The 57,671-nt window shown below is 70.0% G+C and carries 26 protein-coding genes and 1 pseudogene (2 of these 27 running past the window's edge); 15 read left to right on the plus strand and 12 right to left on the minus strand.

Features of this window, described 5'->3' with window-relative positions:
* The 3 genes from WME83_RS41585 to WME83_RS41595 form a co-directional block, all read right to left on the minus strand.
* Positions 1 to 382, minus strand: partial view of a GDSL-type esterase/lipase family protein gene (locus WME83_RS41585; RefSeq protein WP_437315253.1) — the 5' portion only. It extends 941 nt beyond the left edge of the window; 382 of the gene's 1,323 nt are visible here — the first part of the coding sequence; its start codon is at positions 380 to 382; its stop codon lies beyond the left edge, outside the window.
* 339 nt (positions 383 to 721) lie between these two features.
* The gene (locus WME83_RS41590) at positions 722 to 1,525 is read right to left on the minus strand and encodes a hypothetical protein (protein ID WP_437315254.1); all 804 of its coding nucleotides are present in this window, start codon (positions 1,523 to 1,525) and stop codon (positions 722 to 724) included.
* A 419-nt stretch (positions 1,526 to 1,944) separates the two neighbouring features.
* Positions 1,945 to 3,012: a ChaN family lipoprotein gene (locus tag WME83_RS41595; protein WP_437315255.1), complete on the minus strand. Its 1,068-nt coding sequence runs from the start codon at positions 3,010 to 3,012 to the stop codon at positions 1,945 to 1,947.
* Positions 3,013 to 3,584: 572 nt separating this feature from the next.
* Here WME83_RS41595 and WME83_RS41600 point away from each other — a divergent pair.
* The 3 genes from WME83_RS41600 to WME83_RS41610 are packed head-to-tail and all read left to right on the plus strand — an operon-like array spanning position 3,585 to position 7,923.
* Positions 3,585 to 5,258, plus strand: a complete 1,674-nt coding sequence (locus WME83_RS41600) for a tetratricopeptide repeat protein (protein WP_437315256.1) — start codon at positions 3,585 to 3,587, stop codon at positions 5,256 to 5,258.
* 2 nt (positions 5,259 to 5,260) lie between these two features.
* Positions 5,261 to 6,745, plus strand: coding sequence for a hypothetical protein (locus WME83_RS41605; RefSeq protein WP_437315257.1), 1,485 nt, complete (start codon positions 5,261 to 5,263; stop codon positions 6,743 to 6,745).
* Positions 6,742 to 7,923: a TIR domain-containing protein gene (locus WME83_RS41610; protein WP_437315258.1), complete on the plus strand. Its 1,182-nt coding sequence runs from the start codon at positions 6,742 to 6,744 to the stop codon at positions 7,921 to 7,923. Before WME83_RS41605 ends, WME83_RS41610 begins: the two co-directional genes overlap by 4 nt.
* 217 nt (positions 7,924 to 8,140) lie before the next feature.
* On the opposite strand, the gene rtcR is transcribed toward WME83_RS41610, so the two are convergent.
* The gene (rtcR, locus tag WME83_RS41615) at positions 8,141 to 9,769 is read right to left on the minus strand and encodes an RNA repair transcriptional activator RtcR (protein WP_437315259.1); all 1,629 of its coding nucleotides are present in this window, start codon (positions 9,767 to 9,769) and stop codon (positions 8,141 to 8,143) included.
* A gap of 205 nt (positions 9,770 to 9,974) precedes the next feature.
* Between rtcR and WME83_RS41620 the strand changes: the two genes are divergently transcribed.
* From WME83_RS41620 to WME83_RS41635, 4 genes are all read left to right on the plus strand, one after another.
* Positions 9,975 to 11,201: an RtcB family protein gene (locus WME83_RS41620; RefSeq protein ID WP_437315260.1), complete on the plus strand. Its 1,227-nt coding sequence runs from the start codon at positions 9,975 to 9,977 to the stop codon at positions 11,199 to 11,201.
* 49 nt (positions 11,202 to 11,250) lie between these two features.
* Positions 11,251 to 12,270, plus strand: a complete 1,020-nt coding sequence (rtcA, locus tag WME83_RS41625; protein WP_437315261.1) for an RNA 3'-terminal phosphate cyclase — start codon at positions 11,251 to 11,253, stop codon at positions 12,268 to 12,270.
* A 234-nt stretch (positions 12,271 to 12,504) separates the two neighbouring features.
* Positions 12,505 to 13,440 carry an ornithine carbamoyltransferase gene (gene argF / locus WME83_RS41630; protein ID WP_437315262.1) on the plus strand — a complete coding sequence of 312 codons (936 nt, stop codon included), beginning with the start codon at positions 12,505 to 12,507 and terminating at the stop codon, positions 13,438 to 13,440.
* A 574-nt stretch (positions 13,441 to 14,014) separates the two neighbouring features.
* Positions 14,015 to 15,202 carry a BON domain-containing protein gene (locus WME83_RS41635; protein WP_437315263.1) on the plus strand — a complete coding sequence of 396 codons (1,188 nt, stop codon included), beginning with the start codon at positions 14,015 to 14,017 and terminating at the stop codon, positions 15,200 to 15,202.
* Positions 15,203 to 15,253: 51 nt separating this feature from the next.
* Here WME83_RS41635 and WME83_RS41640 read toward each other — a convergent pair whose 3' ends face one another.
* Complete coding sequence (locus tag WME83_RS41640; protein ID WP_437315264.1) at positions 15,254 to 17,716, minus strand: PAS domain-containing protein; 2,463 nt, start codon at positions 17,714 to 17,716, stop codon at positions 15,254 to 15,256.
* 272 nt (positions 17,717 to 17,988) lie between these two features.
* Between WME83_RS41640 and WME83_RS41645 the strand changes: the two genes are divergently transcribed.
* Positions 17,989 to 18,549: a hypothetical protein gene (locus tag WME83_RS41645; RefSeq protein ID WP_437315265.1), complete on the plus strand. Its 561-nt coding sequence runs from the start codon at positions 17,989 to 17,991 to the stop codon at positions 18,547 to 18,549.
* 169 nt (positions 18,550 to 18,718) lie between these two features.
* Here WME83_RS41645 and WME83_RS41650 read toward each other — a convergent pair.
* Together WME83_RS41650 and WME83_RS41655 are read right to left on the minus strand one after the other, a co-directional pair.
* Positions 18,719 to 18,847: pseudogene (locus WME83_RS41650) on the minus strand (hypothetical protein); the annotation flags it as partial.
* Positions 18,848 to 18,873: 26 nt separating this feature from the next.
* On the minus strand, positions 18,874 to 20,568 hold the full coding sequence (locus WME83_RS41655; RefSeq protein WP_437315266.1) for an MYXO-CTERM sorting domain-containing protein: 1,695 nt from the start codon (positions 20,566 to 20,568) through the stop codon (positions 18,874 to 18,876).
* Positions 20,569 to 20,960: 392 nt separating this feature from the next.
* On the opposite strand from WME83_RS41655, the gene WME83_RS41660 reads away from it, so the two are divergent.
* Positions 20,961 to 23,288, plus strand: a complete 2,328-nt coding sequence (locus tag WME83_RS41660) for an AAA family ATPase (RefSeq protein WP_437315267.1) — start codon at positions 20,961 to 20,963, stop codon at positions 23,286 to 23,288.
* 66 nt (positions 23,289 to 23,354) lie between these two features.
* Here WME83_RS41660 and WME83_RS41665 read toward each other — a convergent pair whose 3' ends face one another.
* Positions 23,355 to 24,506, minus strand: a complete 1,152-nt coding sequence (locus WME83_RS41665; RefSeq protein ID WP_437315268.1) for a DUF4419 domain-containing protein — start codon at positions 24,504 to 24,506, stop codon at positions 23,355 to 23,357.
* Between the two features lie 538 nt (positions 24,507 to 25,044).
* The gene (locus tag WME83_RS41670; protein WP_437315269.1) at positions 25,045 to 25,341 is read right to left on the minus strand and encodes a hypothetical protein; all 297 of its coding nucleotides are present in this window, start codon (positions 25,339 to 25,341) and stop codon (positions 25,045 to 25,047) included.
* A gap of 142 nt (positions 25,342 to 25,483) precedes the next feature.
* Between WME83_RS41670 and WME83_RS41675 the strand changes: the two genes are divergently transcribed.
* On the plus strand, positions 25,484 to 49,336 hold the full coding sequence (locus WME83_RS41675) for a hypothetical protein (protein ID WP_437315270.1): 23,853 nt from the start codon (positions 25,484 to 25,486) through the stop codon (positions 49,334 to 49,336).
* On the opposite strand, the gene WME83_RS41680 is transcribed toward WME83_RS41675, so the two are convergent.
* Complete coding sequence (locus WME83_RS41680; protein ID WP_437315271.1) at positions 49,333 to 50,136, minus strand: helix-turn-helix transcriptional regulator; 804 nt, start codon at positions 50,134 to 50,136, stop codon at positions 49,333 to 49,335. The two genes, WME83_RS41675 and WME83_RS41680, sit on opposite strands and share 4 nt — an antisense overlap.
* Positions 50,137 to 50,208: 72 nt before the next feature.
* Between WME83_RS41680 and WME83_RS41685 the strand changes: the two genes are divergently transcribed.
* Both WME83_RS41685 and WME83_RS41690 read left to right on the plus strand, forming a co-directional pair.
* Positions 50,209 to 51,093, plus strand: coding sequence for an SDR family oxidoreductase (locus WME83_RS41685; protein ID WP_437315272.1), 885 nt, complete (start codon positions 50,209 to 50,211; stop codon positions 51,091 to 51,093).
* A gap of 74 nt (positions 51,094 to 51,167) precedes the next feature.
* Positions 51,168 to 51,767, plus strand: coding sequence for a hypothetical protein (locus WME83_RS41690; RefSeq protein WP_437315273.1), 600 nt, complete (start codon positions 51,168 to 51,170; stop codon positions 51,765 to 51,767).
* Between the two features lie 121 nt (positions 51,768 to 51,888).
* Here WME83_RS41690 and WME83_RS41695 read toward each other — a convergent pair whose 3' ends face one another.
* Complete coding sequence (locus WME83_RS41695) at positions 51,889 to 52,335, minus strand: DUF2147 domain-containing protein (protein ID WP_061626430.1); 447 nt, start codon at positions 52,333 to 52,335, stop codon at positions 51,889 to 51,891.
* A gap of 347 nt (positions 52,336 to 52,682) precedes the next feature.
* Between WME83_RS41695 and WME83_RS41700 the strand changes: the two genes are divergently transcribed.
* Positions 52,683 to 52,832, plus strand: coding sequence for a hypothetical protein (locus WME83_RS41700; RefSeq protein ID WP_437315274.1), 150 nt, complete (start codon positions 52,683 to 52,685; stop codon positions 52,830 to 52,832).
* A gap of 987 nt (positions 52,833 to 53,819) precedes the next feature.
* Entirely contained in the window at positions 53,820 to 55,058 is a 1,239-nt protein-coding gene (locus WME83_RS41705) for a hypothetical protein (RefSeq protein ID WP_437315275.1), read from the plus strand.
* Between the two features lie 104 nt (positions 55,059 to 55,162).
* Here the strand turns inward: WME83_RS41705 and WME83_RS41710 are convergent, their stop codons facing one another.
* Positions 55,163 to 56,452 (minus strand): NTP/NDP exchange transporter, encoded by a 1,290-nt coding sequence (locus WME83_RS41710; protein WP_437315276.1) that lies wholly within the window; start codon positions 56,450 to 56,452, stop codon positions 55,163 to 55,165.
* A 273-nt stretch (positions 56,453 to 56,725) separates the two neighbouring features.
* On the opposite strand from WME83_RS41710, the gene WME83_RS41715 reads away from it, so the two are divergent.
* Positions 56,726 to 57,671: the 5' portion of a metallophosphoesterase family protein gene (locus tag WME83_RS41715; protein ID WP_437315277.1), read on the plus strand. 314 nt of this gene lie beyond the right edge of the window; the window shows 946 of its 1,260 coding nt (coding positions 1-946); the start codon lies at positions 56,726 to 56,728; the stop codon falls past the right edge of the window.

Raw genomic sequence — 57,671 nt, forward strand, 5'->3', positions numbered from 1 at the left:
TCCCCGCCGACCTGTACTTGCCGTCGTTGATGACCGACGCCGTCCCCCTCGAGGCGAAGGCGGGCTTGCCGCGCGAGATGATGGGGTTGGGCGTGATCCCCGACGCGGCGGGACCGTCGCCGCCGCTGCCGCCGTCGCCGCCGCTGCCGCCGTCGCCGCTGCCGCCGCCGCCGGTGCTCCCGGAGCCGCCGGTGCCGCCTCCAGCGCCGCCGCTTCCCTGGGCGGAGGAGCTCCCCGAGCTGCCGGAGCTCGCGGACGCGCCCCCCGTCCCCCCGGAGCTCGCGGACGCGCCGCCGTCATCGTCCGAGCAGGCCGGCAGGAGCGCGGCCGTCCCAAGCGCAAGAACCAGGAAGGCTGACCGTTGGAATGAACGTAAAGCCATCGAAGCTGACCTCCAGGGCCGGGCACTCTGGGGCATCGTGGCGCGACGATCAACAGCGGAGTCGACCTCTCGCATCACAAAGATGAACCGGTAAAGCATCGCCGGTTGTGAGACAGTGGCCGGCGACCTTGATCGGCGCCTGCGGGGGCGCGGTTGTCTACTGTAGCGGTAAACCTACAAAAACAACGATCGTCGCGAGGTTGACGCGGGTGGCGCGGCGGCGATGTGCGCGAAGTGGCGGGAGAACCGTGGAGCGGGCGGTAAGCGAGCTTGCAGCGCAATCCCCTCGGGCGCCGGAGCCGAACGACCCGGCAGCTGGCGGAGGCCTGCGGCGCGCGCTCAGGCGCCGGTCGTGACGAGTAGCTCCCTGGCGTCACCGACGACCGCGGCCCGGCGGATCCACCGGTCCAGCTCGGTCAGATCGGTGCTCGCGAGCACGCGCTCTCGCACCTCCGCGGGGACATCGACGCCGCGGGACTCCAACACGGCGAGCACGGCCTGCGCCTTGGCCTCGATCTTTCCCTTCGCCACGTAGCTGCGCGCGAATTCACTCTGGAACACGTATCCGCTCTTCATCATCGCCTCCAACGTCCGCCTCGCCGCCTCGTTCATCGAGGATAGCACCAGATCTCCGTAGACAGCGCGGCGCTCCTCGTCGAGCCCGGCAGCCGCCGCCAGGAACGCCACGCCGATCGCCTCCCCCGCCCCGCTCTGCCCGTGCGCCATCGCCGAGAGCACGACCACCTCGGGCGCGGCCTTGGCCTGCTCGGCGTCGGTGACGACCGGGACGCCCTCAGGCCCGAGCACGAGCGGCCTCAGCGTCCAGCCAGGATGGCCCGTGTGGATGGGCCGCGAGCACCACCTCACCATCGCAGGATCGGTCGTCACGACCAGCAGCCGGGTCGGGCAGCGATGCTGGGCTCGTGTCTGCGTCATGTACACCGGCCACACGTAGGGCTTGTTCGGATCCACGCCGAGCTGGACCTCGACGACGATCCCCAGCGCGGGCCGCTGCTGCGCCCCCACGAGCACGACGACGAGATCTGCACGGCGGTCCGAGGGAACGATCTCGGTCAGATCCGAGGACTCGACGCGCGCTTCCTGGAAGGTGGGGATCCGCTGGCCGAGCGCGCTTTGCAGCATCTCGGCAGCGAGCGTCGGCCGGTTTTTGAACAGCTCTATCAGAGCTTCGTGGGCAATCGAGGGCATCGGTAGACTCTCGGGCAGTTGGGATCATGGTGGTTGTTCAAGCGACGTGCCTGGCTCATGCAATGGCTCCCGCACGGGCCGAGCAGCCGCGTCCCACCCAGTCAATTCCGGGCACCCTCGTGGATCGGTCACGCCGTGAGCCTTCCGGTGCGCTGCGGCGCACGGCCCTGGGCTTGCAGCCACACCTCGATGCCGCGCGGGGACACGCGCCGCGTGCCCGGCGGGCCGGGGCGTGGGATGGGCGGGCGGGCCGTCGCCAGCCGGAGGCTGCACGGATCTACGGCTGCCGGCGCGCAGCCCTCCTGGGGCGAGGTTCGGTCGCGGCCAGAGGCGCCGTCAGCCCGCCCGCGCCCTCAGCGCGCCCGGAAGGCGGCGCACGGGTCCCCGTCCGACACGCGCGGCGTGAACCACACGAAATCGAACGGCAGCGTCGCCGTCGAGAACTGCGCGGCGTATCGGGCCGGCTCCTGCACGCCGCGCTGCACCTGCAGGAACGCCAGGCTCAGCACCTCCGCTCCGGGCGCCTCGCGCGATAGCCAGTACGGCACGCCGCGGTCGCGCCGCGCGTGCCCCGCGCCGGCGATCAGCACGGCGCCGCCGGCCTCCGCGCGGGTCATGGCCTGCGCCAGCTGCGCGTCGCGCGCGCGTTGCGCGAGCGCCATCGTCGGGATCAGCCGCTCGGGCAGGTGCCCGCAGTGCGAGTCGCGGAGCTCCTGCTCCAGCGACGCCTGCTCGGCGGCCGGGAGCGGCTGCTCGAGCCGCAGCTCCGTCGCCCGCTCGGGCGAGATGCCCTGAAGGCCTTGCCGCGCGAGCGCGCGCGCCTCGTCCTGCGCCACGTTGCCGCCCACGATCGGCAACCCGAAGCGAAAGGCGACGTCGAAGATCGGCAGGTACTCCGAATACGGCGGCCAGCTCGTCCTCTCCCAGCCGATCCACGCGCCGAAGCCGGCGGGGTCTCGCCGCGTCGACGTGTAGCCCGCGATCGCCGGCTGCTGCTGCGACTCCAGCATCTCGAACACCACCCGCGGGCGCCGCCCTCCTGCCGCCACCTGCTCCAGCACGCGCGCCTGGAGCCGGTGGTGGTCCGGGTTGTCGTGCCGCTCGCCGAGCAGCACGAACCGCACGGCGGCGAGCCGCGGCGAGAGCGCCGCGACATCGACGAACGCGCCCGCCTTCACGTCCCACAGCTTGCCGACGAGCGCGTGCTCGCGATCGAGCGCCGACCGCCACGGCTCCGCGCCGCCCGGCGGCGCCTTCGCGGGCGCAGCGCCGCCGCTCGGCGCGGCCGGAGCGCGCGCGGGCGGCGAGGGCGAACAGGCGAGCAGCATCGCCGCGCAAGCGACGCCGGCGAGACGGCGCGCGCGCGGCAGCGGAAAGCGTGGGGCGGCGTCGAGCGAGCACATCGGCTTCGTTGTCGGCATGGTCGTTCCGGTGGCCGCGCAGCGTAGCAGCTCGATCGCGCGCTTCCCCTACCCGCCCTCCGCCACCACCTCGCTCCAGTCGATCTCGAACCGCGCCAGGCCGCAGATCTCCTGCTTCTCGATCGGCAGCCCGGCGGGTCCCCGCTCGCGAACGTCGCCATCGGCGTCACGGCCGCGTCGACGTCGCGGAAGTCAGCCGCCCGGCGCTCCTCGAGGGGGGCGCTCGCGCACGTCCCGGACATCCGCGGCGCGGGGACGGGTTCAGCGAAATGGCTTCCTGGTCGCCGCGATGCGCCTCGGCCACGAGCGCATCGAGGTCGGTGGCGAGCGGCTAGCAATCACGTATCCGCCCATCGAGGACGCCGCCTTCGCCGCAGACCGCGCGGCCCCCCGGAGGGAGCAGTCGCCGAAGAGCCTCTCGGCGCCTCGCGGGCTCGCTCGGACGAAGCGCTTGACGGCTCTGGCCTTGCGATCGAAGATCGTCAGCTCTCACGACGATCAGCGCGGAGCGGATTGGCGTGCGAGGCGCTGAAGAACCCGAGACCTGCTTGGGGATCGGAGGGCGACGCAGCATGACGCATGTGACCAGGAAACTCCTGTCAGCCGCGGCGCTGGCAGCGGCCCTCGTGCACTCCGCCGCGTGCGTGTCCACGTCAGCGCCGACCGCCGCTCGGCCGAAATGCGCCGGGTCGAAGCTCCGCGTCGCGCCGTTCACCCGGCTCGACGCGACCCGCGTGCTCGTCGCCGATCTCAGCGTGCTGAAGGTCGACGACGCGCCGATCGCCGCGGAGGCGAGTCAACAGCTGGCGCTGCAGCTGAGTCGATTTGCTGCTGACCCCAGGCCGAACCGAACGCGATACCAAGCGGTCTCGCCCAAGCCGGGGATCGAGGTGCGGCAGCTACCGTGCGTGATAGCTGACGCGAGGGCCGCGATCAACGCGGCAGCGGACACGGGCGCGCACGTGGTGCTCTGGGGGCGCCTCATCAGAGACATCCCGGTGCCGGTCACCATCAACAGCGATGTACGAACCGGGACCATCCAGGTCGGCGCCAACAGCACCGTCCGGGTCGGGAACATCGACGCGAACGCCGCGAAGACGCTCCACCTGCTCATCACGGCGACCCTTCGTCGCTCCGAGCTGGACTTCGGCAGCGCGGACGAGCGAATCGATCTCGCGAGCCTCGCCGATCTCAATCTACTGACTACGCAGGACGGCGGCCTGCGCGGGGTGGTCGAGTTCGCCGCCGGTCTCCACCACTATGCGCGCAAGGAATACTGGCTCGCAGCTCGACACTTCGAGCGATCCGCGGAGCGGATATTGCCCGACATATACCCAGAGACGATAGATCTCGCCATCGGGAGCGCCTATCTGCACCTGGCGATGTATCAACGATCGATGAAGTTCTTCGATCGCGCCCTGTCCAACACACCCGACGCAGACAAGGCTCTGCGTGCCGCGCTGCTCAACGCCAGGGGCTACGCGCGCACTTCCGTCGGCCAGCACGAACGCGCGCTCTCTGACTTGAGCAAAGCACTCGAGATAACAGAGGAGCTCGTCGGGAGAAGCGATCCGCTCTATGCGCTCCGGCTGAACAACAGAGCGTTCACGCTGGGCGTCATGGGAAGATCGCGAGACGCAGAAATCATGTTCAACGAGGCGCTTGCGACCCTCGTCGCAGCCCACGGCCGGCAACACCCCCGGGTCGCGGTCGTGCTCAACAACATGGGCGTCCTCGACCTGACCAGCGCACGGTACGACGACGCGGCGTCGAAGCTCAACGAAGCACTGAACATCGACAGGGAAATGCTCGGGCAAGATCATCCGAACGTGGCCATCAGGCTCTACAACCTCGGTTCGCTCGCGCTAGCCCGCGATGACAGCGCGACCGCGCGCCAGCTGCTCCTCGACGCCTACAAGATCGACAAGCGGGCGCTCGGAGAGCACCCGTTCGTGGCGCGGGACGCATCGCGCATCGCCGAGCTGCTCGCGCACGAGCACGAGCACGCTCAGGCGATTGAAAAGCTGCAAGAAGCGCGCCGAATCTATGAAGCGCTCCATGATCACGAGAGCATGGCACATGTCGACGAACGCATCGGCGCAGCCTGTTGTGACGCAGGCGACGCCGTCCTAGCCGAGAAGTGGTACCGGAGCGCCCGCAGCTACTGGGCATCACAGCTGTCCGATCTCGACATATTCAGACTCGACGAAATCCTCAAGTCATTGGATTGCAAGCAGACGGAGTGACAATGCTTCGGCGCATCGAACAAGAGCTGGCGAAGGTTTTTCGAGGCGACCCGTGGGGGATACGGCAGGCGGGTCCCCTGAAACCATCCTGGCGAGCGATCGTCGTCCTGGGCATGCTGTCATGGACGCTTGGATGTACAGCGAGCATCGTCCCGGGGCGCTCGCTCGGCTCCGGAGCGAGGAGCCTGGTGGAGGAAGCACCAGACGTCTATGCCCCTGAAGCAGCGCTGATGCAGGCGTTCGCGCCGGGCGATGACCTTCGGAGAACTCTCCTGGACGCGCTGCCGAAGGCGACGCGTGCCCTCGCCAAGGGGGATCCGGCGCTTGACTGTGTCGCCTCTGTCATCGCCGAGAACTATCCAGAAGATGAGACAGCGCCTTCAAAGCTATTACAACAATGGATAGCATGGCGCTGCGGCGCGATGTCGCCAGACTTCCACTTCAACATCCGCCCTTGCATAGGACGATGCACGAGCGTCCTCCTCGACTCTCTACTGCGGCGTCTTGCAGGCCCATTGACGCACTACGACCGACGATTCTCGTATGGTCTTTCGCGTCGCCGTCGAGGCCAGTGGCACGTTCAGGTGGTCGTATCCGATGAGCGGCTCGTCGAGAGCCAGGCACGCGTGAGGCGAAGTTATGCTCCTGGTGACACGTTGTCCCTGAAGCTGCGCCTGAACGAGCGACTCCGCTCTCCGATAGCGTACATCCAGGCAGATGGCGACCGGACCATCAAACGAGAGCTGAGCGAGAACCCCGACGGGGGTTGGGAGCTCGCGCACCGATTGCCAAGCACCTATGGCACCTACTTCGTCGAGCTTGTCGCCGATGTCGAGCACGGATCGGAGCGCGAAGGAATGCATTGGCAGCAGGGGATTTTGATGTTCCCGACTCATGTAGGATCCGCGAAGGCACCCGAGCCCGATGTGTTCATGCCCAAGGAGAGCGAACGTGTTCCAGATGGCGCTCCGCGGATCGAACAGTTGCTGGAGAGATACAACGCGCAGCGACGATTGCTGGGTCGTCCCGTGATCACGTGGGATGCCGAAATCGCAACACTGGCGGCGACACGCGCGGAGCTAGACGCTAACGCTGTTCAGCTGATTCCCCCTGACGCGGCGCTGGACCTGAAGCTGGACAAGATGGGCATTTCCCTGGGGCAGTTCTGGCAAACCCAGGCGCGCTTCGAGGTGCTGCACGACTATGTCCGGACGCAGCTGCTCCGGCCATCCGTGCGCGCAGAGCAGATCGATACGGGTGCAGTACGCGTCGGCATCGGCATCGCTCCGCGACCGGTAGAGGAAGGACGTCCGCGCAGCTACTCGATCGTCGAGTACTGGGTATTTCCTCGCGATGGTGCGTCGAGCGCGCCTGAGAGAGAATCCGTCGATGCCTCTCGCAGACCGATCGGCGGCGGATCCAGAGACGACGCGGTGCAACTTCGCGCGGCGGCGCCGGCGGATGACGCAACGACGCGAAATCGATGAACCGTGACGCTGATCACGCGATTGACGGAGCCTGCATGAACGATGGGGTACAGCGCAGACGAGACGAGCTCCCCCGAGTTGAGTCGGTGATTGTCTTCCTGTCGTGCGCGCGCGAAGACGAGGGAGTGCGAGAGCGTCTCGAAAGGCACCTCACCGCGCTCGAGCGCGACGGCAGGATTCGGCTGTTTCACGAAGGGCGGGTGGCGGGCGGAGCGAGCGTGCAGCCCGAAGTGAAGGAGAATCTTCGGTCGGCGCGGATCGTGCTGCTCCTGGTCAGCGCCGATTTCCTCCATGCAAAGTGCGCTGGTGGTGGCGAGGTCGAGATCTCCCTGGAGCGGCAGCGACGGGGCGAAGTTGAGGTGATTCCGGTGCTTGTGCGGCCCTGTGACCTGACGTCGTCGCCCTTCGGAGATATCAGGCTGCTCCCGAACGACGGTCGACCCGTCTCGCAGCACGAAGATCCCGAGGAGGCCATACGGGATGTAGCGATCGAGCTCCGCAAGGCGGTCGACAAGCTCACCGGAGCTGCCATGGATGACGTCGCGGGCAAGCGGGGCGACGCGCTCGCCGGATCGCGCGTGCCCGTGACACGAGCTCCGCGCGCGCGCATGCTCGTCGCGACGGGGCTCGTGGCGGCTGGCAGCGTTGCAGTGGTAATGATCGACGCACGGCACGCTCAACCTACGACGCTCATTCCGGCGACCAGCATGCCGGTGAAGCCAGCCGCGGGCTCTGTCGCCGACCTTGCCCCTCCTCGCTCGAGCGAGGGGCGCTCCGATCCGTCCTCTGTAGAGCTAGTGCCGCCGGCTCCTCGTCTCGTACCGCCGGCTCCTCGTGAGGCCAGGGGCGAGCATCTTTCGATGCCTTCGCGCCCCTCGCCCGCTCCGTCCGTGGCCGGGTCTCCGGCGTCGGCCGGCGCGTCCGCGCCGACGCCTGGAGTATCCATCGTCCAGACGGGAGATCTCGTCGTCGGCGATGGCGGCCGCGTCGCAGTTGGTAACCGCAAGGACGGGACGATCGATGTCGAGACCGGCGCTGTGACGTTGGGTGCTCATGCCGGCGCGCGCGTGGGCAACATCACCCAGGCTGAGATGCCAGCCACGAGCGGCGTGAGGGTAAGGACCGGCGATGTGAAGGCTGGCGATGGCGCCACCATCGACATCGGCAACGTCCACTGACGGTTGACGGCCGTCGCCACCTGCTCGCGAGCGGACCTGGAAACGAAAGAGCCACGGCGCGGCGTACAGAGGGGGCAACGGTTGAATTGCCTGCCGCCGCTCAACGTAGCGGTTCGACTTCGGGGACCGCGACCGCCATCGCTCGCGTGCGCGGAGCCCACCACCGCGCAACGGCCATCGCCAGCGCGAAGGCACCACCTTGTCGTCCTCTCCCGTCCTATCCTCCCCTGGCCACCTCGCTCCAGTCGATCTCGAACCGCGCCAGGTACTTCCGCAGTCGATCCGCGTCGTTGACGCTCTTCTTCTTCGCCCGCGACGCCGCGAACAGCACCCGCCCCGCCTCCGACAGCGACCGCGCGCTCTTCAATACCCGCAGCACCTCCGCGAGCTGCACCCGGTCGAACGGATCGAGCGCCGCCGCCCGCCGCGCGCCGAGCGCCGCGACCAAGAGGTCCTCCCCGCCCTCCCCCGCTCCCGCGCCCCCAGCCGCCGGCGCCCGCCGCCACGCCTCGGCCAGCCGCGCGATCTCCTCCTCCACGATCGGCAGCCCGATGCGCCCCCCGGGCGCGAGCGTCGACATCCGCGTCACGGCCGCGTTGAAGTCGCGGAAGTTGCCGGGCCACAGCGCCTCCCGCGACGTCGCGAACCGGAGGAACCGCTCGCGCGCGTCGCGGCTCATCGTGATCCGCACGCCGAGCAGCCGCGCCGACGCGTCGAGCTCGTAATCGAGGTTCGGCTCGATGTCCTCGACCCGCTCCCGGAGCCCCGGCAGCCGGAAGGTCCACAGGTTGATCCGCGCCAGGAGATCCTCCCGGAAGCGCCCCGCCGCGACCTCCAGCGACAGATCGCGGTTCGTGCCCGCCAGGAGCTGGAACTCGCTCCGCACCTCGCGGTCGGAGCCGACCGGCAAGAACGCCTTCTCCTCGATCGCGCGCAGCAGCATCGCCTGCTCGTCCGCGCCGAGCTCGCCGATCTCGTCGAGGAACAGCACCCCCTCGTGCGCCTTGCGGAGCAGGCCCGGGCGGTCCTTGAGCGCGCCCGTGAACGAGCCCTTCGTGTGCCCGAACAGCGCCGACATCGCCCCGTCGCCGCGGATCGTCGCGCAGTTCAGATCCACGAAGTCGCCGCTCACCTGCCGGCGGCCCCTCTTGAGATCGTAAATCTTCCGCGCGAGCTGCGATTTGCCCGCCCCCGTCGGGCCCATGAGCAAGATCGGCGCGCGCGACGCGATCGCCACGTGCTCGATCCGCTCGATCAGCCGGTTGTACCCCGCGTTGCGCGTCTCGATACCGCTCTTCAAGAACGACACCCCCTCGCGCTGCTCCTTCTGGAAGCGCGAGGCGATGCGGTCGTACTTCGAGAGGTCGAGATCGATGATCGTGAACGACCCGGCCGCGAGCTCCGCCCGGTCGCGCTTCGGCGGCGACGTCTGGATGAGCCGGCCGGGCAAATACCGCGACTCCGTGAGCAGAAACAGGCAGATCTGCGCGACGTGCGTGCCCGTCGTGATGTGGATGAGGTACTCCTCCCGGTCCGGCGCGAACGGGTACGCCCGCGCGAAGTCGTGCAGCGCGCCGTACACCGCCTCGAAGTCCCACGGGTCGTCCAGCTCGAGCACGTGACCGCGGATGTCCGTCTCCGGCGAGACGTGCCGCACATCGCCCATCACCGTCTCCGCCAGGCCGTCGAACCGGCGCTGGTACAAGAGCTCGAACCGGTCGACGATCAGGTCCTCGTGCTGGCAGAGCGCCACGCTCGGACGCCACCGCGACCAGCGCTCCGGCGTCTTGCCGGTGTCCAGCGTCGGGCCGAGCATGCCGAGGACCACCGTGGGTTTGCGCGTCATAGAAAGTTCTCTAGACGCTTTATACATCCAGATAAGCGCCGCGGCCAGCGCCCTGCGATCGCCGGGATTCCGGGTGGCACGCGCCGTGCGATACGCGGGGAGCGGAGAGCGGGAACGCCGGAACCGAACGACCCAGGCGTGACCCGAGCTCACCGAACCCCGGGGCGCGCGCCGGACGGCTCGCCCCCTTCGAGGAGATCCTGCCATGGAGCGAAGCTACAACGTCATCCCCACGGACTCGGGCGTGCCCATCAAGGCGTGGACCGTCGGCGTGCCGTTCGAGCCCGCCGCCGAGGCGCAGCTCAAGAACCTCGCCGCGCTGCCGTTCATCCACAAGTGGATCGCCGTGATGCCCGACGCCCACCAGGGCATCGGCGCGACGGTGGGGAGCGTCGTCGCGACGCACGGCGCGGTCATCCCGGCGGCCGTCGGCGTCGACATCGGCTGCGGGATGATGGCGGCGCGCACGAGCCTCCGCGCGTCGGACCTGCCGGACGCGCTGCGCGGGCTCCGGACCGCCATCGAGGAGGCGGTGCCGCACGGCCGCACCGACAACGGCGGGAAGAACGACCGCGGCGCGTGGCGCTCGCCCCCGCTCGCCCAGATCGAGGCGTGGGCCGCGCTCGAGCCGCGGTACCGGCAGATCGTCGAGAAGCACCCGCGCCTCGGGCGCGGCTCGGCCATCGAGCACCTCGGCACGCTCGGGACCGGCAACCACTTCATCGAGCTCTGCCTCGACGAGGACGACCGCGTCTGGGTGATGCTGCACAGCGGCTCGCGCGGGGTCGGCAACCGCGTCGGGAGCTACTTCATCGAGCTCGCCAAGCAGGAGATGAGGCGCTTCTTCGTGAACCTGCCCGACGCGAACCTCGCCTACCTGCCCGAGGGGACGAGGCACTACCACGACTACATGCAGGCGGTGTCGTGGGCGCAGGACTTCGCGGCCGTGAACCGGGAGCTGATGATGGCGCAGGTGGTGGGCGCGCTCCGCGCGTCGGGCGAGCTGCCGCCCTTCGACGCGGCCGTCGAGGCGGTGAACTGCCACCACAACTACGTGGCGCGAGAGCACCACTACGGGAAGGACGTCCTCGTGACGCGCAAGGGCGCCGTGCGCGCGCAAGCGGGCGATCTCGGGATCATCCCGGGCAGCATGGGCGCGCGCTCGTTCATCGTCCGCGGGCTCGGCAACCCGGAGAGCTTCTGCAGCTCGAGCCACGGCGCCGGCCGCGTCATGTCGCGGACCGAGGCGCGCCGCCGCGTCACCGTCGCCGAGCACGAGGCCGCGACCGCCGGCGTCGAGTGCCGCAAGGACGAGGCCGTGATCGACGAGACGCCGGCGGCGTACAAGCCGATCGACGACGTGATGCGGGCGCAGCGGGAGCTCGTCGAGATCGTGCACACGCTGCGGCAGGTCGTGTGCGTGAAGGGGTGAGCCGCGGCCCGGAGTCGTGGTATCGCTGGTCCAGGGAGAGTCGACTGCCATGCTGACCATCGATGGATCCGTCGGAGAGGGAGGGGGCCAGATCCTCCGCACGACGCTCTGCCTCTCGCTGATCACGCAGACGCCCGTCCGGATCACCTCGATCCGCAAGGGCCGCGCGCGCCCGGGGCTGATGCGGCAGCACCTCACCTCGGTCCAGGCCGCCGCCCAGGTCGGCCGCGCCGAGGTGTCGGGCGCCGCGCTCGGCTCGCAGGAGATCGTCTTCCGGCCGACGGCGATCGTGCCCGGCGAGCACACGTTCCGCGTGGGCAGCGCGGGGAGCACGACGCTCGTGCTGCAGACCGTCCTGCCGGCGCTGCTCCGCGCGCCCGCGCCGTCGACGCTCACGCTCGAGGGCGGCACGCACAACCCCATGGCGCCGCCGTTCGACTTCCTGGACCTCGCCTACCTGCCGCTCGTGCGGCGGATGGGGCCGGACGTCACCGCCACGCTGGTGACGCCCGGCTTCTATCCCGCGGGCGGCGGCCTCGCCCGCGTCTCGATCGCGCCCTCGCCCGCGCTCGCGCCGCTCGAGCTGCTCTCGCGCGGGGAGATCCGCGGCCGGAGGGCGGTGGCGACGGTGTCGAACCTCCCGAGCTCCGTCGCGATGCGCGAGCTCGACGCGGCGGCGGCGGTGCTCGGCTGGGAGCCGGCCTGCTTCAAGCCGAGCGTGCTGACGGGCGGCCACGGCCCGGGCAACGTGATCACGATCGCCGTCGAGAGCGAGCACGTGACCGAGGTCTTCACCGGGTTCGGCGAGAAGGGCGTTCGCGCGGAGTCGGTCGCCGCGAAGGCCGCCGAGGAGGCGCGCGATTACCTCGCGGCGGGCGTGCCGGTGGGCGAGCACCTGGCCGATCAGCTGCTCTTGCCCATCGCCCTCGCGGGGCGCGGCGCCTTCCGGACCGTCCGCCCGTCGTCGCACACGACGACCCACCTCGATCTGCTGCGAGATCTCCTCGGGATCCGCGCGTCGGTGGAGCAGCTCTCCGAGCATGCGTGGCAACTCGAGATCGGGCGTTGAGCGCCGGGCCGCTCGACAGACGACATCGGCCGCCGCAGCGAGGTACGCCGCATCGAGGCGCGTGCTCGGGACTCACCAGCAGACAGCCATAAAGCTGCTCGGCTCCTCCGGGCGCGATTGACGGCGGCGTCCCGGTCGTGCCACATCACGGCGGGCGTACGGCGCGCTCGTCGCGGGCTCCTCCGCGGCGGGAGGGCGCGCGCCCAGGGCGGCAGCGACGCGGAAGGCGAGACAATGGCGAAGCGCGACTACCTCAAGATCACGGACATGACCCTGGCCGAGGCGCACCGCGTGCTCAGGCTCGCCGCGCGCCTGAAGGAGGAGCCGAAGGGGCGGCGCGCGACGCTGCTCGCCGGCAGGTCGATCGCGGTCGTGCTGGAGAAGGCGAGCACGCGCACGCGCGTGTCGTTCGAGGTCGGGATCGCGCAGCTCGGCGCCCAGCCGGTCGTGCTGAGCACCCAGGGGAGCCAGCTCGCGCGCGGCGAGCCGATCCGCGACACGGCCCGCGTGCTCGCCCGGTACTGCGACGCGATCGCGTTCCGCACGTCGTCGACCGCGCGCCTGCTCGAGATGGCAGAGGCGAGCGTGCCGGTGATCAACGCGCTCTCGGACGACGGGCACCCGGTGCAGGTGCTCAGCGACATCTTCACGATCGAGGAGGCGCTCGCGGCGGGCGGGGACAGGACCGGCATCGCCGGCCGGCGCATCGCGTTCCTCGGCGACTGCTCGAGCAACATGGCGCGCTCGTGGCTCGAGGCGGCGCCGCTCTTCGACTTCCACCTCGTGCTCGCCGGGCCCGAGGGGTACATGCCGCCCGCGGACGAGGTCGCGCGGGCGCGGGCGACAGGCCACGTCACCCTCGTGAGCGACCCGCGCGAGGGCGCGGCGGGGGCGGACGTGGTGAACACCGACGTGTGGGCGAGCATGGGCCAGGAGGGCGAGGCGGAGCGGCGCCGCGCCGCGTTCGCCGGCTGGACGGTGGACGCCGGGGTGATGGGCAAGGCCGCGCAGCACGCGATCGTGCTCCACTGCCTGCCGGCGCACCGGGGCGAGGAGATCGACGACGAGACGCTGGAAGGGCCGCGCTCGCGCGTGTGGGACCAGGCCGAGAACCGGCTGCACGTGCAGAAGGCGCTGATGCTCTGGCTGCTCGGCGTCGAGCTGGCCTGAGGCGCGGACCAGGCGGGAATCAGACCGCCGTCATGCGGAGAGAGAGCTGGAGTCTCCTCCAGCCCTCTCCTCGCGGCCATGAGCGGGGCACCGGCGCACGAGGCAGTCGGGGACAGCCCTACCAGCGACGTACACCGACAGGCGAGCTCTTGCGCGGCCTCATCCGACGCGACGCTCCAACGCGCTGCTGCGATCGACGCGCCGCACCCAGCCGGGCAATGTGCGCGGAATGATCTGCTCGATCGATGGGTTCGATCGTGCACGCGGCGAGTTCGTTCGTGGTGAACACGCCGCCGGACTCTGGTGGGCAATCTCGCAGCGGCCATGTGGTCTCACCCGATACCGCGCGATGTAACCGCGATGGGCGATCTCATCTGTGCTTGAGACCACATCGCTCGTTTCGGGATCGCCCCGGGGAACAACGAAGGGTTCTCCCCGATTGCGACTCGGGCCGACGCGCTCCACGGTGGTGGTCCACGCGATGAGCTGTGCCAGGGTCGCTGTGAGCAGCGTCGCGACGCGTGGTCGAACGACATTGGACGTTGTTTCACAACGCAACGAAGGAGTTACCACCATGCGAAATCGATTTGACAGGGACATGGATGACGGTCGAGACGATCGCGGCTGGGACGAGCGCTACGGACAGGGCAGCGGGAGCTGGGACGAGCGCCAGGCACAAGGCAGCAGGTGGGACGAGCGCCAGGGACAGGGCGGCGGCTGGGACGAGCGCTACGGCCAGCCCCGGGGCAGCTTCCCGGAGCGCAGCTGGTCGCGTGACGAGCACCGCACCTCGGGCTACGACCAGGACCGCGACTACGGGCGCGCGATGCAGCGCGGCTACGGCGGCGAGCACACCTACGACCAGGGCCGCTTCTCCGGTCGCGACCGCGGCTTCGACCGCGACTACAACCGCAACTTCGGCGGCGGATACGGCCGCGACTACCGCGGCGAGCACGAGGGCACCTTCGGCGGCGGGTACGGCCGCGACCACCGCGGCGAGTACAACAGGAGCTTCGGCGGCGACTACAACAGGAGCTTCGGCGGCGGATACGGCCGCGACTACCGCGGCGAGCACGAGGGCACCTTCGGCGGGTACGGCCGCGACTACCGCGGCGACTACAACAGGAGCTTCGGCGGCGACTACAACAGGAGCTTCGGCGGCGGATACGGCCGCGACTACCGCGGCGAGCACGAGGGCACCTTCGGCGGGTACGGCCGCGATTACCGCGGCGACGAGAGCCGCAGCTTCGGCGGCGGATACGGCCGCGACGAGAACCGCGGCTGGGGCCGCGAGCAGGACCGCGAGTACGGCCAGGACTTCGTGCGCACGGTCCGCGACGCGGGCCGCTCCGCGATGCAGAACGTCAGCGGCGCGCTGAGCAACATCGGAGACCGCGTGCGCAGCGCGCTCGGCCGCGGGCCCAAGGGCTACAAGCGGTCCGACGAGCGCATCCGCGAGGACGTCTGCGAGCTGCTCTCGGATCGCGACGATATCGATGTCAGCGAGGTCACCGTCCGTGTGCAGAACAGCGAGGTCACGCTGGAGGGCACGGTGAGCGAGCGCCACCACAGGCGCCTCATCGAGCAGATCGCCGAGAACGTCCGCGGCGTGGAGGACGTGCACAACCAGATCCGCGTCAAGCGGGCCGCCGAGACGACGACCGCGACGACCGCGACGACCGGCATGACCGGCGCGACGGCGTCGACGGGCGCGCAGCAGAGCGCGTCTCGCCCCATGGCGAACGACGTCGCCCATCGCTGACCTCGCCCGGCAACCGCGACGGCAGGACCAGCGCCGCAGGGCCTCGCCGGCTCACGGCCGGCCGGCGAGCTCCGCGACCACCTTCACCAGGCCGGCGGGGTCGATCGGCTTCGCGACGTGCTTCTGGAAGCCGGCCGAGAGCGCCCGCCTCTGGTCCTCGATCCGCGCATAGGCGGTCAGGGCCACCGCGGGGATCCCCCGGATCTCCTCCCGGCCCGCCACGCGCACCTGCCGTATCAGCGTGTAGCCGCTCTCCCCCGGCATGCCGATGTCGCTCACCAGCACATCGGGCCTCAGCCGCTCGAGGACGCCCATGGCCTCGCCCATCGAGCCCGCGGTGGTGACCTGCGCGCCCGCCCCCTCCAGCAGGAACGCGATCATCTCGCGGGCGTCCGGCTCGTCGTCGACGAGGAGGACGTGGAGGCCGCCGAGCGGCGCCGGCTCCCCCTCGTCGAGCGCGACGCGCCACGGCGCGGGCGGCGGCTCGTCGCGCGCGATCGAGGGCGCCGCGTTCAGGGGGAGCGTCACCGTGAACGTGGCGCCGCGGCCCTCGCCCTGGCTCTCCGCGTCCACCGTGCCCCCGTGCAGCTCGACGAGGTGGCGGACGATGGCGAGCCCCAGGCCGAGGCCGCCGTGCGCCCTCGTCGGCGAGGAGTCGCCCTGGCGGAAGCGGTCGAAGACATACGGCAGGAACGACCTCGCGATGCCCTTGCCGTTGTCGGTGACCGCGATCACGACCTGCGCGTCGCTCCGGCCCACCCGGACCGTCACCCGACCTCGCTTCGGGGTGAACTTGACCGCGTTGGAGAGCAGATTCCACATGACCTGCTGGAGGCGGTCCGGGTCGCCGCTCATCTCGCCGGGCGCGTCGTCGAGCTCGACGCAGATCTCGATGTCCTTCGCCCTCGCCGTGGGCGTGAGGGTGTCCACGGCGGCCTCGACGACGGCCGCGAGGTCGACCGCGGCCGTGTTCAGCCGCAGCTTGCCGGTGATGATCCGCGAGACCGTGAGGATGTCGTCGACGATCTGCGCCTGCGCGTGGGCGTTCCGCTCGATCGCCGCCATCCCCTGCTTGACGCGGTCCGGGCCGAGCTCCCGCTCCTTGATCAGCCGCGCCCAGCCCAGGATCGCGGTGAGCGGCGTCCGCAGCTCGTGAGAGACCGTCGCGAGGAACTCGTCCTTCATGCGGTTCGCGTCCTCGGCCCGGAGGCGATCCTTCTCCGACTGGGCGAGCGCCTGCTGCTCGCGGCGGAGCAGGTCCGCGCGCTCTCGCTCGAGCTGCTTCAGCTCGGTGATGTCGACGACGGCGCCCGTCAAGAACAGCGGGGAGCCGCCCCGATCGAGGATGAGCCGCCCGCGGTCGTGGACCCACCGGATCGCCCCGTCGGGGCGGACGACGCGATGGATCGTGTCGTAGACGTGCTGTTCCCGGAGGGTCCGCTGGTGCGCCGCGACCACCGCGTCGCGGTCCTCCGGGTGCACGCGGCTCAGCCAGTCGTCCATCGCCTGCGTCGTCTCGCGCTCTTCCAGGCCGAGGATGCGGTTGAGGCTCGCGTCCCTCGTGTCGGAGAGGGTGGTGAGGTCGATCCTCCACGTGCCCACGTCCGCCGCCCACGTGGCGAGCCGGAGCCGTTCCTCTCGATCCTGGAGCGCGCTCTCGATCCGGAACCGCTCGCTCAGGTCGACCGTCAAGCCGACCATGCGGATCGCCTCGCCGCGCGCGTCGCGGAGCACGGACCCGCGATCGAACACGTGGGCGACGGAGCCGTCGCCGCGGTAGACGCGGTACTGGTCCGACCAGCTGTCGCCGCTGCCGCGGAGGAGCTCCTCGAAGCCGCGCGCCACGCGATCGCGATCGTCGGGCAGCACGCGGGTGAACCACCAGGCGCCCGTGGGCGCCGTCTGCTCGGGAGCGTAGCGGAAGACCTCATGAAACGTCTCGTTGCGCTCGACCCGGTCCGTCAGGATGTCCCAGTCCCAGATCGGGTCCTTGACCGCTCGCGCGAGGAGGCGATAGCGCTCGCGCTGCACGTCCACCTCCAGGCGCGCGTCGAGCTCGCCCGCGGCGGCCTCGCCAGCGCGCTCGCCAATGCCCTCGGGCACGGGAGGCGCATGCCCGTCCGCGCTGGCGAGCGCCACCGCGGCCTGATCCGCGAGCGCCGCGAGCAGCCAGACATCCTCGTCCGAGGCCTGGCGGAAGCGCTCGACCGCGAGCACGCCGGAGATGCGGTCGCGGAGGATCAAGGGGACGGCGACGACATGGGCCGATCCGTGCAGCGCGCGCGCGACCCCCTCGTCGAAGCTCGGCAGCGGGCGGCCGCGGAGCTCGGAGACCAGCGCCGGGTCGAGCCCCAGCGAGGACCGGACGACCGGCCGCCCCTCGTCGTCGTTCAGGATCAAGACGGCCCTACCGGCGCCGCTCAGCTGCCGCGCCGCCGAGAGGACGGTCTCCTGGATCTCGCGCGCGGAGCGCGCCGCCGCGAGCGCGCGGCCGACCTCCGTCAGCACACGCACCTGCGACCGAGATCTGCTCTCGAGATCAACCACGGAGGAACGGGCCTCGGCCGGAGAATACGGGAACTCTCGCCAATGGTGGATGTGCATCCCTGACCGGACCAGCCGAGCAGGCTCGGCGCACGGCGCAGCCACGCCAGAGCGCGAGCAGGCGGTATACCTCGAGTGAAACTGTAATAGGAGCGTGCGGACATGCGCGCCAGCCGGGCCGAGGACAACCGTGCACACAAAACTTGGCCCGGGATCCGGATTCCTGCGCAAACGCGCGCTGCGTGGAATTCCGCGACATTCCGCCGGAGCTCCTCCTGGCCGTGGCCGGCGCGGCGCTCTTCTTCGGGCTGGTCCAGACGCTCCGGCTCGCGTGGCGGAGCGCCCGGCAGCGGCGCCGGATCGAGCGCTGCCGGGAGCAGGGCGCCGCGGGGGAGGCGCGCGCCGAGGCGCTCCTCCGCGAGCTCGGGTACACGATCGTTGGCCGGCAGGTCGCGGTCTCCTATGGAGTCCAGATCGACGGCGAGCCGATCACCGTCGGGCTCCGCGCCGACTACCTCGTGGCGTACGGCCGCAGGCGGTATGTCGCCGAGGTGAAGACGGGCCGGCTCGCGCCGCGCATCGATACGCCCGCCACGCGGCGGCAGCTGCTCGAGTACCGGCTCGCGTTCGACGTCGACGGCGTGCTCCTGGTCGACGCGGAGTCCCGGCGGGTGCGGTCGGTGGTGTTCCCGCTGCCCGCCGGCGCCGCGGGGCGCGAGCCCCCCGGCGCGCGCCTCGCGTGGTTCCTGGCTGCGGTCGTGGCGGGCCTCGTGGCCGCGATGGCGGCGCGCGCCGCCTGGTGACGCGCGGCCTCCGTCTCCCGTCTCCCGTCCACGTCCCCCGTCTCCCGTCTCCCGTCTCCCGTCCCCCGTCTGCGTCTCCCGTCCCCCGTCTGCGTCTGGCCTCCGCGTGCGCGTGCGCGCTAATTCCGGGGAATCGCGCACGCGCACGCGCACGCGCACGAAGGACGCGCACGGAAGACGGAAGACGGAAGACGGAAGACGGAAGACGGAAGACGGAAGACGGAAGACGGAAGACGGAAGACGGAAGACGGAAGACGGAAGACGGAAGACGGAAGACGGAAGACGGAAGACGGAAGACCGTGTCAGTGCCGGCTGAGGACCGCTCTAGCGCGCGGCGCGGGGGCGGCGCCGGCGGCCGGCGAGGAGCAGGAGACCCAGGCCGAGCAGGCCGAGGCGGGCCGGCGAGCCCTCGGACGTCGCGCCCGCGCGGCAGGCGCAGGACGAGTCGGGCTTGGGGACGAAGCCGCTGTCCCCGCCGCCCGCGCCCGCGCCCGCGCCAGCGCTCGCGGTGAGATCCGGCGGCTCGTCCAGGAACAACCCGCCTCCGTCCTGGCCCCCGCTCGAGGCCGTGACGCCGCCGTTGACCGGCGGATCGCCGCAGAACCCACGGACGCACGGCGCGTTGCCGGGGCAGACGACGCCCGCGCACGCGTCGGTGCAGCTCCCGCCGATGCAGAGCTGCCCTTCAGCGCAGGTCACGCCCTCGCAGCCGGCGTCGACGCAGCGGCCGTCCGCCGCGCACGTCTTGCCGGCGGGGCAGGTGCGGCAGCCGCAGTTCGACTGGCAGATGCCGCGCTCGCAGACCGCGCCGTCCTCGCACTCGATCTGCGCGCAGAGATCCACGCATCGCCCGAGCTGGCACTCCTGGTTCGCCGGGCAGATGACGCCGTCGCACCCGCCCACGCAGGTGCCGCCGACACAGACCTGGCCGCCCTCGCACGCCACGCCCACGCACGCCTGCTCCACGCAGAGGCCCTCCTCGCAGACGAAGCCCTGGTCGCAGACCACCTCGCCGCGGCCGCAGTACGGCACGCACGACCCGCGGTTGCACACGAGGCCCTCCGCGCAGAGCCCCTCGCCGTTGTCGACCTCGCCGTCGCAGTCGTTGTCGATGTTGTCGCAGCGCTCGCTCTGCTCGCCGGGCTCGAGGACCCTCAGGCACTCGGTCTCGCCCTCGGTCGCACACCCCGTCCTCCCCACGGCGCACGCGCCCTGCAGCCCCGTGTCGCAGACCTGGCCGCCGCCCTGGCAGGTCACTCCCGTGATGTAATAGACGAAGTCGTTGAAGTCGCCGTCGTTCTCGTACCCGCCCTGGCTCCCCTTCCAGCTCGTCGGGGTCACGGGCAGGTCCTCGAAGGCGACATAGAACGCGTCGGGCGTGGCCGTCGACGTGTAGATCAGCGTCGTCACCCACGGCTCGTTCGGCGTGCAGCTCGTGCAGACCGTGTTCAGCTCGCGTTGGGAGAACTTCGTCTGCGTGCAGTAGGTGCCCGCCTTGCCGATCAGCGCGAAGCCGACCAGGCCGCCGTCGTACCGCGGGTCGCTGCGGATGTCGGCCGCCGAGAACTGGGTCGGCGTCCAGTCGTGCTGCCCCGCCTGGGTCGTCATCATCGTGGCCAGCGGGCAGAAGTCGTTGTCCTCGCACCGGAACGCCACCGACGTGTCCGCGGGGATCAGCTCGTAGATCTCGTTGTCCGGCGGGCGCATGCCGCTCGCCGTCGCGTTGTACCAGCCGAACGCGACCTTGCACCCGCCCCCGCGCAGCACCAGCTCTCCCGTGAACCCGCAGAGCGGCGAGAAGACGCCTGGCTCCGTGCTCGCGTCCGCCACGGGATCGATGTCCTCCCCCCGGTACATGAAGAGCCCATCGAGCGTGACGGCGTTCTCCGGGAACCCGCGGCCCCGCACGAGGCCGAGCTCGGCCTCTCTGACCGGCGTGGGCAGCCTCGTGCCGTCCAGCTGCTCCACCGCGGCGCTCGCGGGTACAGCCCCCGCGAGCGGCGCGAGCAAGAGGGACAAAGAGAGCGCGGCTCGAACCGCGCGTCGGCGAGAACCCATGAAGTAAGGCGTTTGCGGCATGTGCGCCACTGTACACCTCCTCGTGCGCGCTGGGAGCAGATGATTCCACAGCTCCGCACCATCAAAATGTTGCAGCCCAGTTGTTCCTGCGCCGCGATGCGCGCCTGTTTTGACGCACGCTGTCACCGCGGCGCACGGGGTCATGCTGGCTGTCAGGGGCGTTTTCTGCTGCCGCTCCGGGCTGGGAGGCAACAGCCTACTTGACGCTCTCCCGCTGCGCTGCGGGGGGAGTTGCGGCGGAGCGCGAAGCGCGTCGTCTCGGCGCTTCGCCGGCGCCGGGGCGCGGTGTGGTAGGCTGGCGAGCTCCGGCTGCGCCTGATCGCTGCCGCCGTATGACCAAGAAATCGCTCCGCGTCTATCTCATCGCCCACCACGACGGCCGCTTCACCGGCATCCTCCTGCGCACGTGGGCATTCGTCTTCGACCGGCCGGCGCCGTCCGCTTATGGCGCCTCCGAGGAGGACGTGCTGCGCAAGCTCGAGGTGGAGCTCCACGCGCGGGTGGCGACGGGCGAGGACGATCTCGATCGCTATCTGTGGGACGAGCCGTTCGAGGTGCGCACGCTCGGCGTCGACGTCCACCCGCAGACCACCGTCAAGCGCGCGGCCGTCGTCGGCCGGCGCCGCATCCCGCTGCGGCTCACCTACCTCGCGAGCAAGCTCGCCGAGGGCGGATATCGGGTGATGCTCCCGCGCTTCGGCTGGTCCGTGGTCGTGGAGGATCTCTCGATTGCGCCCGACGTGCTCCGCCAGCTCGTCACGAGCGCGCTGCTCGGCGAGTCGCCGCGGTCGCTCTTCGACTTCCGCCGCGAGGGAGACGAGACCGTGCGCCCCTGGTCGCCGCCCCTCCCGTCGCGCGCCGAGGGCTCCGCCCGGCGCGCGGCGGACGAGCGCCCCACGCTGCGCGAGGTCGCCGAGGATCTGGTCGAGAAGGCCGCGCGCCAGCGGCTCCCGCTCGCCGTGGGCGACGCGGAGGAGCTGGAGCAGGCGCTCCCGGGGCTCGACGCCGCGAAGGGCGCGCCGGTGCCGTCGATCCTGCTGGTGGGCGGCCCGGGGGTCGGCAAGACGACCTGGGTTTACCGGCTGGCGCGGCGGTTCGCGGCGTGGCGCAGGGACAAGGCGCGCGCGCGGTCGCCGGGCCTGTTCAGCACCTCGGCCGACCGGCTGCTCGCCGGGATGACGTATCTCGGCATGTGGCAGGCGCGGTGTCTGAAGCTCGTGGACGAGCTGTCGCACGAGGGGGATCTCCTGCACGTCGGCGCGCTCTTGCCGCTGCTCCGCCCGCAGCCGGACGGCGCGTCGATCGGCGACGTGCTCCTGCCGGCGCTCCGGAGCGGCGAGGTGAGCCTCATCGCGGAGTGCACCGAGCCGGAGCTCGAGGCGTGCCAGCGCCGCGCGGCCTCGCTCGTCTCGTGCTTCCAGGTCGTCCGGCTGCGCGAGCCCGATCCGGCCGCGGTGCCGGCGCTGCTCGCGGAGTACGAGGCGCGGAAGGACGCGCGCGTCCGGCTGCACCCGGCGGCCAAGAAGCGGCTGGTCCAGCACCTCGCGATGTTCCGGCGCGACGTGCTCTTCCCTGGTAAGGCGTTCCGCTTCTTCGACTGGCTCGCGCAGGAGGCCGGGGGCCGGGCGGGCGCGGAGGCGCGGGCGGGCGCGGACGCGGGCCGCGTGCTCTACCCGCGCGACGTGTCCGAGGCCTACGCGCGCCACTCGGGGCTGCCGATCGAGCTCATCGCCGACGAGATCCCCGCGAGCGCCGAGGCCATCGCGCGCGGGCTGAAGCGGCGCGTGATCGGGCAGGACGAGGCGTGCGACACCGCGGCGCGGGTGCTCGCGCGCTTCAAGGCGGGCATGAACGACCCGGAGCGCCCGTGCGGCACGCTGCTCTTCGTCGGCCCGACGGGCGTGGGCAAGACGGAGCTCGCGAAGGAGCTCACGCGGTCGATGTTCGGCGACGAGGGGCGGATGATCCGGCTCGACATGAGCGAGTACCGGCTCCCGGGCTCGTCGGCGCGGCTGCTCGAGGCGGGGCCGGGCGCGACGACGCTCGCGCAGCGCGTGCGGCAGGAGCCGCTGTCGCTCGTGCTCCTCGACGAGATCGAGAAGGCCCACCGCGAGGTGTTCGACCTCTTGCTCGGGATCCTGGGCGAGGGCCGGCTGACGGACGAGGACGGGCGCCACGTCGATTTCCGGATGGCGCTCATCGTGATGACCTCGAACCTGGGCGTCGCCGATCGGCCGCCGGTCGGCTTCGGCGGCGACGACGAGCGCGGCGCGCCGGCGGCGGGCCCGCGGCGCGCGGCGCCGGCGAGCGTGCGCGAGCATTTCCGGCCCGAGCTCGTGAACCGCATCGACCACGTGGTGCAGTTCCGGAGCCTCGGGCGGGACAGCGTGCTCAGGATCGTGGATCTCGAGCTGGCCAAGGCCGAGGCGCGCACCGGGCTCGTGCGGCGCAACCTGAGGCTCCGCGTCCTGCCCGAGGCGCGGGCCTGGCTGGCCGACGCGGGGTTCGATCCGAGGCGCGGGGCGCGGCCGCTCAAGCGGGTGATCGAGGAGCGGGTGATCACGCCGATCGCGGCGCGCATGGCGGAGGATCCGTCGTGCAGGGACCGGGAGATCGTGGTCGAGGGCGGGGCGGCCGGGCTCGCGCTGCGGTTCGCGTAGCGCGGAGGTCCGGGGCGCGGCTGCGGCGGGGCCGGCGCGGCCCTCGCCGAGCGGCCGCCGCCGCGCTCAGCGCGCTTCGGCGGGCGGATCGACCGCGGGCCCGGGCTCGCCGTGCCCGGCCTCGCCGTGCCCGGCCTCGCTGTGGACGACGGCCCACACGAACTCCGGGATGAGCGCGAGCGAGTGCTGGTCCTGCGTGACGCCGATGAGACCGCTGATGAACTCCAGGGCGTGCTCCTGGCGCTGCCCGTCGATGAACCGCAGAGGCGCGCTGGTCAGCCCGGGCGGGAGCCGAGCGAACCCGGGCCCCTCCGGCTTCGCCAGCGCGGCGAGCGGGTTGCGCCGGGCCTCCGCGGCCCGCCACCGGTCGAGCCAGCCGTCGAGGGCCGTGTTCGGAACGAAGTGGTCGGCGGGCCAGGCGCGCAGGTAGGGGAAGAGCACGTGGATCCACCCGGTGAGCTCGTCCGCGGCGTTCTCGTAGCGGAAGAAGGCGCGCCAGAACGCCGGATCCTGACGGCCCTCCGCGGCGGCGACGATCTGGTCGAGCACCGGCAGGAGGGCGTGAGTCCAGCGCTCCGCGCCGAACGGGGCGAACGCCGCCGCGCGGTGGCGCACCCAGCGCCAGTCGTCCGCCGTGCCGAGCAGGTAGATGCGCGGGATTCCGGCGTTCGGAAAGCTCATGTCCGCGGGGAAGGGCGGCTGCCACTCGAAGTGCGGCGCGAACGGCGTCATGATCGTGAGCTCCGACGCCACGCGCTCCACCGGCCCCGTGGTCGAGAAGCTGCCTGTCACGAGCTCTCGCAGCGTGCCGACCCGCGCGGCGATCTGGCCGGAGAAATCCGAGAACGCGACGGGCCACGGGTTCACCTGACCGAGCGTGAAATCCGGCCGGTCGATCCTCAGCTCGAAGTCGCCGTCCTCGAGGAGGACCTGGCGCCGCTGCTCCTCGTTCGCGGCGACGTGGAGCGTGAACCCCCGGGCCAGGCAGAACCAGATCACGTCGGGCGAGAGCACGAGGGGGTAGCGCTGGGTGAAGGCCATGTAGGCCGCCTGCACGAGCGGGTGCACGTCCGTGCGTCCGACGATGGGCAGGCGATGGCGGTAGGCGGCCTCGACGGGGGAGACGAGCAGGCTCTGCACCGTCGCGTCCTCGTCGAACGCGGGCAGCGGCGCCGTCGCAGGCTCGAAGTCGGTGACGGCGATGCTCGTGATGCTCATGGATCCTCGCTCTCCTGGCCCTGCGCGACGGCTTCATGGGCCAGCGCTGCCGCTCCAACCTCGTACACAAGAGCGCCGCGCGAAACAACTCGCCTCGGCGGCGGGCGCACAGCGAGCCGGCTCAACCTTGCATTCGCGCCGACAGCCCTCGATAGCCGCCGAGCGCGCCGACGCGCGACCGCGCGCCCGGCGCGGGGAGCGCGTGAACGGGAAGGCAAAACAATTCGCTCACACAGGAATATTACAGCGCAGTCGCCACACCGATGGATGCATGCGAGAGATAGATTACCTGGCCGGCGGGTTGGCCGCAATCGAGGCACCTGTCGCGCGTCGCCCTGAACGCATGCCGGGATCCACGGCGACGTTTCGACGGGCGAACGCCGCAATGGGGCGCGCGGTTGCGGATTCGAGGTGCGGGGCTCGCCGATCCGACGCGGCTCCGAAGCGGTGCGCAGCGGGCGGCGCAGGAATGCCATGGCACGGGATATCCCGCCGCGCGGCGCGGGGGCGAGGCGCTTGGCAACGCATGATTTTCGCGTCAATCATGGCGCATGAGGTCCTCGCGGAGCCGTTCGCCGTCGCCAGTCACCGGGGTCCGGTCGGGGCTGGGCAACCAGATCAAGGGCTCAGGCCGTTTCACCCACCCCTCGGCCGGCAGCAGCACCCCGTCCAGCAGCACGGCCGTGCCCGACGCCGTGAACCAGGCCGCGGCCCCGAAGCCGACCCCGAAGCCGGGCGCCTTCTCCGGCTGGGATCCCGTCACGCGGAAGAGCGTGAGCCAAACGAGCTCGCCCAGCCCGACGACCGCGACGACCGCGACGACCTCGACGACCACGTCTTCCGGGAATCAGCTCGGGAGCACGACGGGCGGGAACAACGGATCCCATGTCGGCCAGGGGCCTACCACGGCGCCGAGCTCGCCCACCGCGACGCCCAGGCCGCCCTCTCCGGTCAACGTCCCTCCGAACCCGAGCGCGATGCCGGGCAGCGGCGGGTCGCAGTCCCCTGCGCTCCCCGGCTCCAGGACGCCCCCTGTCACCGCTGGAAGCCCGCAGCTCCCGGTCAGGCCTCGATCCGCGCCTTCCGGCGGCGGCATTCCCCAGGACGCCGCGCCACGTCCCAACCCGCAGCCTCAGAATCTCGGCAATACGACCACCCCGTCTCAGCCCATCCAGACCCCGGCCAGGCCTCAATCCTCGCCTTCCGGCGGCGGCCTTCCCCAGGGCTCCACGCCCCCCACGAACCCATCATCGCAGCTCCCGGGCAATGCTCCCCAGGGGAACACCAGCGCAACGACGCAGGGAGGCACGCCCCCCAAGGCCGGCGATGCCGGCGGCAAGAGCACCCCCACGCAACAGCCCGCTTCCCCCGCGCAGGGCAAGCCCGCGACGGCGCAGGGAGGCACGCCCCCGAAGGCCGCCGAGACGTCCCCAACCGCGCCGCCGAAGGAGATCACCGCCAAGGACAACACGTCCGCTCAGCCCTCCCCCAAGGCCGGCGATACCGGCGGGAAGAGCACCCCCACGCAACAGCCCGCTTCCCCCGCGCAGGGCAAGCCCGCGACGGCGCAGGGAGGCACGACCCCCAAGCCCGGCGAGACGTCCCCAACCGCGCCGCCGAAGGACGTCGCCGCCAAGGACAACACGTCAGCTCAGCCCTCCCCCAAACCCGGCGATACCGGCGGCAAGAGCACCCCCACGCAACAGCCCGCTTCCCCCGCGCAGGGCAAGCCCGCGACGGCGCAGGGGGGCACGTCCCCCAAGCCCGGCGAGACGTCCCCAACCGCGCCGCCGAAGGACGTCGCCGCCAAGGACAACACGTCCGCTCAGCCCTCCCCCAAACCCGGCGATACCGGCGGCAAGAGCACCCCCACGCAACAGCCCGCTTCCCCCGCGCAGGGCAAGCCCGCGACGGCGCAGGGGGGCACGTCCCCCAAGCCCGGCGAGACGTCCCCAACCGCGCCGCCGAAGGACGTCGCCGCCAAGGACAACACGTCCGCTCAGCCCTCCCCCAAACCCGGCGATACCGGCAGCAAGAGCACCCCCACGCAACAGCCCACTTCCCCCGCGCAGGGCAAGCCCGCGACGGCGCAGGGGGGCACGTCCCCCAAGCCCGGCGAGACGTCCCCCAAGGCGCCACCGAAGGAGGTCGCCGCCAAGGACAACACGTCAGCTCAGCCCTCCCCCAAACCCGGCGATACCGGCGGCAAGAGCACCCCCACGCAACAGCCCGCTTCCCCCGCGCAGGGCAAGCCCGCGACGGCGCAGGGAGGCACGCCCCCGAAGGCCGCCGAGACGTCCCCAACCGCGCCACCGAAGGAGGTCACCGCCAAGGACAACACGTCCGCTCAGCCCTCCCCCAAGCCCGGCGATACCGGCGGCAAGAGCACCCCCACGCAACAGCCCGCTTCCCCCGCGCAGGGCAAGCCCGCGACGGCGCAGGGAGGCACGACCCCCAAGCCCGGCGAGACGTCCCCAACCGCGCCGCCGAAGGAGATCACCGCCAAGGACAACACGTCAGCTCAGCCCTCCCCCAAGCCCGGCGATACCGGCGGCAAGAGCACCCCCACGCAACAGCCCGCTTCCCCCGCGCAGGGCAAGCCCGCGACGGCGCAGGGAGGCACGACCCCCAAGCCCGGCGAGACGTCCCCCAAGGCGCCACCGAAGGAGGTCGCCGCCAAGGACAACACGTCCGCTCAGCCCTCCCCCAAGCCCGGCGATACCGGCGGCAAGAGCACCCCCACGCAAAAGCCCGCTCCCGCCGCGCAGGGCACGTCCACCGGCGCCTCGACCTCGACGTCACGGCCCGCGGGACAGGGCTCCCAAGAGCCGGGGCGCGATCGCCCGGGAGCGCAGCCGGGAAGCTCGTCCACCACGACTGCCCCACCGCAAGACGGCGAGGTGACGTGGATCGCGGCCAATGCCGTCAAGATTAGCAAGTGGAGGACTGCCACCGGGCGACGAAGCCGCCGAGAGGCAAAGCAAGCCCTCCCGAAGCTCGCCGGCCCGCTGACCCACGGCGGCTTCCCCACCGATCCCGCGGACGCGAAGAAGAAGATCGGGAAGCGCTTTCCCAAGGGACGGCTGTTCAGCGATGCCGAGTGGGACGCCTTCAAGGAGCTCTCCTCGACCCCGGAGGGACAGACCTGGCTCAAAGCCTCGGGCATGCTCCCGCACGACCAGATCGAGGAGTACCTGTCGAACGGCAACACCGAGAAGTTCCGCGGCTTCCACAAGCTCCACAAGCCGAGCAAAGTCGTGCTCGCCAGCTACGTCTCGCGCAACAGCGGCGACGACGGCAAGCGCTTCGAGGGCACGCCTCCGGCGGCGGTGGCCCTGTCCATGGAGGCGAGGCACACGACCGACCCGGCGAGGCGGGACGAGCTCAAGAAGCAGATCGATCAGGGCATCGCCAAGGAATGGGCCAAGACGTTCGAGCATACGGAGCCCAACGACGCCGCGAACACGGCCATGGACCGGGGCGCCGTGCTGGCTCCGAAGACGCTCAAGGACACCTTGACGCGCGCAGAGCCCAAGTCGCTCCCGAAGGACGAGGCCCTCGCCCGGCACCGGCAGGCGAACGAGGTGCTCAAGAACACCTTCCACCTGCTCCAGGCCGGCGCCGAGATCTACGACGCCGGCTCGAAGAGCCATGTCCCGCTCCGGGACGTGCCGGTCGCCAAGCTCCTGTCGCACGGCGGCCGCGTCAACATCCAGGTCCCCGCGGGCAGCCCGCCCTACGCGCTGACAGAGTTCCTCGGCATCACCGACGAGCACGGCAATCCCAGGACCGGCGTGTTCAAGCGCGACTACGGGACGCATCACGTCTCGCTCCGCAACGGCAAATTCAAGGAGGAGGGCGGACGCGGCGCCATGGTGAAGTCCAAGTTCGACGACACCGAGCTCTACGGCATGAACCCCACCATCGGCGGGCTCGGCCTCAAGGACTTCAACGGCGACGTCATCCTGCCCGACGGCGCTCACGGCCACCTGTTCATCGGCTACCGCCCGCCCAAGCCGGACAGGTCTGGCGCGCTCCAGATCGGCCTCGAGACCACCGGCCCGGGCGCGCCGAGCACCGTCGGCTACGTCCACAACTGGCGCTCCACCGAGAAGACCGCCAACCCCATCTCCAGCGTCGGCGGCCTCAAGCAGGACAAGATCGGCGACGAGAAGGGCAAGAACGCCCGCACCGTGAACCTGGGCAAGCTCGGGGCCGATTGGAGAGGGGTCCTCCAGGGCCGAGCGGACCAGTTCGCGCATGACGTGGCGGAAAACCCGACAGAGGCGATCAAGAATCTCGTCGGCCCGCGCGAACTTCCGCCGCAGGACACCGAGGAGACCGCGGCGCGCGCCCCCGACGAGGCTTCTGACGGGTCTCCCGACGAGTCATCCGACGAGTCGTCCGACGACGGGTCGGATCGGTCCGAGCGAGGTTCGCGGGGCGGCGATCGCCGCGATCCGCCGGGGGACGCAGCGTCCGACCCGAAGCGGGGCGCAGAGGACCCCGGGCAGGGCGGCTCGGATCAGCGGCAGCGCGGGACCGAGCAGGCCCCCAAGGGCAAGGCGCCCCGCGAGATGCCCGGTGACGCGCCGGCGCAGAGGACGGCCAAGACGCCGGAGGCCTCAAGCCCTCGCCCGGAAGCTGGAGCGACGCAGAGCGCTCCTGGGAAGGCGCCGGAGAGACCTGGTCAGCCCCGGCCAGAGACAACCTCGCCGCCGCCCGCGCCGCGCACCGTCAAGCCGACGGCCATCACCTCGGGGATGCAGGCGCCGCTCCCGCCGCCCGCGCCCACCAACGTGGGGTGGCTCGGCAAGAAGCTCGGCACCGGAGGGCACGGGCTCGGCGGGATGGTCTCCAACAAGGGGGCAGCGGATCGCGAGCAGGCGCTGGCGGACCAGTACGCGCTGCAGATCGGACCGGACGACGACGGCGCCGACGGCACGCACTTCTCGCACAAGATGCTCGACCACATCGAGAAGGCCCTCGGTGACCTGCCGCCCGAGCACATCACGGGCAGCCCGACGCTGCGGAAGATCATCCGCGACCTCTCCTCGGAGGAAGCGGCGAGCGCGTACGACGAGCTCACCGACACCATCAACATCGTCAATCCCCCGAAGGTCCCCACCTTCATCTACAGCCGGCTCAACCGGCGCTGGGGCTGGCAGCGAAAGCGGATGGATCGCGGCGCCATCCGCGACTACGAGGGCGTCGACAAGGAGCAGGACAAGGCGCTCGGCATCACCGACAAGCGCCACGTCATGGGCGGCGTGTCCGACGTGCTCGCCAACGGCAACCTGCTCAAGTGGACCATGCGCCACGAGGTCGCCCACTCCATCGACAAGCTTGTCGACTGGAGGAGCCTCGCCGGCGAAGACCGGTTCGGCGGCTGGAAGGTGCACTCCGACACGCGGGACACCGAGCAGGTCGCCCGCGCCATCCTCGACAAGGCGGGCATCACCGACGACGAGGCGAACAGCGAGACCGACGGGGTCTCCCTGCTCAAGATCTTCGCCTCCTTCCTCCATCCGCCCTCGCGGCGCGAGGACATGGCTCCCCTGGAGGAGTTTCCCGCGGAGATCGCCTCCGAGAATCCTGACCTGAAGAAGAAGCTCGACAAGGCCGTCGACACCGTCAAGATCGCCATGGCCCAACCCTGGACGCTGGACGACGGCGGGGCCTCGAAGCTGGAGGTCGACGGCCGTATCTACCACGTCGACCAGTACAACAACTGGGTCAGCTATAACGCCGACGCCCGCAACAACGCCGTCTCCAACTACCAGTTCTCCACGCCCGCCGAGTGGTTCGCCGAGACCTACGCGGCCAACTACGACCCGAACCCCGCGCCGAAGGCGCAGCTGACCCAGGCGGTGCGCGACTTCTTCGACAACGAGCTCTCGGACCTCGTCAACAGTGGGCGCGAGCGATGGCAACGCATCAACGAGAACACCCGGAACGCCGAGCAGAGCGCCGGGAACCAGCCGCCCGCGGGGAGCTCGGCGAACCCCGGCGCGGCGAGCCCCAGCGCGATCACCGCGGGCTTTTCCGGGGACATCACGACCGGAGCTCCTTCCGGCGATTCGAGCGCGGCGAGCTCGCCCCGCGACACTACGGGCGGCTCCCAAGACAGCTCACCTCGCGGCGCCACCGGCGGCTCCCAGACCAGCCCGCCCCGCGACGCCACGAGCGGCTCCCAGGCCAGCTCACCTCGTGACGCCTCGGGCGCCTCCCAGGACGGCGCGGCCCGGGAGACCGACGGCGCGCGCGAGAGCCTGGGCAACACCCAGGCCGCCTTGCAGACGCTCGTCGACGCCAGCAAGACCTGGTCGCATCCGGCCACCGCCGCGGACAAGCAGGACGCCAAGAAGCTCCTTGGCGACCTCATGCGCTCTCAGGGCGTGGACAGGTCGCTCGTCGACAGGCTCGCGGAGCTCATCGACGACCCCGACTCCCTCTCCCACGACCAGTTCGCCATCTGCACGCTGCAAAGCGTGCTCCGCACGCAGCTCACGTCCGACCTGGCCGGCTTCGCGCGCGTGGTCGCGGCCGAGTTCACCGGCAAGCTCTTCGATCGGGAGGGCAAGCAGATCGCCGACTTCTCGCTCGACAAGCAGGGCGAAGACAGCACGACGACGCGCTTCCAGACGCCCGACGATCCCATCCAAAGCGTCATCCGCGGCGAGTTCCCGCTGAAGGGCGCCCCCATCGGCAACAAGCTGCTCCGGAACGGCGTCAAGAAGGCCGGGGCCAAGCGCTACGACGTCAAGAGCAAGGGGCGCGCCTGGTCCGACAAGCACGTCCTCGATTACCTCCTGGCCCGGGGCATGGGCAAGATGCTGAGTACGCTCGCCCCCGACCAGTACCAGGCCGACGCCGACTACACCGCCGGCGTCATCCCCGGCTACCTCGACAAGGCGCCCACGCGGGACAAGGGCGCCACAGGCCCGTCCAAGAAGCGCGGCGATCTGCAGCTCTCGGCCGATTCGCTGGTGACGCTCTTCACCTCGATCCTCGGCGGCGACGCCCAGACCATGGTGGCCGAGGACGATTACGACGTACGCCGCATCAACGACGCGCTCGCGAAGCCCGAGCAGGCGCCGTTCGCCCTGGCCACGTTCCTCGACGGCAAGGGGCTCGTCGAACGCGCGGCGCAGTTCGCGAAGGATCCCACCACGGCCGAGCCGTTCGACGAGGCGGTCACGAGCAGCACGTCGAGCCCGCACCAGGTCATCATCGACGGCAAGATCACCGAGGACGGCGACCATTACGTCGTCCCGCTGGACACCTGGCAGAAGCGCTTCTCCATCAAGGTGAAGAAGGACGTCCTGCCGTCGCTCTTCCCGGTCTTCACCTACGGAACCTATCTCCCGTCGCAAGCGCCGGCTGCGAACGACGCGACCGGCGACCAGGCGCCGGAGAGCAGCGCGTGGAGCAAGCTCACCACGGGGGGCGGCGACCCGCTCGGCACCGGAGGACGCGGGCTCGGCGGGCTGTTCTCCAACAAGGGGGCAGCGGAGCGCGAGCAGGCGCTGGCGGACCAGTACGAGCTCCAGATCGGCCCGGGCGAGGGCGCCGCCGGCAAGCACTTCTCGCACAAGATGCTCGACCGCATCGAGAAGATCCTCGGCGAGCTGCCGCCGGATCACGTCACCGGCAATCCGACGCTGCGGGCCATCATCCGCGACCTCTCCTCGGAGCGATCGGCGAGCGAGTACGACGAGCTCACCGACACCATCAACATCGTCAATCCCAAGCTCAAGAACATCGAGGTGCCCAGCTGGCTGTACAGCCGGCTCAACCGGGGCGTGGGCTGGCAGCGGTACCTCATGGATCGCGGCGCCAAGGCGGACTACGACGGCATCAGCAAGGACCAGGACAAGGCGCTCGGCATCACCGGACGCCGCCAGGTCATGGGCGGCGTGTCCGACGCGCTCGCCAACGGCAACCTGATCAAGTGGACGATGCGCCACGAGATCGCCCACTCCATCGACAAGCTTGTCGACTGGAGGAGCCTCGCCGGCGAAGACCGGTTCGGCGGCTGGAAGGTGCACTCCGACACGCGGGACACCGAGCAGGTCGCCCGCGCCATCTTCGACAAGGCGGGCATCACCGACGACGAGGCGAACAGCGAGACCGACGGGGTCTCCCTGCTCAAGGCCTTCGCCTCCTTCCTCCATCCGCCCTCGCGGCGCGAGGACATGGCTCCCCTGGAGGAGTTTCCCGCGGAGGCCGCCCCCGAGGATGCAGGCCTGAAGAACAAGCTCGACAAGGTGGTCCGCACCGTCAAGATCGCCATGGCTCAGCCCTGGACCCTGGTCGACGGCGGAGCCCCGGAGCTGGAGGTCGACGGCCGTATCTACCACGTCGACCAGTACGACAACTGGGTCAGCTATAACGCCGACGCCCGCAACAACGCCGTCTCCAACTACCAGTTCTCCACGCCCGCGGAGTGGTTCGCCGAGACCTACGCGTCCTACTACGACCCCGACCCCGCGCCGAAGGCGCGGCTGACCCAGGAGGTGCTCGACTTCTTCAAGAACGAGCTCCCGGACCTCGTCAACCGTGGGCGCGAGCGATGGCAACGCATCAACGAGAACACCCGGAACGCCGAGCAGAGCACCGGGAACCAGCCGCCCGCGGGGAGCGCAGCGAGCGCCATCACCAGCGGCCACAACCCTGCCGCGAGCGACGACCCGGGCAAGCCCCGGGAGGCGTCGCGGGACAGCGCGCCTCGAGTTCCACCCCGGGATGCCCCGGCGAACACGCTCGCCGGGAACAACCCCGCTTCGAACGCCGGGGACAGGGCAGCCGACCCGCAAGCGCAGCTCGACGCGATCGAGGAAGCCCCTGAGCCGCCGTCGGAGAGAGCGCCGGATCCGGAGACCGCCACCCCGGTCGAGGAGGTGACCTGGATCGTCGACAAGGCCGTCAAGAACACCATCTGGCGCACCGACACCGGCATGAGGAGCCGTGAGCGGGCCAAGCACGGTCTGTCCGCAATCCAAGGCCCGCTGAGCAGCAGCGGCTTCCCCCCCGATCCCACGACGGCCAAGGAGCAGCTCGGAGGCCGCTTCCCCAGCGGGCCGCTGCTCAGCGACGCCGAGTGGAGCGCCTTCGAGCAGCTCTCCTCCACCCCCCAGGGCCAGACCTGGCTCAACGCCTCGGGCCTGCTCACGCACGAGCAGGTCGAGCAGTACTTGTCGGGCGACCTGAGCCAAAACCCCGAGCAGTTCCGCGGCTTCGAGAAGCTCCACAACGCGAGCAAGCTCGTGCTCGCCAGCTACGTCTCGCGCCAGATGAACGGCGGCGAGGCCGGCAAGCGCTTCGAGGGCACCCCGCCCGCGGCGGCGGCCCTGTCCATGGAGGCCAGGCACACGACCGACCCGGCCAGGCGAGAGGAGCTCAAGAGGCTTATCGACCAGGGTATCGTGGAGGAATGGTCGAAGACCTTCGAGTACACCAAGCCCAACGACGCCGCGACCGAGGCCATCAACAAGGGCGCCGTGCTCGCGCCAAAGACGCTCCTCAACACCCTGACCTTCACCAAGGGCAAGGAGCTCTCGAAGGACGAGGTCGTCAAGCGACACGGGCAGTCGCTCAAGGTCCTCAAGAACATCTTCCACCTGCTCCAGGAAGGTGCCGAGATCTACGACGGCACCTCCAAGAGCTATGTCCCGGTGGACAACGTGCCCGTCGCCAAGCTCCTGTCCCACGGCGGCCGCGTCAACGTCCAGATCCCCGCCGGCAGCGCTCCCTACGCGCTCATGGAGCACCTCGGCATCACCAACAAGAACGGCAAGCCCACCGCCGGCGTGTTCAAGCGCTTCATCGGCACCCACCACACCTCGTTCGAAGGAGGCACGCTCAAGGAGCAGGGCGGCCACGGCGCCGCCCTGCTCGCCAAGCTCGACGACACCGAGCTTTACGGCATCAACCTCGCCGTCGGCGGCCTCGGCCTCAAGGACTTCAACGGCGACGTCATCCTGCCCGACGGCGCCCACGGCCACATGTTCCTCGGCTATCGCCCGCCCAAGAAGAACAGGCCCGGCGCGCTCCAGATCGGCATGGAGACCACCGGCCCGAACGCCCCCAGCACCGTCGGCTACGTCCACAACTCGCGCTCCACCGAGAAGACCGCCAACCCCATCTCCAGCGTCGGCGGCCTCAAGCAGGACAAGATCGGCGACGAGAGCACCAAGAACGCCCGCACCGTCGACCTCGGCAAGCTCGGCAGCGACTGGGCAAAGACCCTCAAGGACCGCGCCGACAGGTTCGAGCAAGAGCTGAAGCAACGAGGGAAAGACGCCCTCCACGAGCTCCTCGGCCCCCGCACACAGCCGCCTCAGGCGCTGCAGGACGGGTCGGGAGGCGCCGAGCAAGCCCCGCAGGGCGACGAGCGACGTGATCCGGCCGGTGAGCAAGGCGATCGAGGGAAAGCGCCGGCGGAGCCCGGCCAGTCCCAGCCAGAGACGACCTCGCAGCCGCCCGCGCGGCGCAGCGGGAACCCGGCCACCGCCATCACCTCGGGCATGCAGGCGCCGGTCAGGCCGCCCGCGGCCGGCGCGGAGAGCTCCGCCGCAGCCTCCGCGACCGCGGACCCGGGGACGGAGCAGCCGTCGCGAGCGCCCACCAACGTGGGGTGGCTCGGCAAGAAGCTCGGCACCGGCGGACACGGGTACGCCGGGATGCGCCGCAACGAGGGGGCAGCGGATCGCGAGCAGGCGCTGGCGGACCAGTACGCGCTGCAGATCGGACCGGACGACGCCGCCACCGACGCGCACTTCTCGCACAAGATGCTCGATCATATCGAGAAGGCGCTCGGTGATCTGCCGCCCGAGCACATCACCGGCAGCCCGACGCTGCGGAAGATCATCCGAGACCTCTCCTCGAAGGAAGCGGCGAGCGCGTACGACGAGCTCACCGACACCATCAACATCGTCAATCCCCCGAAGGTCCGCACCTTCATCTACAGCCGGCTCAACCGGCGCTGGAACTGGCAGCGAAAGCGGATGGATCGCGGCGCCATCCGGGACTACGAGGGCGTCGACAAGGAGCAGGACAAGGCGCTCGGCATCACCGAAGACCGCCACGTCATGGGCGGCGTGTCCGACGTGCTCGCCAATGGCAACCTGATCAAGTGGACCATGCGCCACGAGGTCGCCCACTCCGTCGACAAGCTGATCGACTGGAAGGCGAGCCACGCCGGCGATGACCGGTTCGGCGGCTGGAAGGTCCACTCCGACACGCGGGACACCGAGCAGGTCGCCCGCGCCATCTTCGCCAAGGCGGGCATCACCGACGCGGAGGCGGCGCACCAGACCGACGGATTCTCCCTGCTCCAGCGCTTCACCTCCGTCCTCGATCCCGCTGCGCGGCGCGAGGACATGGCGCCCCTGGAGAGCTTTCCCGCGGAGGTCGCCTCCGGCGACCCAGACCTGAAGACGAAGCTCGACAAGGCCGTTGCCACCGTCAAGTTCGCCATGGCCCAGCCCTGGACGCTGGACGACGGGGGGGCCTCGAAGCTGGCCGTCGACGGCCGCATCTATCACGTCGACCAGTACAACAACTGGGTCAGCTACCGCCAAGACGCCCGCAACAACGCCGTCTCCAACTACCAGTTCTCCACGCCCGCCGAGTGGTTCGCCGAGACGTATGCGTCCTACTACGACCCCAACCCCGCGCCGAAGGCGCGGCTGACCCAGGAGGTGCGCGACTTCTTCGCGAACGAGCTCCCGGGCCTGATCAACCAGGGGCGGGACACATGGGAACGCATCCGCCGGAACATCGCGCAGAGCGCCGGCAACCAGCCGCCCGCAGCGGGCTCGAGCGCCATCACCACCGGCTCGAACAACCTCGGAGATGGCCAGACCAGCGACCCCGCGGACATGCTGGGCGGGTACAACCCCGCTTCGAATACCGGAGATAAGGCGGCCGACCCGCAAGCGCAGCTCGACGAGATCGAGGAAGCGCCGGAGCCGCCGTCGGAGAGAGCGCCGGATCCGGAGACCGCCACCCCCGTCGAGGAGGTGACCTGGATCATCGACAAGGCCGTCAAGAACACCATCTGGCGCACCGACACCGGCATGAGGAGCCGCGAGCGGGCCAAGCACGCCCTCTCCGCGATCCAGGGCCCGATGAGCAGCAGCGGCTTTCCCCCCGATCCCACGACGGCCAAGGAGCAGCTCGGAGGCCGCTTCCCCAGGGGGCCGCTGCTCAGCGATGCCGAGTGGAGCGCCTTCGAGCAGCTCTCCTCCACCCCTCAGGGCCAGACCTGGCTCAACGCCTCGGGCCTGCTCACGCACGAGCAGGTCGAGCAGTACCTGTCGGGCGACCCGAGCCAGAACCCCGAGCAGTTCCGCGGCTTCGAGAAGCTCCACGACGGCAGCAAGCTCGTGCTCGCCAGCTACGTCTCGCGCCAGATGAAGAGCGGCGAGGCCGGCAAGCGCTTCGAGGGCACCCCGCCCGCGGCGGCGGCCCTGTCCATGGAGGCGAGGCACACGACCGACCCGGCCAGGCGAGAGGAGCTCAAGCGGCTCATCGACCGAAGCATCGTCGAGGAATGGTCCAAGACCCTCGAGTACACCGAGCCCAACGACGCGGCGACCGAGGCCATCAACAAGGGCGCCGTCCTCGCGTCAAAGACGCTCCTCAACACCCTCACCTTCACCAAGGGCAAGGAGCTCTCGAAGGACGAGGTCGTCAAGCGACACGGCCAGTCGCTCAAGGTGCTCAAGAACATCTTCCACCTGCTCCAGGAAGGCGCAGAGATCTACGACGGCGCCTCCAAGAGCTATGTCCCGGTGGACAACGTGCCCGTCGCCAAGCTCCTGTCCCACGGCGGCCGCGTCAACGTCCAGATCCCCGCCGGCAGCGCTCCCTACGCGCTCATGGAGCACCTCGGCATCACCGACAAGAACGGCAAGCCCACCGCCGGCGTGTTCAAGCGCTTCGTCGGCACCCACCACACCTCGTTCGAAGGGGGCAAGCTCAAGGAGCAAGGCGGCCAGGGCGCCGCCCTCCTCGCCAAGCTCGATGACACCGAGCTTTACGGCATCAACCTCGCCGTCGGCGGCCTCGGCCTCAAGGACTTCAACGGCGACGTCATCCTGCCCGACGGCGCCCATGGCCACATGTTCCTCGGGTACCGGCCGCCCAAGAAGAACAGGCCCGGCGCGCTCCAGATCGGCATGGAGACCACCGGCCCCGGTGCGCCCAGCACCGTCGGCTACGTCCACAACTGGCGCTCCACCGAGAAGACCTCCAACCCCGTCACCAGCGTCGGTGCCCTCAAGGTGGACAAGATCGGCGACGCGAGCACCAAGAACGCCCGCACCGTCGACCTCGGCAAGCTCGGGAGCGACTGGGCAAAGACCCTCAAGGACCGCGCCGAGCGCTTCGAGCAAGAGCTCGCGCAACGAGGGAAAGACGCCCTCCACGAGCTCCTCGGCCCCCGCACCCAGCCGCCTCAGGAGCTCCAGGACGATGGCGTGGGCGGCTCGGGCGATATGCTCGCCGGAGCCGCAGCGCCGGGCGCGGCCCCCTCCCCCGCGCCGACCGCCGCCGGAGGAGCTGCCCAGGTCGAGCCGAGCGCCCAGGACCCAGGGAAAACGCTCGACCAGCTGCTCGGCTCGCTCGGCGAGCAGAGCCGCGCATGGTCGCAACCGGCCACCGACGAGAACAAGAAGGACGCCAAACGGCTCCTGACCGGGCTGCTCCAGCAACAGAACGTGCACCCCTCGGTCATCGACAGGCTGCGCGAGCTCATCGATAACCCCGCCTCGCTCTCGCAGTCTGCCTTCACCAACTGCGCGCTCACCAGCATCCTCTACCCGACGCTGAAGGACGATCTCGCCACCACCTCCCATCTGGTCGCGGCGATCTTCACGGGCAAGCTGCTCGGCAAGTTCGCGGAGTCCACCGGGGCCGCCCCCTTCCAACCGCAGGGCTCTGGCAAGGGGCCGCTCAGCGACAGCCTGGACCTCATCCGGCGCGTGATGACAGGAGATGTCCCGCAAGCGCTCGGCCCGGCGCCTACCAGGCCGCTCGTCAACGGCCTCCGGACCGCCAAGGCCAAGGGCGACAGCCTGAAGGAGGCCACGGACCGAGCGGCGGTGGAGCGCCATCTCCTCGACCATCTGCTCGCCCGCGGCCTCGTCGAGATGCTCGGCCCCGGCGCCCTCGCGAAGCTCGAGCAGCAGACCGACCACGCCCATCAACCCAGCGTCGCCGCGGCGCAGGGCGACCTGCTGGCCTCGGCGAACTCGGTCTCGAGCATCTTCAACGCGGCGCTCGGAGCGAACGCCACCGTCATGACCAAGAGCTCCCCCGGGGGCTACGACGTCACGCGCGTCAATGACGCCCTTCAGCAGGCGGACCAGGCAGGGTTTGCGATCGCCACGGTGATGGACGGCGAGGCGCTCTGGAGCGCAGCGGAGGCGCATGAGGCGAGCTCCACGGCTCCGAACGCCCCCGTGTACGTCGCGCGGCTCGGCGAGCCCGCGACGATCGTGCCCCACCATGCCCCGATCAACGGGGAGATCAAGGACCTGGGTGACTCCTTCCTCGTGCCGCTCCAGTCCTGGGGACGCACCTTCCCCGTACGGGTGAACAAGGAGGACATGCCGAAGGTCTTGGCGGCGATCACCTACGGCACCGCTCTCCCGTCGCGAGCGCCGTCTCCGACCGCCTCCTCCCAAGAGCAAACTCTGGCGGATGTGAAGGCAGGGTACAACCCCGCTTCGAGCAGCGGGGATGCGGCAGCCGACCAGCAAGCGCAGCTCGACGAGATCGAGGAAGAGCCGGAGCCGCCGTCGGAGAGAGCGCCGGATCCGGAGACCGCCACCCCCGTCGAGGAGGTGACCTGGATCGTCGACAAGGCCGTCAAGAACACCATCTGGCGCACCGACACCGGCATGAGGAGCCGCGAGCGGGCCAAGCACGCCCTCTCCGCGATCCAAGGCCCGATGAGCAGCAGCGGCTTTCCCCCCGATCCCACGACGGCCAAGGAGCAGCTCGGAGGCCGCTTCCCCAGGGGGCCGCTGCTCAGCGATGCCGAGTGGAGCGCCTTCGAGCAGCTCTCCTCCACCCCCCAGGGCCAGACCTGGCTCAACGCCTCGGGCCTGCTCACGCACGAGCAGGTCGAGCAGTACCTGTCGGGCGACCCGAGCCAGAACCCCGAGCAGTTCCGCGGCTTCGAGAAGCTCCACGACGGCAGCAAGCTCGTGCTCGCCAGCTACGTCTCGCGCCAGATGAAGAGCGGCGAGGCCGGCAAGCGCTTCGAGGGCACCCCGCCCGCGGCGGCGGCCCTGTCCATGGAGGCGAGGCACACGACCGACCCGGCCAGGCGAGAAGAGCTCAAGAGCCTCATCGACCGAAGCATCGTGGAGGAGTGGTCCAAGACCTTCGAGTACACCGAGCCCAACGACGCGGCGACCGAGGCCATCAACAAGGGCGCCGTCCTCGCGCCCAAGTCGCTCCTCAACACCGTCACCTTCACCAAGGCCAAGGTGCTCTCGAAGGACGAGGTCGTCAAGCGACACGGGCAGTCGCTCAAGGTGCTCAAGAACATCTTCCACCTGCTCCAGGAAGGTGCCGAGATCTACGACGGCTCCTCCAAGAGCTATGTCCCGGTGGACAACGTGCCCGTCGCCAAGCTCCTGTCCCACGGCGGCCGCGTCAACGTCCAGATCCCCGCCGGAAGCGCTCCCTACGCGCTCCTGGAGCACCTCGGCATCACCGACAAGAACGGCAAGCCGACGGCCGGCGTGTTCAAGCGCTTCGTCGGCACCCACCACACCTCGTTCGAAGGGGGCAAGCTCAAGGAGCAAGGCGGCCAGGGCGCCGCCCTGCTCGCCAAGCTCGACGACACCGAGCTTTACGGCATCAACCTCGCCGTCGGCGGCCTCGGTCTCAAAGACTTCAACGGCGACGTCATCCTGCCCGACGGCGCCCACGGCCATATGTTCCTCGGCTATCGCCCGCCCAAGAAGAACAGGCCCGGCGCGCTCCAGATCGGCATGGAGACCACCGGCCCCGGTGCGCCCAGCACCGTCGGCTACGTCCACAACTGGCGCTCCACCGAGAAGACCTCCAACCCCGTCACCAGCGTCGGTGCCCTCAAGGTGGACAAGATCGGCGACGCGAGCACCAAGAACGCACGCACCGTCGACCTCGGTAAGCTCGGGAGCGACTGGGCAAAGACCCTCAAGGACCGCGCCGAGCGCTTCGAGCAAGAGCTCGAGCAACGAGGGAAAGACGCCCTCCACGAGCTCCTCGGCCCCCGCACCCAGCCGCCGCAAGAGCTCCAGGACACCCAGCAACGCCCGGAGAATGAGCCCGGTGATGATCCGGCGGACATGCTGGGCGGGTACAACCCCGCTTCGAATACCGGAGATAAGGCAGCCGACCCGCAAGCGCAGCTCGACGAGATCGAGGAAGCGCCGGAGCCGCCGTCGGAGAGAGCGCCGGATCCGGAGACCGCCACCCCCGTCGAGGAGGTGACCTGGATCGTCGACAAGGCCGTCAAGAACACCATCTGGCGCACCGACACCGGCATGAGGAGCCGCGAGCGGGCCAAGCACGCCCTCTCCGCGATCCAGGGCCCGATGAGCAGCAGCGGCTTTCCCCCCGATCCCACGACGGCCAAGGAGCAGCTCGGAGGCCGCTTCCCCAGGGGGCCGCTGCTCAGCGATGCCGAGTGGAGCGCCTTCGAGCAGCTCTCCTCCACCCCTCAGGGCCAGACCTGGCTCAACGCCTCGGGCCTGCTCACGCACGAGCAGGTCGAGCAGTACCTGTCGGGCGACCCGAGCCAGAACCCCGAGCAGTTCCGCGGCTTCGAGAAGCTCCACGACGGGAGCAAGCTCGTGCTCGCCAGCTACGTCTCGCGCAAGATGAAGAGCGGCGAGGCCGGCAAGCGCTTCGAGGGCACCCCGCCCGCGGCGGCGGCCCTGTCCATGGAGGCGAGGCACACGACCGACCCGGCCAGGCGAGAGGAGCTCAAGCGGCTCATCGACCGAAGCATCGTCGAGGAATGGTCCAAGACCCTCGAGTACACCGAGCCCAACGAAGCGGCGACCGAGGCCATCAACAAGGGCGCCGTCCTCGCGCCCAAGTCGCTCCTCAACACCCTCACCTTCACCAAGGCCAAGGAGCTCTCGAAGGACGAGGTCGTCAAACGGCACGGCCAGTCGCTCAAGGTGCTGAAGAACATCTTCCACCTGCTCCAGGAAGGCGCAGAGATCTACGACGGCGCCTCCAAGAGCTATGTCCCCGTAGACGACGTGCCCGTCGCCAAGCTCCTGTCCCACGGCGGCCGCGTCAACGTCCAGATCCCCGCCGGCAGCGCTCCCTACGCGCTCATGGAGCACCTCGGCATCACCGACAAGAACGGCAAGCCCACCGCCGGCGTGTTCAAGCGCTTCGTCGGCACCCACCACACCTCGTTCGAAGGGGGCAAGCTCAAGGAGCAAGGCGGCCAGGGCGCCGCCCTCCTCGCCAAGCTCGATGACACCGAGCTTTACGGCATCAACCTCGCCGTCGGCGGCCTCGGCCTCAAGGACTTCAACGGCGACGTCATCCTGCCCGACGGCGCCCATGGCCACATGTTCCTCGGGTACCGGCCGCCCAAGAAGAACAGGCCCGGCGCGCTCCAGATCGGCATGGAGACCACCGGCCCCGGTGCGCCCAGCACCGTCGGCTACGTCCACAACTGGCGCTCCACCGAGAAGACCTCCAACCCCGTCACCAGCGTCGGTGCCCTCAAGGTGGACAAGATCGGCGACGCGAGCACCAAGAACGCACGCACCGTCGACCTCGGCAAGCTCGGGAGCGACTGGGCAAAGACCCTCAAGGACCGCGCCGAGCGCTTCGAGCAAGAGCTCGCGCAACGAGGGAAAGACGCCCTCCACGAGCTCCTCGGCCCCCGCACACAGCCGCCGCAAGAGCTCCAGGACACCCAGCAACGCTCGGACAACGAGCCCGGGGATGACCCGGGCGACGCGGCGCAGCGTACCGGAACGCCGGCGAACGTGCTGGCAGGCTATAACCCCGTGTTGGACGGCGAGAGCATGGCCGTCGATCCGCTGCCGCACACCGGCAGCGCGCAGGTCGAGCCGAGCCCACAGCGCCAAGACAGAACGCTCGACGAGCTGCTCAGCGCGCTCGACGAGCAGAGCCGCGCGTGGTCCGGCCCGGCGAACGACGGGCTCAGGCGACAGGCCGCGAACAGCCTGACAGGCCTGCTCGCGTCGCTGAACGTCGACCGCGCGATCGTGGACAGGCTGCGCGAGCTCATCGAGAACCCCGCGTCGCTGTCGCAATCCGCCTTCAGCAGCTGCGGCGTCACAAGCGCCCTCTACACGATGCTGAAGGGCGATCTCGCCACCACCTCGCACCTCGTCGTCGCGCTGTTCACGGGCCGGCTGCTCGGCCGGCTCGCGCAGGCGCCCGGGGCCCGCGAGCTCGGCGCGCAGCCGAATGCGGACAGGGCGGTGCTCAGCGAAGACCTCGACATCCTCCGGCGCGTGATGACCGGAGAGATCCCGCGCGCCCTCGGCCCGGCTCCGACGCGGCCGCTCGTCAACGGGCTCAAGACGGCCGGGGCGAAGCGCGGCGGCCTGACCAAAGCGACGGACCGGCAACAGCTGGATCGCCACCTCCTCGATCACCTGCTCTCCCGAGGCCTGGTCGAGCTCCTCGGACAGGACGCCGTCGCGCAGCACGGGAAGCGAACCGACCGCGCCAAGCAGCCCGGCGTCGCGGCGGCGCAGGGCGATATGCTCCTCTCGGCGAACTCCATCGCATCCCTCATGAGCGACGCGCTCGGGGCGGAGGTCGTGGTCGAGAGCGGCGTCTCCGAGGGCGACGTCGCGCGCATCAACGAGACGCTCGGGCGCACGGATCGATCCGGGTTCGCCGTGGCCACCGTCGCGAACGGCAAGGCGCTCTGGGAAGCGGCGAAGCGGCACCGCGACGGCGGCGGCGCGGCGCCTCAGGCTCCCGCGACCCTCTCGCCGCTCGGCAAGGGCGAAGCCGAGAGCCGGCACCATTTCGCGTTCGACGGCGAGATCACGGCCGACGGCGACGCCTTCATCGTGCCCGTCCAGACGTGGGGGCAGTCGTTCCCCATCCGGGTGGCCAAGGCCGACATGCCGAGGCTCTTCGAGGTGATCACCCTCGGAACCTACCCCCCGCCGCGCGCCCCGGACCCCAGCGCCTCCGTCGAGCAGGAGGCTCCGGCGCACCTCGCGTCGCGCGGCTCGTCGGGGACCGCACGAGAGGGCGCGGACACGGCCGACCTGCTCGCGGGAGCTCCCGCGAAGCAGGACGGGGCCAGTTCCGCTCGCGGGACTGCCGCAGCGCCGGGGAGGCTCGATCCCGGGGCCGTCCAGCGCATGTCGCCAGGGCTGTACCAAGCCCTCCAGGAGAGCGTCCCACAGCAGCGCCTGAACCAGGCGATGCTCCTCGTCGACGACATCATCGGAGCGAGGCTCCTCCCGCAGATCCTCGATATCCTGCCCATCGAGACGGCCGCCGCCAAGCGGCTCGCCGAGGAGGTCGTCGAGACGTGGCTGGTGTTCCACCCCGGCGTGCGCCAGCTGCCCCCGGACGAGCTGCAGCGGCAGCTCGCAGCGCACGTCGAGGTCGTCGTGCGCACGCTCAAGCGGGATCAGGGCCTCCGTGCGATCGGCCGAGACAACGACGCCGAGGAGGAGGGCAATTCCACCGGCGAGACGCCTCCCGCCGTCGCGAAGACGAACGCCCCGCAGCTCCCCGAGAGGTCCCCCGACGCGCCCGTCGACACGAACCCGCCCCAGGGGGAACCGGAGAGCGACGATGAGCCCGATAGTGACGAGTCGGAGAGCGACGATGAATCCGACGGTGAAGAGTCAGAGAGCGACGATGAGTCCGACAGTGAAGAGTCGGAGAGCGACGACGAGTCCGATAGCGGCGATGAGTCGGAGAGCGAGGAGAACCCGTTCGGCGGCCTGGAGATCGACCTGGAGCCTGACGTCGAGAAGCGCAAGGCGGAGCAGCGCGAAAAGCGAAACCAGAAGCCCAAGCGCGAGAATCCTGCGCAAGAGGCCGTTCCCGAGTGGATCTGGGGTGTGCCGCCCTACGAGGACCTGCAGAAAAGGTTGGTCGAGCGCTTCGATGACGACGCGGTGAAGCGCGCGCTCACCGGGCTCCTGGCGACCGAGAAGGGAAGCTCGACCGCGCTCGCGCGGTTCCTGAACAGCCGGATCAAGGGCTCCCCCGAGGGCAAGGACCCGAAAGCGGCATTCAAGCGCGTGCTCGATGGCTACAGAAACGCGGAGAACCGCAGGCTCGCCTTCGACGTCGCCAAGGCGCTGGGCGCCCTCGACGCGCTCGAGCAGAGGCAGGGCATCGACCTCGCGGCCCTGCGCGAGCCGCCGCCTCCGCCCCCGCAGAGAGGCGAGGAGGAGACGCCGCGCGCGATCCTCAAGAAGGCCAAGGAGGGACGCTGGGTCACCACCGAAGAGCTCGGCGTCATCCAGCGATCGATCGGCGAGCGCGCGTTCGCCGGCATGCTCGCGCGCGCCATGGACAAGGGCAAGGTCGCCAACACCCGCGGGATCATCGAGCAGCTGGTCCGCCACGCCGGGCGCCTCTCGGACCCGGCGCTGTCGCCGCCGCTCACGTCGACCTCGCTGGTGGTCGACTCCAACCTGGTCGCCGACCTCTTGACGCCGCGCGACCAGCTGTCGCCCGCCAGGAGGGACATCCGCGATCAGCTGGAGTCGTTGATCACCAAGCACGGGATCACGGACCTGCGCCTCGCCAACATCAACATCGGAGAGCTGTTCCAGCACGACGACATCATCGGAAGCACGTTCACCACGTCCGGTGGGCGAAAGCTCCCCTGGTACGGCATCCGGGTCGATCGCGGTCGGCGCGGCGCCATGGCCCAATATGACGAGGGGTTCGAGCAGCTGACGAGAGGCTCGGTGGGGGAGAAGAAGGGCAGCGCCGACCGCAGCATGCTCGCCGACGCGTTCTTCTCCGAGCGCGCCGGCGACGGCGACGCGCCCCCGGTGCCCCATTTCGCCACGAACGACAACGGCATCCTGACGCCGCTCCTCCATTTCGCCGGCATCGACGCGGCGGAGCGTCGCGAGAAGCCGTTCGACAAATTCGTCGAGGAGAAGACCGGGGGAACCACCTATTTCAGCCCGAAGGTCCAGGGCCGTGAAATCAAGGCCCATGCGATCCTCACCCAGAGGAGGCAAGCGCCCCCCGCCCCCGAGGGCGCCGCGCCCGCCCGGAGCGAGCCCATCGGCGCGTCGCTCCTCGACACCCCGGTCGGATCCACCCTGCGGGTCCACGACCTGATCTCGCTCATCAGCACCTCCGGCTTCGGCGTCTACTTCGTCGGAGGCGCGGTGCGCGACGCCCTCAGCGGCATCGCGCCCAGGGACGTCGACCTCAAGACGAACATGCCCATGTCGCGGCTCGAGGAGGCCCTGCGCCGCGAATACCCGTCCCTCCCCGTCACCACCATCCCCGACCTGGGCCTGCTCCAGGTCGGCGGCGGCGATCACGTGGTGGACATCACGGCCGGCGACGACACCAGCGCGCCGGGCCCGTTCGACGTCATGGCCGACGCGCAGAAGCGCGACTTCCGGATGAACGCCATCTACCTCGACAAGGATGGCTACGTGGTCGACCCGCTCGACGGCATCGAGGATCAGCTCCTCGGCAGGCTGCGCTTCGTCGCCGACCCCGGCCCCGGCGCGACCGTCGAGGAGCGGCAGCGCGCCGTCGTCGAGCACCTGCACAAGGCGCCGTGGAACCTCGGCCGCGCGCTCAAGTTCTACAGGCGCGGCTACGTGCTCGAGCCCGAGATCCTCAATGCCTTGCGCGACAACGCCGAGAGCATCATCGATTCGATGAAGAAGCGCGAGGCGCCGCTCCGCGACAAGTCGCTGTTCCTGCACCAGACGCGCGCGAAGTCGCCGGATGAGCTGCTCGAGACCATGGAGGTGCTCGGCTTCCCCCGGGGCGCGATGCACAGGCTCATCCCCGACGAGAAGGCCGGCCGCTTCGACGACGAGAGCTTCGCCTACGATCACGACATCCTGCCGCGCTGGCGCGACACCCCCGACAACGACGCCAGGGATTACCCGCTGGGCGCGCCGGAGATGAAGGTCGACGTCGCGACCGGCCGGATCTATCAATACCGCTTCCACGCCCTGCTGCCGCAGCGGCCGGGGCAAGCGGCGGAGCGCGTCATCATCGACGTGGACCTGAGCGACCACAACCAGCCAGGCCACAACGCGCCGCACTACCACGTCTACCGCTGGCGCGACCGCGACGGGAAGGCCAAGTGGGACAAGAAGAAGAACGGGTTCTCGGACACCGGCCAGCCGGGCCGCCCGCGGATCGACGGCGACTACTACCGCGGCCCGCAGCCGTGGCGGTTCGACGAGGAGCTCGACAGCACGAGCGACGAATTCCTCGCGGACGCCGAGCGGCTCATCACGGACGCAGAGATCGATTTCACGACGATCGGCGACCAGATCGACCTCGGCGGGCAGGTCAGGCTGCACCGCGATCGGCTGCGAGAGCTCCATCGCCGCGGGCAGCTCGGCAAGCTGCTCACGCTCGTCCAGAACCTGAACAACGGGATCCCCTGGTCCCCCAGGGACCAGGCCACGGCCGACCTGTCCGGCTCGCATCGCGGCCAGGAGCGGCTGCGCTTCAAGCCGCAGCTGGACCAGGTCGAGCCCTTCCTCCGCGACAGCGGCATCAAGGACCCCAGATCGATCGGCATCTTCGCCGAGGGCGGCCAGATGCGGCACGACGCGCTGCTGCGGCTCTATGACCTGGTGAGCGGCGAAGTGCGCCCGGATCTGCGCCGCCCGGCGGCCGCGTTCGCGCTGGAGCGCGCCAGCAGCTATAACGAGTTCGTCGAGCGCTTCGAGTTCTACATCGCCTCGATGCAGGACAACCTGTCCGGCGCCGACGTCGAGGCCCTCTGGCAAGCGCAGCGGCAGGCGGCCCAGCAGGCCGGCGCCGTGGGCGACGTCACGCTCGCCGATGGGGACGAGCTGCGGGAGAGGCTCGCGGCGGCGGCCAGCGAGCTGCGCTTCGAGTCGGCGAGCACCGCCGCCTACCACGCGAAGAAGCACGCCGCCGACTTCCTGACCCCGGCGGAGCTGGCGGCCGCGTCACAGGCGGACGTCGTGCGGCGTTACCTCGATGCCGCGCGCGATGTGGTCCGCAACGCCACCGTCATCGAGGCGCGCACCGACGAGACCGGCGCGACGAACGTCGTGCTCTGGCACGGCGCCAACAAGGCCATCGCGCGGGTCAGGCCCGACGGCACGGCGCACCTCCTCACCAGCTATGCGCACGACCGCCGCGACATCGCGCCTGCGGCGGCGTCCACGCCCCCGGCGGGCATAACGGCGACGAGCGCGTCGCGCTCCGGGGCGCCGAGTTCGCCGGTGAGCAACACCGGCATCGAGAACATCGGCAACAGCTGCTTCCTGTCGGCCGGCCTCACGATGCTCGCGCACACCGACGCCTACTACGATCTGTTCGCGCCGCGCGAAGGCGAGGACCTCGACGCCGCAGGCCCCCGGCTCCGCGCCGCGGTGCGCCCGATCCTCGAGCAGATCCGGGCCGGCACGCTCGTCGGGGCCGAGAGGATGCAGGCGCTCGACGACGTGCTGCGCGACACCGGCGTGCTCGGCGCGTCGTCCAGGACGACGCAGCAGGATCCCAGCGAGGTCCTCTTCAGACGCCTCTTCGAGAGGGCGAGCCTCGACACCGCGGGCGTGACCCTGGCCCAGCGGCAGCGCACCGACTGGACGGGGGTCGAGCTGCGCGAGACGGGTGAGACGCTGGGAGATCGCACCTCGCTCGACGACAACCCCGTATGGGACTCGGCGCAGCCCGACGTCGTGCTCAGCCCGCTGGTCAACGGCAGCCGCACCCTGCAGCAGGCGCTCGACGCCCATTTCGGCGCGAGCACCATGGACGACGTGGCCGCCGTGCGCCAGGGCCGAGCGGTGAGGGGCAGTCCATCGAGGCAGCTCCTCGTCGATTCGGCCAACAACACGCCTCGGGCGATCACGATCGCTCTGCAACGCGGGGACGGGGAGAACGAGCGCCGTATCGACGTCCCCGAGTGGCTCGACGTCAACGGCCGCTGGTACCGCCTGAACGTGGTCGTCAATCACCACGGGCCGACGAGGGACGCGGGGCACTACACCGCGATGACGCGCAACGCGGCGACGGGGCAATGGCAGGTCCGCGACGACCGCACGGTCTCCGACGCCGACCCGCGCGCGGCCGCCGAGCGCAGGGACCGCGGCTACCTATTCACCTTCGAGCGCGTCGACGACGCGACCCGCGGGCCGGACGCGGCGGCCGAGGCCGGCGCCGCGCGGATCGTCGGTACGGCGCGGGCGCCTCTCCCGAGCGCCCCGTCCAGCTCCGCCGCGACGAGCGGCGCTACCGAGCCCGAGGGCGAGGATCCGGCCAATCGGCTCGGCTCGTTCAGCCCCTGGAACGGCGCCTCCGAAGCGACCCAGGGCCAAGAGACCCCGCGAGCGACGGACGCGCCGGCTGCTCTCGACACGGAGACCCTCCCCGCGCCGATCGACGCCCTGGTGAGGACGCTGGTCGGGAAGAGCCGCGCGTGGTCCTCCCCGCGCACGCAGGCCGACAAGCAGGAGGCGATCGCGCTCGTGACCGAGCTCTTGCAGCAGCTCGGCATGGACGCGAAGGTCGTCGACAGGGCCGGCGAGCAAGGCAAGGACTCGCCCGATTCCGAGCACTCCACCTGCACGTGCGTGCGTTAGGTTCCGGACCGTCGGACCAGGAGCGCGACGCCGCGCGCGCTCGCCTCGTCCACGGGTGAGAACACGAACATCGAGAGGCCGTCGCTGCCTTCGACGCGGAACACCGACGACTCGAGCACGATCTCGCCGACCTCGGGGCGGACGAGTCGTTTCTGGAACCCGCCGTGCGACCGGACCTCACCCTGGTCCCACAGGCGGCGAAAGTCGGGGCTCGTCTCCATCAGTTCGTCGATCAGCGCCGTCGCCTCGTCGGATGGGCCAGCGCGCGCGATGTCGACGCGGAACGACGCGAGACAGGTACGGCGAACGTCTTCGACGTGGTGCACCTTGTCTTCTGAGCCCGGTTGAAAGACCCGGCGCAGCAAGTTGCGGTCGCGCTCCGGCACCGCCGCGTAATCGCCGAGCACCGCGACCGACGCGCGATTCCACGCGACGATCTGGGACGTCGGCGTCTTCACGAAGGCGGGGACGGAGAGGTTGTCGAGCACGAGCTGGAGCGACGGCGTGACCGCCGCGGGCGGCGCGGGCTTGCGCGGCGGCGGACGGCCGTGCGCGAGCAGGAACAGCATCTCGCGATTCGCGTCGTCGAGCTCGAGGGCGCGGGCGAGGCGCTCGAGCACGTCGTCCGACGGCACGCCGCCGCGACCTTGTTCGAGCCACGTGTACCAGGTCACGCTCACACCGGCCCGGGCGGCGACCTCCTCGCGGCGCAATCCGGGGGTGCGTCGGCGCGCGGTGGTCGTGGGCCGGACGCGCTCGCGGCGGTCGCGCAGGAACGTGGGGAGGGTGGTAGCCGCCATACCAGTATAGCTGCCCGTCTTTTCGGACGAGCGATCCGAGCGTACGGTCCTCGTATGACCAAGTCAATTCGAGTGTTCGTCACCGGCGCGACCGGCTGGATCGGCACGGCGGTGCTGAAGGAGCTGCGCGGGGCCGGCCACAGCGTCCTCGGCATGGCGCACAGCGACGCGGGCGCCGACAAGTTGAAGGCGCAGGGCGTGGAGGTTTACCGCGGCGACATCAGGGACCCGAAGAGCCTCGTCGAGGGCGTCCGCGCGACCGATGCGACCATCCACCTGGCGTTTCACCTGGACTTCTCGGACTTCCCAAAGATGTGCCAGATCGATCGCGACGCGATCGGCGCGATGCTCGATGCGATGGCGGGCACGAACAAGGCCTTCGTCGGCACGAACGGCACGCTGTTGGTTTCGAAGCCTGGCAAGGTCGCGTTCGAGGCGGACGAGTCGCCGGCGAGCTCGCCGCTCGCGATCCGGCTGCAGGCCGAACGCCTCGTGGTCGACGCTGCGAAGCGCGGCGTCCGTGGCAGCGTCATCCGGCTGGCTCCGACGGTGCACGGCGCCGGCGACAAGGGCTTCATCACAATGCTGATCAACATCGCGCGCGAGAAGAAGGCCGCTGGTTACATCGACGATGGCAATCATCACTGGCCCGCGGTGCATCGCGACGATGCGGCGCGGTTGTACCGGCTCGCCGTCGAGAGCGCGCCGCCGGGGTCCGTGTTGCACGGCACGGCCGAGGAAGGCATCACGATGCGCGCCGTCGCCGAGACGATCGGCAAAGGCGCCGGTGTGCCGACGAAGAGCGTGCCGGCCTCGGAGGCAGGCGCTCACTTCGGATGGATGTCGATGGTCGTCGGGCTCGATAACCGGGCCTCGAGTAAGGCGACGCGAGAGCTGCTCGGCTGGAAGCCGGAGCAGCCCGGCCTGCTCGACGACATGCGCGCTCACTACTTCTGAAAGAGGCGCGCGCGAGCCTCGAGGGTCGTCCTGGTTCCGTGCGGATCGCGGCAGCTCTGCTACAAGCAGCCTCCATGGCCAGCACCGACGCGCAGCCTCCGAACAGCGACTACCTGGACCGGCTGATGCGAAGGAACTCCTTCGAAGCGCTGTGGCCCTTGTTCGCAAAAGCGACCAGGCCCGCCAAGGAGATGACCGAGAGCTACTCTGCCCTCTGTCATCTCCGGCCCCTCTTGACCAAGGGCCGCCCATGTCGCGTCATTCACGTCGGGGATGGGGCCCACGCGAGGACCGGGGCCCTCTTTTCGCTGAAGAGCGAGGCGGACAACATCAGCGTCGATCCGCTGCTCAACGTAGCCCAGGTGGAGGCGTGGCGCGATCGCTTCGGGGTCCGGCGCCTTTCGTGGCACAAGGCCAGCATCGACGACGTCGCGGATCAGCTCAATGCCCTGCCCCCGATGCCGGTGTTCGTGACATTCGTCCACGCCCACGTGCACATGGACAGGGTGCTCGATCGGCTGCGCTGGGACGCGGCCTTCACCCTCGCATGCTGCTTACCCGGCCACCAGCTCACGCAGACGCGCGTACCGCTCGAGGAGGGCATCGATCCGAGCGTGCTGTCCACGGGACGTCGGTACCAGGTGGTGATGAATCCCGACGCCCCGCCGTCCTAGCCTCTCCGGACCATGTCACGACAGAGAAGCGAGGGCCGTGCGCGCATTTTTCTTGGCGCCCTCGGCGGTTCGAGTGACCCGCTTTCCGCCAAGGTGCACCACGACGTGTGGATGAGAAGATTTACTTCTTCACCCAGGTCTGGGTCCTGCCGAGGAGGGAGATGCCCAAAAAGCCGCGTACCTTCAGCTTCTTCCCGCCCTCGATCGCCTCGAGCTTGCAGCTATAGGTCTCGCCGTTGTTCGGATCCAGGATCGTACCGTCATCGTACTCGTCGTCATCGCGGGCCATGTTCTTGATGATGACGAGCCCCACGAGGGGCTTGTTCTTGTCGGCCCCCTCACAGGCGGTGCAGAGCTTCGGCTTCCCCTTCGCGTCGAGCGGCTGCTTCAGGCTCACGATCTTGCCGAAGATCTTCCCGCCCCTCTCGTAAATCTCTACCACCGACTGCTCGACCCCCTGCTCATCGATCGTCCGCCACTGGCCGGTCACGGGGAGAGGATCCGCGAGCACGAGCGACGTGGCCAGGGAGCAACCCAAGGCGGCAGAAAGAGCCAAGAACCTCTTCATGTCGTCAGAACTCCTTTCATCGGTCTGCGAAGCCACGGCGTTCGGCCCTGGCGCGGTGGACGCCATTTTTCCTCCGAGGGTACCGGGCGGGCTCGTGGACCGCAACGGCGCCGTGCAGCGGGGCGCCGGGACGTTTGGTGGCCAGCGCACGGTTGATACCAGGGGGCTGGCTCCCGCCGTGGCCAAGCTGCCCATGGCCCGCGCCTCGGCCGCGCGCGTCCGTCCTGCGCGGGTGCGCTCTCGCCGACGGAGGCGGTCATGTAAGGTTCTCTATGTCGACCAGCGCGTGCAGCGTGGCCGTACGGTGGGACCGGTGACCGCGGAGCCCCGGGGTTGGCGAGCTCGCCGTGACCGATCCGTCGCGCCAGGCTGCGGTGGTCGCCTCGCTCGCCAGCACCCTGTGCCGCGCCGTCGCCCTCGGGGATGAGGTGGGGGCTCGGGTCGTTCACGAGGCGATCGGTCGCCTGCTCGGGCTGCCGGTGGCGCCGGAGCGGTGAGCAAGCGTGGGCCGAACGTCGAGCTCGCCGCTCCCGTCGACCCCGGCAGGCGCGGTGGACGTTCGGATTTCCGCATCGAGACCATCTGGAACCCAAGGAGGCGCGGCTCAGGGGGATGCGCCCGGTGGAGGCGCGCTCCGCCGGGCGGCCTTGCTCGATCGAGCCATCGCCTGCTTACGGCGGCAGGGCTCGAATCGCCGCCAGTGCCCATCGCGTCACTCGATGAGCCCCCAGCAGGCGAGCGTGTCGTCGGTCCTTATACCGCAGGAGCGATGCGTCCCTGCGGTCACCTCCCGGAAGGTGCCCTTCGGAGGCTTCGTCGCCCCATCGGGATCATCGGCGTGGAGGCCAGCGCCAGGAGCACGAGGCAGCGTCCGGCGCTCCGAAGGCCCGTTCGTACCATCTCGCCCCCTCGCTCGCCGCCATGGCGATCGGCGGCGGTTCGAGGGCCTCCACCGCGACCATGACAGCGAATGAATGCAGCGTGGCTGCACAACGGGACATCCGCTGCCAGGAGCTTGATTTTTCAAACCTCATTTCATTTCTTGGCCTCTCTCGACCTCGCAGCGCGCGCGGGCTGCTCTCGAGCCTTGATAGGGCGCGAACGTTCATCGACGTCTTCGCCATAGAGCGCCTCCGGGATCGCTCTGGACGTCTCATCGATTGTCACCGACTGAACTCGTGCTATGATGCTCCGCTCAGCGACGATATCTTTTCATGCCCGCTTCCTTGTTGTCGGACAAGATCCCACCATGGGAGAGATGGTAACATGTCGTGGGCCTCGCTTGACTCGCGTTGAAATGCTTATTCGCGGTGAATGAGGGGACCGGTCAGGTCGCAGGGTGGAGACGAGGGACTCCCTTCGAGACGAGCTTTCTCCCGCGCTCTCGAGCGCGCTCCGCGACGCCACGATCCCTTCAAGAAGCCGATTTTATGGTCCGGCGCGCCGAACGACGTTCCCGGAGCCCGGACCTGAGAGAGGTGAGCATGTCTCGAAGGTTTCGCCCGTTCATCACATGGTCGCTCGTTGCGGTGTTTTCCCTGTCGGCGGGCTGCATCGCTGCCGATGAAGAGCCCTCCGCCGTCGGGAATGTATCGATCGACGGCGAAGCAAACGCCGCGAGCGGCGCGGCAGAGGTGATCGACCGGACAGCCCTTGTCCCTGGGACCTACCTTCCAGGGCCGACCACGACGGGACCGATCTGGACCGGCGCGTTCGAGCAGATGGAGGCGAACTCAGGAACGACCATCCGGCTGACCACCCCGAACATCACCTACAAGCGCGTCGAGTTCTGGGGGACGGTCGTGCCGAAGGCCAGGGGCATCAAGTTCGACGAGTGCATCTTCCGCGGACCCGATCCGTCGAAATTGCCCGAGCCGCGGGCCCTCCTCACGAATTATGGAGACAACCCGCCGCACATCGTCATAGAAAACTCGCTGTTCGATCCCGAGGCGTGGATCACGAAGCGTGGAAGGTCCGCCCCGGCGCACAACGGCAACCCCGCCGGCCAGCTCCTGCAGTCGCAGCCCGCCCTTCACGGTGGTAACTTCACCCTGCGCTGGAGCGAGATCCGGAACGTCGAGGACGGCGTCAATTACGTCGGGCGCACGGCTGATTGGACGAACCAGCAGACCACCGTCGAGATGAACTGGATCCATGCGGGCGAATACAAGAACGGGACGGACACGCCGTCCGACGGGCGTACCCACAACGACGCCTTCCAGTTCAACGCCGGGCGCAACGTGGTGCTCCGCGGTAACCTGCTCGGGGGGCCCCGGGACATGGTCGGGTATCGCACCTGGCCGAACGGATACAACTCGGGCGACGACTACTCGAACGCGAGCATCATGCTCAAGCAAGAGGTCGACGACTCCGACATGCGCAAGCTCGCCAACATCCTCATCGAAGACAACTTCTTCTGGGGGGCGGTCGCGGGGCTCAACCACCACTACGTTGCGAGCAGGAAGAACGATTTCGCGACCACCACGATACGTGACAACTTCTTTGTCGAGCGGCAGATGGGCTGGGGCAACCCGCTCACCGCTTCGGAGGACGATCACAAGGTGGGCGTGGAAGCCCAGGCGAGGCCGTCGGCCGATTGGTACATCGTTCGCTCTCCGGAGATCAAGTCGACCTACCAGAACAACCGGATCATCACCGTGAACGAGGACGGCTCCTTCGTCGTCCGCGGCGAGGTCCCGATCTCGAGGGGATCGAGCAGCTGAGCCGCAGACCGCCGGGCGCGCTTCGTGCTAAGCTTTCTGCCGACGGCTCCTCTCCGTCTGGGGATTCCTGGCGCGTTATCGTACGCACGGAACGAGCGCCCGCCTCATCCCCCCTCGCCGCGGGCGCGCTCCGCCTGCCGCCTCGCCAGGTAGCGGCTCAGCAGGACCCACCCCCCCGCGACCGGCACCATCAGGAGCGACAGCCCCGCGGCCTTTACCCCGAGCGCCGACAGCCCCGACAGCGCCCACGCGCTCGCGGCGTCCCCGCCCCGGAACGCCACGGTGTCGATGAAGCTCTTCGCCTTGTACTTCTCCTCTCGCGCGACCACCGTGAACAGGATCTCCCGCGCCGGCCGGTCCACCGCGTAGTGGATCGCCCGCCGGAGCCCCTGAACACCGGCGATCATCGAGAGGGTCGGCCGCGCCGCGAGCGCGAGGAACCCGACGCCGGTGACCACCGGGACCACCGCGAGCGCGACCCCGAGGCCCACCCGCGTCATGAGCCTCCCGGTCACGAGCACCTGCACGACGATGGTGACCACGTTCACGGTGAGATCGATGGAGGCGAACATCGCGGTCCGCCGCGCGGGATCCATCGACTCCGCGGAGACGATCCGCGCCTGCTCGAAGTAGAGCACCGTCGCCGTGATCGACAAGAAGAGCGTCTGCGCGCAGATCCCGAGGAGGTACGGCGACCCGAGGACGAGCGTCACCCCGCGGAATGCGCCCCCGCCGATGCGCTCCTCCGCGGCGCTCGCCTCGGGGGGCGCCGCGCCGCCGGCCAGCCCACCGGCGAGGCGGTTCAGCCGCGTCACGCAGAGCACGGCGAGCTCGAGCAGCGCCGCCGACAGGAGCAGGAGGTTCGCGGTCCCGATCTGCCGGGCCTGCGCGGCCGTGACGAGCGAGCCGACGAGCGCGCCGGCGCTGCCGCCGGCGGCGATGAAGCCGAAGAGGCGCTTGCCCTGCTCGCTGCGCCAGACGTCCGCCATGAACCCCCAGAACACCGACACGACGAACAGGTTGAAGACGCTCAGCCAGACATAGAACACCTTCCCCACCGTGGCGCGCGGCGCGTCGAGCGCGAGCAATCCGAAGAAGACGAGGAGGTTCGACGCGAAGAAGCGATAGACGATCGGGATGAACCGCCGCCGCGGCAGCCGCGCCACGAGCGCGGAGAAGGCCGGCACGGCCGCGAGCATCGCCGCGAACACCGCCGTGAACAGCCAGGGCAGCTTGTCCATGCCGCCCGAGATGCCCATCTCCTCGCGGACGGGCCGCAGGATGTAATAGCTGCAGAGGACGCAGAAGAAGTACGCGAAGCTCCAGAGCAGCGCGGAGACCTCGCCTTCCCTCACGTCGCAGACCCGCCGGAGCAGCGCGGCCGCCGGCCTCAACGGTCCGCCGCCCTCCCCCCGGCGGGGCGTCGCTCCGCGGGCGGCGTGAGGCGTGGCGGCGGGCGCAGCATCGGACGCTCACTGCACGACAGCCCGCCCCGCGCGTCAAGGCGACCGCCGGCGCCGGCCGCCCGCGGGGCGCGGACCTCATCCGCCCGCGGGCGCGGACCTCATCCGCCCGCGGGCGCGGACCTCATCCGCCCGCGGGGCGCGGACCTCATCGGATGAGCAGCGCTCCCGGCGCGGAGCGGCTAAGCTCGGGCCGCGCAGCCCATGAAGTTCGTCCACGCCGCCGACCTCCACATCGACAGCCCCCTCCGCGGGCTCGACCGTTACCCGGGGGCCCCGGTCGAGCAGATCCGCGGGGCCACCCGCCGCGCGCTCGAGAACCTCGTGAGCCTCTGCCTCACCGAGGAGGTCGACCTCCTGCTGCTCGCCGGCGACATCTACGACGGCGACTGGAAGGACTACAGCACGGGCCTGTTCTTCGCCTCGCAGCTCTCCCGGCTGCGCGCCGCCCGGGTGGAGGTGGTGCTCCTGAGCGGCAACCACGACGCCGAGAGCCACATCACGCGCCACCTGGAGCTCCCCGAGAACGCCCGCCGGCTCGACCCGAAGAGCCCCGAGACGGTCGTGTTCGATCGGCTCGGGGTCGCGGTCCACGGGCAGAGCTTCGCGACGAAGGCGGTCACCGACGATCTCGCCGCCGGCTACCCGGACGCGCGGACAGGCCTCTTCAACATCGGCATGCTCCACACCTGCCTGGGCGGGCGCGAGGGCCACGACAACTACGCTCCTTGCAGCCTGAACACCCTGGTCGGGAAGCGATACGACTACTGGGCGCTCGGCCACGTGCACACCCGCGAGGTGCTCTCGGAGGATCCGTACATCGCCTTTTCCGGCAACCTCCAGGGCCGCCACGCCCGCGAGACCGGCGAGAAGGGCGCCCTCCTCGTCACGGTGGACGACGGCCGCATCGCCTCGGTCGAGCACCGCCCCCTCGACGTCGTCCGCTGGTGCGCCTGCGAGGTCGATCTCTCCCCGGCCGCGAGCGCCGACGACATCGTGGATCTGACGCGCGAGCAGCTCGAGCAGCGCCTCGCCGAGGCCGACGGGCGCACGCTGGCCGCGCGGGTGATCCTGTGCGGCGCGACGCCGGCCCACGCCGCGCTCCGCGCCGACTTCGAGCGCTGGACGGGGCAGATCCGCGCGATCGCCA

It is taken from the genome of Sorangium sp. So ce385, assembly GCF_051474135.1.
GTDB lineage: Bacteria > Myxococcota_A > Polyangia > Polyangiales > Polyangiaceae > Sorangium > Sorangium cellulosum_D.

Bases quoted from the DNA above. Each gene is read 5' to 3' on its own strand.
- WME83_RS41695 (WP_061626430.1), bottom strand. From the start codon at position 52,335: ATGAAGAGGTTCTTGGCTCTTTCTGCCGCCTTGGGTTGCTCCCTGGCC.
- WME83_RS41620 (WP_437315260.1), top strand. From the start codon at position 9,975: ATGGAGCGAAGCTACAACGTCATCCCCACGGACTCGGGCGTGCCCATC.
- WME83_RS41675 (WP_437315270.1), top strand. From the start codon at position 25,484: ATGCCGGGCAGCGGCGGGTCGCAGTCCCCTGCGCTCCCCGGCTCCAGG.
- argF (WP_437315262.1), top strand. From the start codon at position 12,505: ATGGCGAAGCGCGACTACCTCAAGATCACGGACATGACCCTGGCCGAG.
- WME83_RS41705 (WP_437315275.1), top strand. From the start codon at position 53,820: ATGTCTCGAAGGTTTCGCCCGTTCATCACATGGTCGCTCGTTGCGGTG.
- WME83_RS41690 (WP_437315273.1), top strand. From the start codon at position 51,168: ATGGCCAGCACCGACGCGCAGCCTCCGAACAGCGACTACCTGGACCGG.
- WME83_RS41590 (WP_437315254.1), bottom strand. From the start codon at position 1,525: ATGCTGCAAAGCGCGCTCGGCCAGCGGATCCCCACCTTCCAGGAAGCG.
- WME83_RS41610 (WP_437315258.1), top strand. From the start codon at position 6,742: ATGAACCGTGACGCTGATCACGCGATTGACGGAGCCTGCATGAACGAT.
- rtcA (WP_437315261.1), top strand. From the start codon at position 11,251: ATGCTGACCATCGATGGATCCGTCGGAGAGGGAGGGGGCCAGATCCTC.
- WME83_RS41595 (WP_437315255.1), bottom strand. From the start codon at position 3,012: ATGCCGACAACGAAGCCGATGTGCTCGCTCGACGCCGCCCCACGCTTT.
- WME83_RS41680 (WP_437315271.1), bottom strand. From the start codon at position 50,136: ATGGCGGCTACCACCCTCCCCACGTTCCTGCGCGACCGCCGCGAGCGC.
- WME83_RS41635 (WP_437315263.1), top strand. From the start codon at position 14,015: ATGCGAAATCGATTTGACAGGGACATGGATGACGGTCGAGACGATCGC.
- WME83_RS41665 (WP_437315268.1), bottom strand. From the start codon at position 24,506: ATGAGCATCACGAGCATCGCCGTCACCGACTTCGAGCCTGCGACGGCG.
- WME83_RS41600 (WP_437315256.1), top strand. From the start codon at position 3,585: ATGACGCATGTGACCAGGAAACTCCTGTCAGCCGCGGCGCTGGCAGCG.
- WME83_RS41605 (WP_437315257.1), top strand. From the start codon at position 5,261: ATGCTTCGGCGCATCGAACAAGAGCTGGCGAAGGTTTTTCGAGGCGAC.
- WME83_RS41660 (WP_437315267.1), top strand. From the start codon at position 20,961: ATGACCAAGAAATCGCTCCGCGTCTATCTCATCGCCCACCACGACGGC.
- rtcR (WP_437315259.1), bottom strand. From the start codon at position 9,769: ATGACGCGCAAACCCACGGTGGTCCTCGGCATGCTCGGCCCGACGCTG.